This window comes from Streptomyces sp. NBC_00390 (assembly GCF_036057275.1).
Lineage (GTDB): Bacteria > Actinomycetota > Actinomycetes > Streptomycetales > Streptomycetaceae > Streptomyces.
In genome coordinates this window covers 8120122-8175536 of record NZ_CP107945.1, presented here as the reverse complement: position 1 = coordinate 8175536, position 55415 = coordinate 8120122, and the positions used below count along the sequence as shown (strand labels likewise).

At 69.5% G+C, this 55415-nt stretch carries 52 protein-coding genes and 9 pseudogenes (2 of these 61 only partly in view); 37 read left to right on the top strand and 24 right to left on the bottom strand.

Translation table 11 applies throughout. The features are described from left to right. The 3 genes from OHS70_RS36490 to OHS70_RS36480 form a co-directional block, all read left to right on the top strand. Positions 1-621, top strand: partial view of a sulfite exporter TauE/SafE family protein gene (locus OHS70_RS36490; protein ID WP_328404817.1) — the 3' portion only. It extends 240 nt beyond the left edge of the window; only the last 621 of its 861 coding nucleotides appear in the window; the start codon falls outside the window, past its left edge; the stop codon is at positions 619-621. 152 nt (positions 622-773) lie between these two features. After that, positions 774-1142, top strand: a complete 369-nt coding sequence (gene trxA, locus OHS70_RS36485) for a thioredoxin (protein ID WP_328404815.1) — start codon at positions 774-776, stop codon at positions 1140-1142. A 41-nt stretch (positions 1143-1183) separates the two neighbouring features. Next, positions 1184-1450 carry a metal-sensitive transcriptional regulator gene (locus tag OHS70_RS36480; protein ID WP_328404813.1) on the top strand — a complete coding sequence of 89 codons (267 nt, stop codon included), beginning with the start codon at positions 1184-1186 and terminating at the stop codon, positions 1448-1450. Positions 1451-1470: 20 nt separating this feature from the next. Here the strand turns inward: OHS70_RS36480 and OHS70_RS36475 are convergent. Together OHS70_RS36475 and OHS70_RS36470 are read right to left on the bottom strand one after the other, a co-directional pair. Then, positions 1471-1865: pseudogene (locus OHS70_RS36475) on the bottom strand (DUF302 domain-containing protein). 482 nt (positions 1866-2347) lie between these two features. Continuing rightward, positions 2348-4795, bottom strand: a complete 2448-nt coding sequence (locus OHS70_RS36470) for a SpoIIE family protein phosphatase (RefSeq protein WP_328404811.1) — start codon at positions 4793-4795, stop codon at positions 2348-2350. Positions 4796-5055: 260 nt separating this feature from the next. Here OHS70_RS36470 and OHS70_RS36465 point away from each other — a divergent pair, with 260 nt between their 5' ends. From OHS70_RS36465 to OHS70_RS36450, 4 genes and pseudogenes are all read left to right on the top strand, one after another. Beyond that, positions 5056-5379, top strand: a complete 324-nt coding sequence (locus OHS70_RS36465) for a hypothetical protein (protein WP_443062705.1) — start codon at positions 5056-5058, stop codon at positions 5377-5379. Then, a pseudogene (locus OHS70_RS36460) lies at positions 5349-5862 on the top strand (barstar family protein); the annotation flags it as partial. The gene OHS70_RS36465 and the pseudogene OHS70_RS36460, both read left to right, overlap by 31 nt. 403 nt (positions 5863-6265) lie before the next feature. Then, the gene (locus OHS70_RS36455; RefSeq protein ID WP_328404809.1) at positions 6266-7375 is read left to right on the top strand and encodes a threonine synthase; all 1110 of its coding nucleotides are present in this window, start codon (positions 6266-6268) and stop codon (positions 7373-7375) included. Further along, positions 7372-7992, top strand: coding sequence for a helix-turn-helix transcriptional regulator (locus tag OHS70_RS36450; protein WP_328404807.1), 621 nt, complete (start codon positions 7372-7374; stop codon positions 7990-7992). Before OHS70_RS36455 ends, OHS70_RS36450 begins: the two co-directional genes overlap by 4 nt. A 42-nt stretch (positions 7993-8034) precedes the next feature. Here OHS70_RS36450 and OHS70_RS36445 read toward each other — a convergent pair whose 3' ends face one another. Further along, positions 8035-9210 (bottom strand): MFS transporter, encoded by a 1176-nt coding sequence (locus tag OHS70_RS36445; protein ID WP_328404805.1) that lies wholly within the window; start codon positions 9208-9210, stop codon positions 8035-8037. A gap of 55 nt (positions 9211-9265) precedes the next feature. On the opposite strand from OHS70_RS36445, the pseudogene OHS70_RS39215 reads away from it, so the two are divergent. From OHS70_RS39215 to OHS70_RS36430, 4 genes and pseudogenes are all read left to right on the top strand, one after another. Beyond that, positions 9266-9466, top strand: a pseudogene (locus OHS70_RS39215) (GntR family transcriptional regulator); the annotation flags it as partial. A 268-nt stretch (positions 9467-9734) separates the two neighbouring features. Further along, positions 9735-10670, top strand: a pseudogene (locus tag OHS70_RS36440) (aminotransferase-like domain-containing protein); the annotation flags it as partial. Between the two features lie 452 nt (positions 10671-11122). Beyond that, positions 11123-12235 carry a hypothetical protein gene (locus OHS70_RS36435; protein ID WP_328404803.1) on the top strand — a complete coding sequence of 371 codons (1113 nt, stop codon included), beginning with the start codon at positions 11123-11125 and terminating at the stop codon, positions 12233-12235. Positions 12236-12245: 10 nt separating this feature from the next. Next, positions 12246-12707 (top strand): GNAT family N-acetyltransferase, encoded by a 462-nt coding sequence (locus tag OHS70_RS36430; protein WP_328404801.1) that lies wholly within the window; start codon positions 12246-12248, stop codon positions 12705-12707. Between the two features lie 285 nt (positions 12708-12992). On the opposite strand, the gene OHS70_RS36425 is transcribed toward OHS70_RS36430, so the two are convergent. Next, a complete protein-coding gene (locus tag OHS70_RS36425) occupies positions 12993-13361 on the bottom strand; it encodes a hypothetical protein (RefSeq protein ID WP_328404799.1) in 369 nt (122 codons plus the stop codon). A 100-nt stretch (positions 13362-13461) separates the two neighbouring features. On the opposite strand from OHS70_RS36425, the gene sigJ reads away from it, so the two are divergent. The 4 genes from sigJ to OHS70_RS36405 all read left to right on the top strand — a co-directional run bounded on the left by sigJ (position 13462) and on the right by OHS70_RS36405 (position 16698). Further along, a complete protein-coding gene (gene sigJ / locus OHS70_RS36420) occupies positions 13462-14364 on the top strand; it encodes an RNA polymerase sigma factor SigJ (RefSeq protein WP_328404797.1) in 903 nt (300 codons plus the stop codon). Between the two features lie 397 nt (positions 14365-14761). Next, positions 14762-15355, top strand: a complete 594-nt coding sequence (locus tag OHS70_RS36415) for a DinB family protein (RefSeq protein ID WP_328404795.1) — start codon at positions 14762-14764, stop codon at positions 15353-15355. A gap of 17 nt (positions 15356-15372) precedes the next feature. Then, positions 15373-15978: a DUF4232 domain-containing protein gene (locus OHS70_RS36410; RefSeq protein ID WP_328404793.1), complete on the top strand. Its 606-nt coding sequence runs from the start codon at positions 15373-15375 to the stop codon at positions 15976-15978. A gap of 321 nt (positions 15979-16299) precedes the next feature. Then, positions 16300-16698 carry a DUF6221 family protein gene (locus OHS70_RS36405; RefSeq protein WP_328404791.1) on the top strand — a complete coding sequence of 133 codons (399 nt, stop codon included), beginning with the start codon at positions 16300-16302 and terminating at the stop codon, positions 16696-16698. A gap of 302 nt (positions 16699-17000) precedes the next feature. On the opposite strand, the gene OHS70_RS36400 is transcribed toward OHS70_RS36405, so the two are convergent. Further along, positions 17001-17597, bottom strand: coding sequence for a GNAT family N-acetyltransferase (locus OHS70_RS36400; protein WP_328404789.1), 597 nt, complete (start codon positions 17595-17597; stop codon positions 17001-17003). Positions 17598-17989: 392 nt separating this feature from the next. Here OHS70_RS36400 and OHS70_RS36395 point away from each other — a divergent pair. The 4 genes and pseudogenes from OHS70_RS36395 to OHS70_RS36380 form a co-directional block, all read left to right on the top strand. Further along, a pseudogene (locus OHS70_RS36395) lies at positions 17990-18076 on the top strand (TetR/AcrR family transcriptional regulator); the annotation flags it as partial. 504 nt (positions 18077-18580) lie between these two features. Beyond that, entirely contained in the window at positions 18581-18865 is a 285-nt protein-coding gene (locus tag OHS70_RS36390) for a hypothetical protein (RefSeq protein ID WP_328404787.1), read from the top strand. A 224-nt stretch (positions 18866-19089) separates the two neighbouring features. Beyond that, a complete protein-coding gene (locus tag OHS70_RS36385; RefSeq protein ID WP_328404786.1) occupies positions 19090-19467 on the top strand; it encodes a VOC family protein in 378 nt (125 codons plus the stop codon). Positions 19468-19752: 285 nt separating this feature from the next. Next, positions 19753-19920: pseudogene (locus OHS70_RS36380) on the top strand (GyrI-like domain-containing protein); the annotation flags it as partial. A 206-nt stretch (positions 19921-20126) separates the two neighbouring features. Here the strand turns inward: OHS70_RS36380 and OHS70_RS36375 are convergent. The 3 genes from OHS70_RS36375 to OHS70_RS36365 all read right to left on the bottom strand — a co-directional run bounded on the left by OHS70_RS36375 (position 20127) and on the right by OHS70_RS36365 (position 21185). Continuing rightward, on the bottom strand, positions 20127-20264 hold the full coding sequence (locus OHS70_RS36375) for a hypothetical protein (RefSeq protein ID WP_328404784.1): 138 nt from the start codon (positions 20262-20264) through the stop codon (positions 20127-20129). Further along, entirely contained in the window at positions 20243-20632 is a 390-nt protein-coding gene (locus OHS70_RS36370; RefSeq protein WP_328404782.1) for a hypothetical protein, read from the bottom strand. The genes OHS70_RS36375 and OHS70_RS36370 overlap by 22 nt, the downstream gene beginning before the upstream one ends. 268 nt (positions 20633-20900) lie before the next feature. Beyond that, on the bottom strand, positions 20901-21185 hold the full coding sequence (locus tag OHS70_RS36365) for a WhiB family transcriptional regulator (protein WP_328404780.1): 285 nt from the start codon (positions 21183-21185) through the stop codon (positions 20901-20903). Positions 21186-22003: 818 nt separating this feature from the next. Between OHS70_RS36365 and OHS70_RS36360 the strand changes: the two genes are divergently transcribed. Further along, on the top strand, positions 22004-23497 hold the full coding sequence (locus tag OHS70_RS36360; RefSeq protein ID WP_328404778.1) for an IMP dehydrogenase: 1494 nt from the start codon (positions 22004-22006) through the stop codon (positions 23495-23497). A gap of 257 nt (positions 23498-23754) precedes the next feature. Here the strand turns inward: OHS70_RS36360 and OHS70_RS36355 are convergent. Both OHS70_RS36355 and OHS70_RS36350 read right to left on the bottom strand, forming a co-directional pair. Next, positions 23755-24034: pseudogene (locus OHS70_RS36355) on the bottom strand (DUF2087 domain-containing protein). A 41-nt stretch (positions 24035-24075) separates the two neighbouring features. Beyond that, complete coding sequence (locus tag OHS70_RS36350; protein WP_328406153.1) at positions 24076-24672, bottom strand: MBL fold metallo-hydrolase; 597 nt, start codon at positions 24670-24672, stop codon at positions 24076-24078. Between the two features lie 278 nt (positions 24673-24950). Here OHS70_RS36350 and OHS70_RS36345 point away from each other — a divergent pair. Next, positions 24951-25409: pseudogene (locus OHS70_RS36345) on the top strand (AraC family transcriptional regulator); the annotation flags it as partial. Positions 25410-26020: 611 nt separating this feature from the next. Here the strand turns inward: OHS70_RS36345 and OHS70_RS36340 are convergent. The 3 genes from OHS70_RS36340 to OHS70_RS36330 all read right to left on the bottom strand — a co-directional run bounded on the left by OHS70_RS36340 (position 26021) and on the right by OHS70_RS36330 (position 28753). After that, entirely contained in the window at positions 26021-27064 is a 1044-nt protein-coding gene (locus tag OHS70_RS36340) for an SPFH domain-containing protein (RefSeq protein WP_328404776.1), read from the bottom strand. A gap of 3 nt (positions 27065-27067) precedes the next feature. After that, the gene (locus tag OHS70_RS36335; RefSeq protein ID WP_328404774.1) at positions 27068-27499 is read right to left on the bottom strand and encodes an NfeD family protein; all 432 of its coding nucleotides are present in this window, start codon (positions 27497-27499) and stop codon (positions 27068-27070) included. A 750-nt stretch (positions 27500-28249) separates the two neighbouring features. Continuing rightward, positions 28250-28753, bottom strand: coding sequence for a hypothetical protein (locus OHS70_RS36330; protein WP_328404772.1), 504 nt, complete (start codon positions 28751-28753; stop codon positions 28250-28252). Between the two features lie 533 nt (positions 28754-29286). Here OHS70_RS36330 and OHS70_RS36325 point away from each other — a divergent pair. Further along, on the top strand, positions 29287-30390 hold the full coding sequence (locus OHS70_RS36325) for a Ca2+-dependent phosphoinositide-specific phospholipase C (RefSeq protein ID WP_328404770.1): 1104 nt from the start codon (positions 29287-29289) through the stop codon (positions 30388-30390). Positions 30391-30893: 503 nt separating this feature from the next. Further along, entirely contained in the window at positions 30894-31730 is an 837-nt protein-coding gene (locus tag OHS70_RS36320) for a hypothetical protein (protein ID WP_328404768.1), read from the top strand. A 64-nt stretch (positions 31731-31794) separates the two neighbouring features. Here OHS70_RS36320 and OHS70_RS36315 read toward each other — a convergent pair whose 3' ends face one another. Then, positions 31795-32394 (bottom strand): hypothetical protein, encoded by a 600-nt coding sequence (locus OHS70_RS36315; RefSeq protein WP_328404766.1) that lies wholly within the window; start codon positions 32392-32394, stop codon positions 31795-31797. Positions 32395-32699: 305 nt separating this feature from the next. Then, complete coding sequence (locus OHS70_RS36310) at positions 32700-32849, bottom strand: hypothetical protein (RefSeq protein ID WP_328404764.1); 150 nt, start codon at positions 32847-32849, stop codon at positions 32700-32702. A 145-nt stretch (positions 32850-32994) separates the two neighbouring features. Between OHS70_RS36310 and OHS70_RS36305 the strand changes: the two genes are divergently transcribed. The 3 genes from OHS70_RS36305 to OHS70_RS36295 all read left to right on the top strand — a co-directional run bounded on the left by OHS70_RS36305 (position 32995) and on the right by OHS70_RS36295 (position 34692). Beyond that, the gene (locus tag OHS70_RS36305) at positions 32995-33288 is read left to right on the top strand and encodes an STAS domain-containing protein (protein WP_328406151.1); all 294 of its coding nucleotides are present in this window, start codon (positions 32995-32997) and stop codon (positions 33286-33288) included. Continuing rightward, positions 33288-34220 (top strand): sensor histidine kinase, encoded by a 933-nt coding sequence (locus OHS70_RS36300; RefSeq protein WP_328404762.1) that lies wholly within the window; start codon positions 33288-33290, stop codon positions 34218-34220. Before OHS70_RS36305 ends, OHS70_RS36300 begins: the two co-directional genes overlap by 1 nt. A 151-nt stretch (positions 34221-34371) precedes the next feature. Further along, a complete protein-coding gene (locus OHS70_RS36295) occupies positions 34372-34692 on the top strand; it encodes a hypothetical protein (RefSeq protein ID WP_328406149.1) in 321 nt (106 codons plus the stop codon). A gap of 282 nt (positions 34693-34974) precedes the next feature. Here OHS70_RS36295 and OHS70_RS36290 read toward each other — a convergent pair whose 3' ends face one another. Further along, on the bottom strand, positions 34975-36465 hold the full coding sequence (locus tag OHS70_RS36290; RefSeq protein WP_328404760.1) for an FG-GAP-like repeat-containing protein: 1491 nt from the start codon (positions 36463-36465) through the stop codon (positions 34975-34977). Between the two features lie 583 nt (positions 36466-37048). On the opposite strand from OHS70_RS36290, the gene OHS70_RS36285 reads away from it, so the two are divergent. The 7 genes from OHS70_RS36285 (at position 37049) to OHS70_RS36255 (ending at position 43137) form a co-directional block, all read left to right on the top strand. Beyond that, a complete protein-coding gene (locus OHS70_RS36285; protein WP_328404758.1) occupies positions 37049-37426 on the top strand; it encodes a hypothetical protein in 378 nt (125 codons plus the stop codon). Between the two features lie 26 nt (positions 37427-37452). Beyond that, positions 37453-37971, top strand: a complete 519-nt coding sequence (locus OHS70_RS36280) for a hypothetical protein (RefSeq protein WP_328404756.1) — start codon at positions 37453-37455, stop codon at positions 37969-37971. Next, positions 37968-38351 carry a peptidase inhibitor family I36 protein gene (locus tag OHS70_RS36275; protein ID WP_328404754.1) on the top strand — a complete coding sequence of 128 codons (384 nt, stop codon included), beginning with the start codon at positions 37968-37970 and terminating at the stop codon, positions 38349-38351. The genes OHS70_RS36280 and OHS70_RS36275 overlap by 4 nt, the downstream gene beginning before the upstream one ends. A gap of 372 nt (positions 38352-38723) precedes the next feature. Continuing rightward, positions 38724-39683, top strand: coding sequence for a threonine/serine dehydratase (locus OHS70_RS36270; RefSeq protein ID WP_328404752.1), 960 nt, complete (start codon positions 38724-38726; stop codon positions 39681-39683). Between the two features lie 108 nt (positions 39684-39791). After that, positions 39792-40394, top strand: a complete 603-nt coding sequence (locus OHS70_RS36265; RefSeq protein WP_328404750.1) for a GNAT family N-acetyltransferase — start codon at positions 39792-39794, stop codon at positions 40392-40394. A gap of 305 nt (positions 40395-40699) precedes the next feature. After that, the gene (locus tag OHS70_RS36260; protein WP_328404748.1) at positions 40700-42013 is read left to right on the top strand and encodes an ATP-binding protein; all 1314 of its coding nucleotides are present in this window, start codon (positions 40700-40702) and stop codon (positions 42011-42013) included. Beyond that, the gene (locus tag OHS70_RS36255) at positions 42010-43137 is read left to right on the top strand and encodes a tetratricopeptide repeat protein (RefSeq protein ID WP_328404746.1); all 1128 of its coding nucleotides are present in this window, start codon (positions 42010-42012) and stop codon (positions 43135-43137) included. Before OHS70_RS36260 ends, OHS70_RS36255 begins: the two co-directional genes overlap by 4 nt. Positions 43138-43217: 80 nt before the next feature. On the opposite strand, the gene OHS70_RS36250 is transcribed toward OHS70_RS36255, so the two are convergent. From OHS70_RS36250 to OHS70_RS36235, 4 genes are all read right to left on the bottom strand, one after another. Then, entirely contained in the window at positions 43218-44591 is a 1374-nt protein-coding gene (locus OHS70_RS36250) for a pyridoxal phosphate-dependent decarboxylase family protein (protein WP_328404744.1), read from the bottom strand. Between the two features lie 245 nt (positions 44592-44836). After that, the gene (locus OHS70_RS36245; protein WP_328404742.1) at positions 44837-45211 is read right to left on the bottom strand and encodes a peptidoglycan-binding domain-containing protein; all 375 of its coding nucleotides are present in this window, start codon (positions 45209-45211) and stop codon (positions 44837-44839) included. Positions 45212-46405: 1194 nt separating this feature from the next. Continuing rightward, positions 46406-47455 carry a polyprenyl synthetase family protein gene (locus OHS70_RS36240; protein WP_328404740.1) on the bottom strand — a complete coding sequence of 350 codons (1050 nt, stop codon included), beginning with the start codon at positions 47453-47455 and terminating at the stop codon, positions 46406-46408. Next, a complete protein-coding gene (locus OHS70_RS36235; RefSeq protein WP_328404738.1) occupies positions 47452-48516 on the bottom strand; it encodes a tetratricopeptide repeat protein in 1065 nt (354 codons plus the stop codon). The genes OHS70_RS36240 and OHS70_RS36235 overlap by 4 nt, the downstream gene beginning before the upstream one ends. 763 nt (positions 48517-49279) lie before the next feature. On the opposite strand from OHS70_RS36235, the gene OHS70_RS36230 reads away from it, so the two are divergent. Further along, positions 49280-49714, top strand: coding sequence for a subtilase-type protease inhibitor (locus tag OHS70_RS36230; RefSeq protein WP_328404736.1), 435 nt, complete (start codon positions 49280-49282; stop codon positions 49712-49714). 112 nt (positions 49715-49826) lie between these two features. On the opposite strand, the gene OHS70_RS36225 is transcribed toward OHS70_RS36230, so the two are convergent. Continuing rightward, positions 49827-50033: a DUF4236 domain-containing protein gene (locus OHS70_RS36225; RefSeq protein WP_328404734.1), complete on the bottom strand. Its 207-nt coding sequence runs from the start codon at positions 50031-50033 to the stop codon at positions 49827-49829. Positions 50034-50423: 390 nt separating this feature from the next. On the opposite strand from OHS70_RS36225, the gene OHS70_RS36220 reads away from it, so the two are divergent. Next, complete coding sequence (locus OHS70_RS36220; RefSeq protein ID WP_328404732.1) at positions 50424-51365, top strand: aminoglycoside phosphotransferase family protein; 942 nt, start codon at positions 50424-50426, stop codon at positions 51363-51365. 121 nt (positions 51366-51486) lie between these two features. Here OHS70_RS36220 and OHS70_RS36215 read toward each other — a convergent pair. Beyond that, a pseudogene (locus OHS70_RS36215) lies at positions 51487-51900 on the bottom strand (hypothetical protein); the annotation flags it as partial. Between the two features lie 388 nt (positions 51901-52288). Here OHS70_RS36215 and OHS70_RS36210 point away from each other — a divergent pair. Then, positions 52289-52996, top strand: a complete 708-nt coding sequence (locus OHS70_RS36210) for a hypothetical protein (protein WP_328404730.1) — start codon at positions 52289-52291, stop codon at positions 52994-52996. Positions 52997-53109: 113 nt separating this feature from the next. Further along, positions 53110-53601, top strand: a complete 492-nt coding sequence (locus tag OHS70_RS36205) for a hypothetical protein (protein ID WP_328404728.1) — start codon at positions 53110-53112, stop codon at positions 53599-53601. A 316-nt stretch (positions 53602-53917) separates the two neighbouring features. On the opposite strand, the gene OHS70_RS36200 is transcribed toward OHS70_RS36205, so the two are convergent. Further along, positions 53918-55099: an RNA polymerase sigma factor gene (locus tag OHS70_RS36200; RefSeq protein WP_328404726.1), complete on the bottom strand. Its 1182-nt coding sequence runs from the start codon at positions 55097-55099 to the stop codon at positions 53918-53920. Between the two features lie 8 nt (positions 55100-55107). Further along, on the bottom strand, positions 55108-55415 hold the 3' portion of the coding sequence (locus tag OHS70_RS36195; protein WP_328404724.1) for a YciI family protein. 100 nt of this gene lie beyond the right edge of the window; only the last 308 of its 408 coding nucleotides appear in the window; its start codon lies beyond the right edge, outside the window — the gene reads right to left on this strand; it ends in the stop codon at positions 55108-55110.

Here is a 55415-nt window from a genome sequence, read left to right as displayed (position 1 = left end):
ATGGCCGGCGCCTACACCGGCGGACTCGTCGGCGGCCACATTCCCGACGTCGTCCTGCTGATCGCCTTCGCGGTCATGATGATCATCACCGCCGCCGCCATGCTCCGGGGCCGCCGCGATGTCGGCCCCGGCCGGGCCCACCAGCAGCTCCCGGTGGGAAGGGTCCTGCTGGACGGCGCGGCCGTCGGCCTGGCCACCGGCCTGGTCGGCGCGGGCGGCGGCTTCCTCGTCGTCCCCGCCCTGGCCCTGCTGGGCGGCCTGCCCATGCCGGTGGCCATCGGCACCTCCCTGCTGGTCATCGCGATGAAGTCCGCCGCGGGCTTCGCCGGCTACCTGTCGAGCGTCCAGATCGACTGGACTCTGACCCTGGCCGTCACCGGGTTCGCGGTCGTCGGCAGCCTGGCCGGAGCACGACTGGCCGGGCGCGTCCCCGCGCACGTCCTCTCCCGGCTCTTCGCCTGGTTCGTGCTGGCCATGGGCACCTTCGTCCTGGTCCAGCAGGCCCCCGCCCACATTGTCGTCCCGGTCCTCGCGGCCCTCGCCTCGCTGGGCGCCGGAGCGGGCGTCTGCTACGGCTTCGTCGCCCGCTGTCCGCTGCGACGCGCCGTCCACCGGACCTAGCGGTCCCCCCTGCTGCCCCGGCGCACGCCCTTCCGCGCGCCGGGGCAGCGTCATGCCGCGCCGTCCCAGGAATGCCCCGTCCCGTTCCGGTGTTCATTACCCCGGGGGGTATCAAAAGGAACTACTCTGGTGAACCGGAAGGAACCATCCCCATGAGCACCGTCGCACTTACCGCCGCGAACTTCGAGAACACCGTCACCGGCAACGACATCGCCCTCGTCGACTTCTGGGCCGCCTGGTGCGGACCGTGCCGGATGTTCGCCCCCGTCTACGAGAAGGCCTCCGAGGCCCACTCCGACATCGTCTTCGGCAAGGTCGACACCGAGGCCGAGCAGGCCCTGGCCGCCGCCGCGGACATCACCTCGATCCCCACCCTGATGGCCTTCCGTGAAGGCATTCTGGTCTTCTCCCAGCCCGGCGCCCTGCCGCCCCGGGCGCTGGACCAGGTGATCACCGCCGTCCGCGAGCTCGACATGGACGAGATCCGCGCCTCCCTCACCACCCAGAGCCCCGGCCGGTGACCGCAGCCGGTCCCCGGCCGGCCCTTCGAAAGGAACACCCCATGGTCCAGCTCCCCGCCGACCATGTGCGGTCGGCCGCCAACAGGCTCAAGCGCGCCCAGGGCCAGCTCGCCGGCGTCGTGCGCATGCTGGAAGAAGGACGCGACTGCGAGGACGTCGTCACCCAGCTCGCCGCGGTCAACCGCGCGCTGGACCGGGCCGGCTTCGCCATCGTCGCCAGCGGCCTCAAGGAATGCCTGACCCAGGAGGGCGGAGCCGACAGCCTCGACACCCAGAAGATGGAGAAGCTCTTCCTCTCCCTCTCCTGACGCTCCGACGAAGGGGCGGGTCAGGCGGCGGACAGGGCGTTCAGGGCGGCGTCCAGGCGGGTGTGGCTTCCTCGGCGACGGGCCCGAGGGTGTCGAGGCCGGTGAGGGTGACCATGGCGCCCGGGTCGAGGGCCTGGACGAGCGTGTGGTCGCCGTCCCGGCGTACGACGACGTTGCACGGCAGGAGCAGGCCGATGGAGCGGTCGGCCTCCAGGGCCCGGCGGGCGAGGGGCGGGTTGCAGGCGCCCAGGATCAGGTAGTCCTCCATGTCGTGGTCGAGCTTGGCCTTCAGCGTGGCCGTCACGTCGATCTCGGTGAGGACGCCGAATCCCTGGTCGGCCAGGGCCCGGCGGACGGCGGTGACGGCGGCGGCGAAGTCGGTGGTGGCCAGGCGGACGGCGCGGTCGTAGGACACGGTGCACTGCTCCTTTGCTGGGGCTCGCGGGTGGGGTCGAGGATCAGCTCGCGCAGGAGTTGGCCGGTGGTGGCGTTGACGATGCGGACGTGGAGATCGTCGACGCGCCGGATGGCACCGGCTCGGGCGTAGGTTCGTCCGACCTCGATGCGGTGGAGCCTGCCGCCGACGCGCAGGGTGACCAGGCCGGATTGGTCGATGCGGTGGTGGCGGACGCGGGTATGAGTGTCGGTATCACGTCGGACTCCTCGTCCGGGGCCGTTTGCGTGAGGGCACGGGTCGCCCCGGCTCCGACGTTTTCTCCGGAGTGCAGGGCACCACAGGCTCCGCGCCAGATCCTTTGGGCCTCTTCGGGCCCGGCACGGCGTTCGCGCGGGTGGCGCGTGCAGGCGGTGTGTGGCGAGATCAGGTGTCCGGCAGCCCGACTTCTATATGACTGTTCCGGGCGGGGTGGGGCGGAGGACGCGGGAGGCTGGGCACTGTCATGAGCGCTCGTCCTGGAGGCCGATCTCCGCCCAGATCGACTTCCCTCCAGCCCGGTGACGTGTACCCCAACGCTCGGCGAATTGAGCGACGAGCAGCAGGCCGCGCCCGCCTTCGTCGAACATGCGCGCTCGCCGCATGTGCGGGGCGGTGCTACTGCCATCGGAGACCTCGCAGATGAGCACGGCGTCGCGGATCAGGCGTAGCTGAACGGGAGGAGTGCCGTACCGGATCGCGTTGGTGACCAGTTCACTCACCACCAACTCGGCGGTGAAGACCACCTCGTTCAGTCCCCACTCCTCGAGGCGACGGGAGACCTTGTCACGGGCGTCGGCCACGGCGGCCGGGTCGGACGGCAGATCCCAGGTAGCCACCTGGCCCGCGTCGAGGGCCCGGGTGCGGGCGATGAGCACCGCGACATCGTCCGACGGCTGTGCGGGGAGCAGACTCCGGACCAAGTCGTCGCAGGTGGCCTCCAGCGAGCGAGCGGGCCGCCCCAGGCGTCGGCGCAGCAGCGCCATGCCTCTGCCAAGGTCGTGTTCCGGGACCTCGACGAGGCCGTCCGTGTACAGCACGAGGCGGCTGCCTCGGGGCACTTCCCATTCGATCGCCTCGAAAGGCAGCCCGCCGACTCCCAGCGGCGGCCCGGCGGGAAGATCGATGAACTCCGCCTTGCCGTCCGGCGTGACCACGGCGGGCGGGGGGTGGCCCGCGCCGGCCGCGGTGCACCGGCGCGAGACCGGGTCGTAGACCAGATACAGACATGTGGCGATGAGATCGGTGACGATCTCGAGCTCGGGATCCGATGCCGTGTCCTCCTCCGCCCTGAGGTGGGTGACCAGGTCGTCGAGGTGGACGAGGAGTTCCTCGGGGGGCAGGTCGACATCCGCCAGCGTGCGTACCGCGGTCCGCAGCCGCCCCATGGTGGCGGAGGCGCGCAGACCGTGGCCCACCACGTCTCCGACGACCAGGGCGACCCGTGCGCCCGACAGCGGGATCACATCGAACCAGTCGCCGCCCAGTCCTGCCCGGGAACGGGCCGGGATGTAGCGGTAGGCCACCTCCGCGGCCTCCTGGGCGGCGAGCCGCTGCGGCAGCAGGCTTCGCTGCAGGGCCAGGGCAGTGGTCCGCTCGCGTGTGAAGCGCCGGGCGTTGTCCACGGCCACGGCAGCGCGTGCGGCGATCTCCTCGGCGAGGAGCAGATCGTCCTCGTCGAAGGAGTCCCGGCGGCGGTGGCGGACGAGTACGGCCACGCCGAGCGTGATGCCGCGGGCGCGCAGCGGGATGACCATGATCGAGTGCATCCCGAAGTCGCGGACCTTCCTCGCGCGCTCGGGGTCGGCGACCTGCCAGCTCTCGACGGCTTCGTCCAGGGTGCGGTGCAGCGAGGCCCGCCCCGTGGCCAGGCAACGGGCGGGGGGTGAGGACTCCGGGTAGTAGTCCACCTCGCCCGGCTGGATCACCGCCTCGGGGATGCCGGGGAGGACGGACCCTTGCGCGGCGCGGCGCAGCGCGACGGAGCCCGTGGCAGATGGCCTGGGCTCGACGCCGCGGAACAGCGAGTCCAGCAGGTCGACACTGATGAAGTCTGCGAGCCGGCCCACCGCCACATCGGCCATCTCCTGGGCGGTGCGCGTCACGTCGAGGGTGCTACCCACCTGGGTGCTGACGTCGTTCAGCAGGACGAGCCGCTCCCGGGCCCGGTGCTGTTCGGTGACGTCGATCGCGATGAGCTGCACGTGTCGCACCTGTCCTGCCGGGTTCCTCAGGGGGGACGCGGTGACGGCCCAGAACCTTTCGCGGGCTCCGTGCCGTGGCCGGCCGTGCACCTGGAACTCCTCCGGCTCTCCCGTCTCGAACACCCGGCGCATGCCCTCTTCCACCGTGCTGCAGATGTGGGGAGGCAGGATGTCCGTGACACGCCGACCGCGTATCTGCTCCTCGGTGAGGCCCAGTTCGAGGGCCGCGCCGGCGCTCCCTCGCAGGGCTCGCAAGTCGGTGTCGTAGATCATCAAAGGCAGATGGCACTGCGCGAAGGCTTCCTCCGTCGTCGCCTCGCCCTTGTATGAGCGTGGCTCCTGATACGGACGTGACTGCTGTGTCGGTGTGGCCATGATGAGCCACTGTGCGTTGCCTTCGCGGTCGAGTGACGCATACGCCTGCAGCTCGGCTTCCATGTGGTGGCCGTCCCGGTGCCGCAGCAGAGTCGTCCCGCTGCGCCCCTCAATAACTGCGGAATAGACACCCATGGCGTCGGCGTCCGAGCCGAGGAGACGCGCCGCGGGACGCCCTACAACGTCCTCGTACCGGTACCCGAGCAGCCGCTGGGCACTGGCACTCCACCCGGTCACGTTCCCCCGCGCGTCGACGACTGCCGTGGCCGAGGTGACCTGATCCGGAAAGTGATCGTGGCCGTTTCCGAGGGAGCCGGCATTCTCCATGTCCATTCATCGCCCATCCTGCCCCGGGACTCTCGGGTCCTGGGGAGACTCAGCAGAGACCGCAGGGCGGCGCGACGTCGTATCCGTCGCGTCGGCTCCTTTCTCACTTGTATCGCTCCTCGCGCGCACACGCAGGTCGACGGGCGGCACGGAAGGGGACGTCGACCGAGACTGCCGCATACCCGTCGGACGAGGGCACCTGGCTCCGGGGGCCACGCATCGAAACGTGAAGCACCAGCCCAACGCGCCGTCTGAGCATCACAACAGTGCTCATCGGGGCGCACCAGAACGACACTGCCCCGTCGACCACTGCTCCCGCGTCCGCGCACGACGGCGCGGTGACACTGCCGGCGAAGCACGTGCGGTGGGACTATCAGATCGGAGGGGCGTACCACCCGCCGACTGGCGTGCACGTGGTCAGTCGCAGCCACGAGGACGCGCCCGCGCCGGGTGTGTACCTCAACGCCTTCCAGGCGCAGGAGCATGCGGAGGGTGGCTGGGACTCCGACCTGCTGCTGCGCGACGCCGGCGGGAATCGGTACGGAATGCCTGATTCCCGTGGCGTCCGTCCTCCCACGGAACGGATCTGATCGATCTGGAACTCGAAGGAGAGTTCGCACCGGTACCGGGATACGCCCCGCCCGTCTGGGAGCGCTGGCTGGCCGGTCCGCCGGACGCTCCTGGAGCATGGGCGGGCCTCGACACCCGGCAGCGTGAGGTCTGGCTCGATCTCGTCCGTGAGCGGGGCTGCCGGCTCGAGCACCAGGACCGGCCGGCCGGACACGCGTACAAGCTGGACGGCCGACACATCACCGACGAACCGGGCCTTTACCTTGCACTCGGCGAGGCCGTCAACGGGCCGGGCGGCTACTTCGGCGGCTGCCTGGACGCCGTCGTCGACTGCCTGCGCGGCAACTTCGGCTGCACCGCCCCCGCGACGCTGCTCTGGCGGGATGCCGCGACCGCGCGAGCACCTGTCCCGCGCCCTGGCACCGGAGGGCAAATCGTACGACCCGGTCGCCACGGTGCTCGAGGTCCTGGCCGAGGGCGGGATGCGCGTCACCCTCGTGTGAATCGGCATCCCACCGCGCCGCCGCAGCAGTGACTCGATGCTGCTGTCGGCCCGTCTGGCCACGTACCCGTCTGATGAAGGAGCAGCGTCGCCCGTGACCGGGCACCTGCTTTTCCTCTGGCCCACCGCACCATCTCAGTTCCAGCGGCCGTCTCAGGCGCCCGCGCGAGAGGCAATGCCGGCGATGCGGTGGAGGGCGTCTTGGTACGCCTCTGCGTTGCCGGGCTGGGGCTCGCCGGGCTGGGCCCAGAACCCACTCCCGCTGCGATAGCCCGTCTCCCTCAAGTGCCAACTGGAGCGCCCAGTCTCAGGTGGGCCCGCCCACCACGGGTGGGCTTCCACCACCAGTCCGCGTGGACGATCAATCAAATGCTAGACTTTCTGTCTAGATCGGGAAGGTGGTCATGGACGTTTATCTCGACCCGCGCTCAGGACGGACGTATCCTCTCGACGCACGGCGCTGGCAAGGCGATGACGGAGCCCCGCTGACGGTTGCGCCACGGCCGGGCATCGGGCCGGAAGGCATCGAAACCTCCACGCGCTCCTTGTGGCGCTACCGCGCAGCGATTCCCGGAGCCATCAGCCGGCCGGTGACGCTCGGCGAGGGGTGCACCCCGCTGGTCGAAAAGCGCTGGGGCGACCACGATGTGCACTTCAAGCTCGAATGGTTCAATCCCAGCGGCAGCTTCAAGGACCGCGGAAGCAGCGTGATGCTCTCGCTACTCGCCCAGGCCGGGGTCGAGTCGGTGGTCGAGGACAGCTCCGGCAACGGTGGCTCCTCGGTGGCTGCCTATTGCGCGGCCGCGAATATCCGGGCTCGTATCCTCGTGCCGGAAGCAACGTCTCCGGCGAAGGTGCTGCAGGCCCGGGCATACGGTGCCGAGGTGGCGCTTGTACCCGGTGACCGGACCGCAACTTCCGCGCAGGCCATACGTGAGGCCCGAACCACCGCCTACGCCAGCCACAACTGGCATCCCTTCTTCCTGCAGGGCATCAAGACCCTTGCCTACGAGCTATGGGAGGACCTGGGCTTCACGGCGCCGGACGTCGTTGTGACGGTGGCCGGTGCAGGCAGCATCGTGTTGGGGTGTGACCTGGGGTTCAGCGAGCTGCTCGCCGCCGGCCACATCGACCGGCTGCCCCGGCTGCTGGTTGCTCAGCCTGAACGCTGCGCGCCCATTCACGCGGCCTTCCAGGGCGGCGGCGCCATGGAGTTCGGGCCCACGATCGCCGAAGGGACGGCGATCAGGGCGCCTGTCCGTCTGGCCGAGGTCGTGGATGCGATCCGGCGGTCCGGCGGGGACACCGTGGCGATTCCGGAAGATGACATCATCGCGGCGACCCGACGGCTGGCGGGAGTTGGACTCTACGCGGAGCCGACCTCTGCTTCAGCAGCCGCCGCGATCGATGTGTTCACCGCCGGCGGAGCGATCCGACCCGGCGAAAGGGCCGTAGCCATTCTGACCGGCTCGGGTCTCAAGTCAGCCGCCGCGATGGGGAGGCTCTTCGCATGACCGAGGACGAGCTACTGCTGCGCGAGGCCGAGACGATCGTGACCGCCATAGGTCGTATGTTCCCTGGTCTGTGCGAGGTTGTCCTGCACGACCTGCGGAACCCTGAGCACGCGATTCGCGCGATCGAGAACAACTTGTCCGGCCGCTCTGTCGGAGATCCGGCCACCGAACTCGGTGTCGCCCGCATCCAGGACCCCCACTATCCCAACATCATCCAGAACTACGCCGGGACGTTTCCCGACGGCCGCCCGACCAAGAGCACATCCATCGGGATCAGGAACAGCAAGGGCGACTATGTCGGCGCGGTGTGCCTGAATCTCGACGTCTCGCTGTTCGCCACCGTCGCCCGCAGCCTGCACAACCTGGTCCGCACCGACGAGCAGGAGCAGTCCTTCACCGAAAGCCTGCGGGCACGTACCACCGGAGAGCTCCGTGCCATGGTCGAGGACTACGCAGCCAGACGAGGTCACACACCGCGCAGCCTGGACTCCGCAGGGAAGAAGAAGCTCATCCGCCTCCTGCGGGACGAGGGCTTCCTGGACGTGAAGAACGCGGTTCGGACACTCACCGACATCCTGGGCATCTCCCGCGCCACCGTCTACAACTATGTGAAATGACTTCGGTGACGGTTCCCGAGCCTGCTCCGACGCCGAACACCTCTACAGCTTGCTGCGTATCGGGCGGTCGCGCCAGGCCGGGGCGAGAGCGGTGAGCATCAGCGCGGCGGTGAGGGTGAAGGCCAGTGAGTAGCCGACCCCGCCGGCGAGCAGGCCGAACCCGAGTGCGCCGACACCCATGCCCGCGTCGTAGGCGAAGTTCCACAAGGCGCTGACCGTGCCGTAACCGCAGGGCGGAACCCGCGAGTACATAAGAGTCAAGGTGGCGTTCTGGGTGACGCCGAAGCCGATCCCGAAAAGGGCCACGCCGACCACGACGGCGAAAGGGCTGTGTGTCAGTGCGGTGAGCAGCGTTCCTGCGGCCGAGACGGCCAGGCCGGGCAGCACAAGTCCGGCCGGTCCGTGCCGGTCGCCGTATCGGCCCGCGACCCAGCGGGACACGGTTGATGCCGCGGACTGGACGAACAGCGCCATGACAACGAGTCCGGTGGAAGCCGACGGTACGGCAAGGGGAAGGAAGGTGACGATGATTCCGGCAGCGAGCGCGGTGGCCGCGAAGGCGACAACGGGCCGCAGAAGAGCACCCGTTCGGAACCCGGTCAGTACTCCGATCGACCGTTCCGAGGCCGGCTCCCGGTCGGGCAGGCCCGGCACCGAGACGATCGCGGCCAGCGCGGCCACGCCACCGGCGAGGCAGACCGGTGCGTACCCCACGTGCGCGACCAGCCACACGCCCAGTGGCAGCGACACAAGCGACGGCACCCCGGACACGATGCCGACCAGCGCCAACCCTTCACCGCGACGCTCGGACGGGATCAAAGACGCCGTCAACGCGCCCCCCGCGACAACTGTGAGCGCAAAGCCCGTACCACGGACCAGGCAGACCACGACGATCCACACCAGGTTCTCGGAGGCGGTCAACACCAGCGCAGGCGCCCCTAGGAGGACCAACCCCGTGGCCAGCACCAGGCGGTAGCCGAAACGAGCGACGAACCGGGGAGTGACCAGCTCACCCACGACGGTGGCCAGCATCAGCGCGCCCGTGGCCATCCCGGCCGCATTGCCGCCCCCACCGGACGTCTCGGCATGGAGCGGAACGACCGACAACAGCAGATAGAAGCTCGTCGAAGCACCAATGATCGACACGAACCGCAGCAGCAGCGACCGTGTCATGAGCGGCGGCCGCGAACCGGCGGGCTGAGTTTGAGAGTTGGTCATCCTCGTCACGCTCTGAAGCTAGAGGCCGAGCGGATCACCGGTAAGATCCAATTTCATGCCCCTGGAGTGGTCCGGTCTGTCACCTGATCTGTTGTTGGCCATCGACCGGGACAGCGGCGAGCCGCTACGGACGCAGCTGGAGCGCCAGGTGCGGGACGCGATCCGGACCGAGCGGCTGCAGGTCGGCGAACGGCTGCCGTCCTCGCGTGAACTCGCCCGAATGCTCGGGCTGTCGCGAGGGCTGGTGCAGGACTGCTACGCCCAGCTCCAGGCCGAGGGATACCTCGTGGCGCGCGTTGGCGCTGCCACCCAGGTGGCAGCGGGCGCAGGCGTAGCGCCCGCGCCCCCGACACAACCTGCGGCGCCTCCACGCATGGTGGCCGACTTCCGGTGGGGCGTCCCGGACCTGAGCACGTTCCCGCTGGCCGACTGGCTGTGGGCCACGCGAGAGGCGGCACGCACCATGCCGACGGCGGCGCTCGACTACGGCGACCCGCGCGGCAGCGCGGTACTGCGCGAGGTCATGCGGGTACCTGCGTCGGGTACGCGCCGCCGCGGCGGATCCCGAACGGATGGTGATCTGCTCCGGCTACGCGCAAGGCGTGGGTCTGGCCCTGCGGGCCCTGGCCCGGACCGGTGTCCATACGGTGGCGTACGAGGATCCCGGCTCGCCGGCCACCCTTTCCTCGGCCGCGTCCTGGGCCGGTCTCTCGGCGATCCCCGTGCCGGTCGACGGGTACGGCATTGACGTGCAGGCACTCGCCGCGACCGACGCCCGTGCGGTCGTCGTGACGCCCGCGCACCAGTGGCCCACCGGTGTCCTCATGTCACCGGAACGACGGCTCGCACTGATCGAGTGGGCCAGACGTCGGGACGCCGTCGTCATCGAGGACGACTACGACGCCGAATTCCGGTACGACCGGGAGCCGGTGGGTGCACTGCAAGGACTCGCGCCCGACCGCGTGATCTCCATGGGCACCGTCAGCAAGTCCCTCGCGCCTGCTCTGCGCATCGGGTGGATGCTCTGCCCGCCCGCACTGGCCGAGCAGATCATCGCGCACAAGCAGCTCAACGACCGCGGGTCGCCCACGCTCGACCAGCTCGCCCTCGCGAGGATGATCGAATCCGGCCGTTTCGACCGACACCTGAGACGGATGCGGACGATCTACGCGGCGCGGCGCACCGCCCTGGTGGCAGCGCTCGCCGAACACGCCCCCGAGGCCAGGGTGACCGGCCTGGCGGCCGGCTTCCACGCAGTCGTACATCTCGGCGGACCGGCCGACGAGCAGGACGTCATCGCCGCCGCCCGCGACCGGTCCGTCGGCCTCTACGGAATGAGCATGTGCCACTCTTCGCATGCCGCAGAGGCGGTGCAGCTGGTCCTGGGGTTCGGCAACGTCGGCGAACGCGCCGTCACAGCAGGCATCAAGGCGGTCGGCGACCTGCTCGGGGGCCAGTAGACATGTGGGATCACGTGGGGGTCCGACGGACTCGGAGGGGTGATCGAAAACCGTTCCTGCCGATCGGCAGTTCGGCGCATACCGAGCAGCTGCGAGAGCGGTTCGAACTCCGGCGCACGCGGGGCCGGGTACACGCCGCACAGCCGTAGTCCGGCCGGTACGGTGCGCACGGTGTCTCGGGCCGCCCCGCCACAGGCCGGCTCCGCCGCCGGGCATCGCCGGTCGTGCTGAGTAAATCCCCACGCCCGTCGGCGGGTTGGCCGGATGGTCGCCGGTGCCCAGGGATACCTACGGTCATGGCATGAGGCGAACGAGCGGGGTACTGATGGTCTCGGCGGTGTTGATGGCACTGGCGGCGAGCGGCGCGACGGCCGTGGTCGCCGAGGAAGCGGAGGGGCCCGGGCTGCCGCTGTCGCGCCGGTTGCGGCGGACGTACCGCGTGGCACGCTCGTATGTCGGTCGAGCACCTGCGGACGCTGACCGCCCGGGAGGTCGCGGCCGAGCTGACAGGGGACAAGGCGGGGGCCTGGGACACCGGCGCCGTGCGGTTCGGGCTGGACACCTTCCGGATCGTGTATCGCACGGTCGATCCCGGCGGCCGACCCACCACCGCCAGCGGACTGGTGGCCCTGCCCCACAGTGGTGAACGGCGGCTGCGGACCGTGTCGTTCACGCACGGGACCGAACTCTTCAAGGACGTCGCGTCCGTCTCGACCAGCGTGTGGGACCAGGCACCCGCCCTGATCTGCGCCTCCGCCGGGTTCGCCACGGTGCTCCCCGACTACCTCGGGCTGGGCCTGGGCTCCGGCCCGCACCCCTGGATGGACGTGCCCTCGGAGACGACGGCCGCCCTGGACATGCTGCGCGCGTCCCGCGCCTTGGTGGCGGCAAAGGGGCGGGAGCTGCGGCGGGAGGTACTGGTCATCGGATTCTCACAGGGCGCGTCGGCGGCACTGGGACTGGCCCGGTCCCTGCAGGACGGCGCCGACGGATGGTTCCGGCTGCGCGCGGTGGCACCTACCAGCGGCGCATACGCCTTCCGGGACGCGGAGTTGCCCGAACGGACGGAGCCGAAGGCAGGCGTGATCCATGCGGCGCTGCCCCTGGTCGCCTTCAACCGTCTGCACCACCTGTACGACACGCCGGCCCAGGTGTTCCGGGCGCCGTACGACCGCACGATCGAAGGACTGCTGGACGGCACGCACACAGGTCAGGAGGTCGTGGCCGGCACCCCGGGCTCCCTCGACGCACTGCTCACATCCCGTGGCCGGATGCTGCTGGCCCAGCCCACCGGACGGCTGGCGTCTGCACCGACTGGACGCCCCAGGCTCCGATCCGGCTCTACTACGCCGACGGGGACGAGCAGGCCGTCACCGCGAACACCGCCCACTGCCAGGCCGCCCTGCGCGCCCGAGGCGTCCATGCTCCATTGGTCGGCCTCGGCACCCCGGACTACGGCGGCTCGCGCCATCTGGGCTCCAGCAGGCCGGAACCTCGGCCGTGGTGCGCTGGTTCCGTTCTTTGCGCCAACCCGCGTCTCCTGGATCTTGAACTTGGCGCGGTAGCCTGCCGATCATGGCGGACTGGGAGATTCGGCAGGCTTCGGAGACGGACGTCGAGGCAGTGGCCGAGCTGCGGGCTGTGGTGCTGCGGGCGGATCTGGAGCGGCTCGGGCGGTACGACGCGCGGCGGGTGCGGCAGCGGCTGCGGGACGGTTTCGCGCCGGCGCACACATGGGTGATCGAGGTGGGCGGCGCGTTCGTCGGCTGCGTGTCGTTGCGGCCGACCGAGGACGCCCACTGGTTGGAGCACTTCTACCTGGCCCCGCACGTGCAGGGCAGCGGTATCGGTGCGGCCGTGCTGCGTGGGCTGCTGGAGCAGTGCGACCGCGACGGCACCCTGGTCCGGCTGAACGTACTCCGGGGCAGTCCGGCCCGGCGGCTGTACGAGCGACACGGGTTCACACTCGAGACCGAGGATTCGGTGGACGTGTTCATGGTGCGCGAGCCGGCCTTGGCCCGATGCCACGAAGCTTAAGGTGATCAAGGACTTCGCTGGTGAGGGTCTGGTGCGGTGCTCGATGTCGCGTCAGCCACGAGGCTAGGGTTGCCGCATGGCTCAGGGCTCCGTGGTTCGGGTGGGTTCGTCGCGCGGCCGGACCAGGTATCGCTGGGAGTCTTGATCGCGGCGGTGCCGCGGTTCAAGGTGGATGAGGCCGCGGCGGTTTGCGGGGTGGCCGAGCAACGCCGGGGCGGGAAGCTCCCTCCGCACGTGACCGCCTATCTGGCGATGGGCGCACTTGTCCGGCGGCCGTATCGGACTTCAGCGCCGCGCCAGCGCCAGCACGCTCAGTCCGAACATCAGGACGCCCAGGGGGAGATGGACCGACGGTATGTGCGCGATACCGAGCACGACCTGGACGGAGGCGAGGACAAGGAAGCCGGACGCGTGCCAGACGGGCCGGGGCGAGCCGCCGCCCGGCTTCCACGCCAGCACCGCCGCGAGCACGTACAGCATCGACGCCCCGTACATCACACGGGCTCCGACACTGTGCAGCGTCTCTCCGTAGGACGAGGTCAGCAGCAGTCCGGCGGAGACCGCCTGAAGGAAGATGGTCAGGGTCTGCAGGGCGATCGCGATCTGCAGGAACGAGGTGCTGCGCTGTGCGTTCGCCGTCACCTCAGTGGCCATGTCACAGTCCCCTTTTCCGCCCTCGGGCAGTAGATCGATAAGGTCTCACCAGCCCGACGAGCCGGGCCTGCGAAAGGTAAGGCGAGGGGCGGCCGGAAGCATGGGGACCATCGGGACCAGCACAGATGAGATAGCCGGCGAGCGACGCCAACTGATCAATGTCGCTTACCGGTTGCTCGGTTCGGTGACCGAGGCCGAGGACGCCGTGCAGGAGGCCTACGCCCGCTGGTACGCGCTGCCACGAAGTCGGCAGGACGAGATCGTGTCCCCTGGCGCCTGGCTGTCGACGGTGACGGGCCGCATCTGCCTGGACGTGCTCGGCTCGGCGCGGGCCCGTCGTGAACGCTATGTCGGCGCGTGGTTGCCCGAACCGCTGCCCGACCACGCCGAGTGGGACCACGGCCATGGCGCCGACCCCGCCGACCAGATCGTCCTGGACGAATCGGTGACCATGGCCTTCCTCGTCGTCCTGGAATCGATGACACCCGCCGAGCGGGTGGCGTTCGTCCTCCACGATGTGTTCCGTTACCCCTTCGCCGAGATCGCCGGCGTCCTCGGCCGGACCTCTGCGGCCTGCAAGCAACTGGCGGCCTCCGCCCGGCGGCGGGTGCGCGTCGCACGGGCTCCGATGACGGCGGCCGGGCAGGCCGACGCGGTGCGGCATGTCAAAGAGGCGTGGGAGACCAAGAACATCGCGGCCCTCGTCGACCTCCTCGACCCGGCCGCCGTGATGACCGCCGACGGCGGCGGCATGGTCGGTACCGCCCTGCGCCCGATCGAAGGCGGAGCGCGTATCGCCCAGTACATGGTCGCCATCGCCGACAAGGCTCCGGGGCTCGAGCTCCTGGAGCGGTCGGTCAACGGTGTGCCGGGCCTGGTGGCCCGGCGCGCCGGCGTCGTCATGACCGTAGCCTCGTTCGATGTCGCCGACGGCCGCGTCACCGGGATCTGGGCCGTCCGCAATCCGGAGAAGCTGCGCCCGTGGTTGCGGGACGACTCGTAGGGCTTGGTCAGGTGTCTGGTCAGGTTGTGGTTGTGCCGGCTCTCTGCCTGATGAACTCGCTGCGTCGTGCCGGACGATGTCACGGACGACGGCTGAAGTTCGTTGGGAAAGAGCCGGTCACAGCCACTCAGTGAGGGCTGCGACCAGCACGGTCGCCTCATGAATTCGGCTGACTGTGGCGTCGTGGCTCCAGCACGCCTGTCCTCTGCTGGACCGCACGTCGTGCTGCGACCGGAGGAAGCCATTTCCGGGCCATGGGCCAAGTCGCGACGGCGAGATCGTGTGGCCGTAGAGTCCTGGCTTCGCCCCAGCGCTGAACAGCGGACCGGTGACCTGTCGCAGCGAGGCTCAAGCAAATTCACCGAACAGAAGATCGCGCAAGCGGCAGACTGACCGGATGACCTCATTGAATGCCAAGACCGACCTTCACTTTTACCTGCAGTCCGCCCGCGATGCCCTGCTGTGGAAGCTGGAGGGACTCTCGGAGTACGACATCCGCCGCCCGCTGACCCCGACCGGCACCAACCTTCTGGGCCTGGTGAAACATGTGGCCAGCGTGGAACTGGGCTACCTCGGCGACACCTTCGGACGGCCGTCGGGTGAGCCACTGCCCTGGCTCGAAGACGGTGCTGAGCCCAACGCGGACATGTGGGTCACAGCCGACGAGTCACGCGAACACATCGTGGAGCTCTACCGCCGGGCGTGGACGCACGCGGACGCGACGATCGACGCCCTGGCGCTGGACACCATCGGCAGGGTGCCGTGGTGGCCCGACGGCAGGGACGAGGTGACGTTGCATCATGCCGTGGTGCGCGTGATTGCCGATACGCACCGGCACGCCGGGCACGCCGACATCATCCGGGAACTCATGGACGGTGCCGTCGGGATGAACAAGGGCAACGTCAGCATGCCGTCGGGCGACTCGGCGTGGTGGGAGAACTATCGGAGCCGGCTGGAGCGTGCAGCTCGGGAAGCCGACCGAGAGGCGTAACTTCCGACCGGGCCTGAGTGAGACGACGACCGGACACCCATGTGATGGCCGCAGTTGGCAGGTGCGTCAACGGACCTCGCCAACGAGCCTCGGGTGCCGACGACCCCGCCGCACCCGAGGCGCCCGCCACCAGCGAGAACGGCACGGGCACCGGCGGCGGCACCGGAAGCACGAGCGAGGGCAGTGACGGCGACGCCTCCCCCGTCACCTGCACCGGCGAGAACACCAAGGTTGTCGTCAGCAAGGTCAGCCGACCCATCAACCACCTGCTGCTCACCGTCACCAACACCGGCTCCCGCGCATGCGCCGCCTATCACGCCCCGCTCCTGCGCTTCGACGAGGAACAGTCCGCCACCCAGATCATCGACGCCAGCAAGCCGCAGTCGGTCGTCACCCTCGCCCCCGGCCGGTCCGCCTACGCCTCGATCATGCTCAGCGGCGCCGGCGCCCCTGAGAGCAACGGCCGTACCGCGCAACGCCTCACAGTGCACTTCGCCCCGCGCAGCGGCACCGGTTCGGCCGAGGGGCCCACCCAACTGAAGCTCCCCGCAGGGACGTACAAGGACGACAACGCGGCCGTGACGTACTGGCAGAGCGACATGTCGGAGGCGCTCACCTACTGATCGCTCACCGATCGTCCCACGCAGCCACCTGACCCGGAGGCCGCCGTTCCCCTACGGCGGCCTCCGTTGCCGCGCGCACCGTCAAAGACCTTTTCGCACCACCGCACCCTGATGGCACCGTCTGATCCTCGTACGGCCTCCGTGTCAACCGCCGCGACCAGATGTCATCTGTCCTCGAAAGGCGCACAAGTCTCCATATGCACGAGGCCACGTTCACGACGGCTGCCGACGGCGCTGCCCGGCCTGGCTCACCGGGTACCCGGTCCCCCACAATGACCCGGCAGTCACTGCACAGCACGTCACGAGAGGAAGCACCGTCGCATGGCCGGCAACAAAGACATGGTGGCCTTCATCGAGGCGCGGCTCACCGAGGAGGAGCAAGTCGCGCGGGACGCCGGCGGCGCCAGCTGGCGATGCCCGGCCGACGTGCCGGGAGAGGTTCACGACAGGATCTCCGGTATCGCTTTCACGGTCAGAGGAGCCGGTTACGACCGGCACATCGCGCTCCAGGACCCGGCCCGCACACTGGCCCGCATCGAAACCAGCCGTGTCCTGCTCGGCGAGTACGCCGAAGTGGCCGACCGCGACACCGACCGTCCGAACGACGACTACACCTCCGGCCGTGCCGTCGGACTCGGCTTCGCCGTACGCCAACTGGCCGCCGAGTACGCCTGGCACCCCGATTACAAGGCGAAATGGCTCCCCCGATTCATCCGGTAGCACCCACACACGCGTGAGGACCTGAACGGTCATGACGAGGCGGTGGCGAGTCGGTCGTGCCACGGCACAGCGCCTGGGCGCGCGGCCGACACGTCACCGGAGGATGCGCATGGTCAGCCGGCTCGCCAGTCGGCGGGCGGGCGCTGCTGTTGCCGAGGACGAGAGCCACGCCAACCGGGCAACCTGGGCGAGGACGGGCGATGGTCCGGTCGCGGCACTGGGACTTGGCAGCCGGTCGGCACGCCCCGCCGCGGTGCCTCACTCGGCTCGCTCATGGCGCCCAGGGTCACCCGCGCACCCCGCTACGCGACCCGGGAGTCAAGCCGCTCCCTCACTCCCGGCCACTCGTCGGCAAGGATCGAGAAGTAGACGGAGTCCCGCCAGCTTCCGTCCGGCCTGCGACGGTGGCGCCGCAGTACGCCCTCCCGCTGGGCGCCGAGCCGGGTGATGGCGGCCTGCGACCGCAGGTTCATGTGGTCGGTCTTCAACTGCACTCGACCCATGCCGAGTTCCTCGAAGGCATGGGTGAGCAGGAGCAGCTTCGCCTCGGTGTTCACGGCCGTGCGCCAGTACGCGCGGCCGTACCAGGTGTAGCCGATCTCCAGCCGCTCGTCGGACACGTCGATGTCCATGAAGCTGGTCCATCCGACGGCGCGTCCGCTGGCGAGGTGCACGACCGCGAACGGCACGTACTTGCCCGCCGCGGCGTCGTCGAGGAGTTCACGCAGCTTCAGCCCGAGCTCGTCCCGCGTCTGCGGCGCGGGCCCGGCCTGCCACCGCCACACGTCCTCGTCCTGGCCGCCTGCCAGGAAAAGGTCGTCGAGGTGTTCCTCGGCGAGGGGTTCGAGGCGTATGTGCCGGCCGGTGAGGGTGACGGGAAAGGGAGTCTTGGCAACCATGATCGACAATTTATGCGCCTTTCGCGCTAGACACAATTCACTATTGCTCTAGTGCAATACCGGCCGATGCGGTCGCCAGCTTCTCGCCTCCGACGTGAGCCGGCGGTGATCCGAAGAAGACGCATGAGGGTGACGCGCACGGCCCCCCTTCGCCGGGCGGGCGAAGGGGGGCCGTACTGACGGGGCGAGGTAGCCTGGGCACCCGCTTGCCATGGCCCGCAGAGGCCGTCACGCCCTCGGTCCTGCCCAGGGAGACGGACGACTCGGTGTGAGAAGCCGTCGTTTCCGGTCGTCGCGTCGCTTGGGTCGCCAGGGTGGGGTTCGAAGGACTGGTAGTCGCTCCCGGGCTGCCTCGGGGGCCTGGAGCTCCCGCTTGGTCATGCCGGGCCGTGCTGGCGGAGATGGTGCTGCGCATGCTGGGCGTCCCACCCGACGAAGCTCTCGAGGTCGCCCGGCGCCCGCTGCCCAGCCTCGCCTGACCGGGCCCACTTCGGTCGGCCGGCGGCGTGCAGGGCATTCCCCCACGCCCCCCGCGGCGATTGCTGCCAGGTGGGCATTCCGGTCGTGCGCGCTCCGCGGGTCCTTCGAGGCCCTGTTCTCGCTATCGCTACGAGGGACATTCAGCACTGCGCAACGCTTGCGCTGACCTTCAGCCGAATCCGCTCGCCAGCAGCCACCGGATCGACGACGCCTGCCTGCCACGTGGCATCGGCCCCACACCCAGGGTCTGCACAAGCGAGGACGGCCCTCTTGTCGACGGGCTTCAGGCCCCGAAAGAGCGCAGCCGGCAGTGGTCGTCCGGCTCGACACGGAGAGCGGCCGCGTGGTGCCAGGCGCGGGGCGTGTGTGTCCGGGCCGGAAGCAGCCGTTCGGAGCACCAAAGGCGGCCCTTTCGGTGACAGCCGGACGCCTCGCGGGCGAGCGAGCTGCCGCAGGGGTACGGCGTCCCAGAAGACAAACCCGGAACCCGCGAGGAGATGGCCATGTACGCAGCAGTCCGGCGGTACGAAGGGGTGACCGACCCGGCGGAGGCGGGACGCCTCGTCGACGAGGGATTCGTGCCGCTCATGCGCCAGGTCTCCGGCTTCGTGGCCTACTACTGGGTCGATGCCGGGAACGGAGTGATGATTTCGACCAGCGTCTTCCAGGACCAGGCCGGTGCCGAGGAATCGGTCTCGAAGGCGGCCGACTATGTGCGGGACAACCTCGCCTCACTGCTCCCGAACCCTCCCCAGGTCACAGCCGGGAAAGTAGTGGCTTCCGCATAGCGGCGATCCGACGCCGGTCCACAGCACGCGTCACGGGTGCCTTCGCGGCGGAGTCCGGCGCTTCCGGGACCACCACCCGTGGTGACCCGACCCAGGGGCGGGGCACCGTCCCGGCATGTCGGCGACAGACCGGGCAGGCAATCGTGCCGACTTGTCCGAACCAAGTCTTGGATGCGCCGACTCATGCATCGAGGACGTCCGGCGCCGCGATTTATGATGATCGGATGCTGACGTTCACCGATGTCATCCTCGACTGCCCCGACCCCTGGAAACTGGCCGAGTTCTACGCCGAGCTGCTGAGCTGGGAGATCAACACCGACATCAGCACCAAGGACTGGGTCAACCTGCGCAACGACGGCGTCGAGCTGTCGTTTCAGCGGGTGGAGAACTATCAGCGGCCCAGCTGGCCGGGCCAGGAGCATCCGCAGCAGTTCCACCTCGACTTCGAAGTGGACGAGTTCGAGCCCGAGCAGCGCCGGGTGATCAAGCTGGGCGCCACCCTCCAAAAGAGCTTCGTCGGCGAGTCCGGCTACGGCTGGCAGGTCTACATCGACCCGGCTGGGCATCCGTTCTGCCTGTGCCGCAACCCTCCCCGGTCCTGACTGCACACGACGAGAAACCGCCCCGGCTCCGAATGGAGCCGGGGCGGTCGGGCGGTTGGAGATGTCAACCGTTGTGATCTTGCTGCTATCCCTGCAGGAACTGGGTGTTGAGCAGCAGGTTCGGCGAACGCGCTGACCGACATCGCGCGACACCCGCGAGGTGCGGGGAAACCATCGAGGTACCGGACATGGTCGCCTCACCGCCGCCGGGGGCCGGGGACACGACGTCGACACCAGGCGCGTGGATGTCCACGCATTCTCCGTACGGGCCACGACACATGAGCGTTTCCGCAGGCGCTCAAGTACCTGTGGCGGGACGTGTTCACGCAGTGGTTCCCGTCCAATCCGTACCGCAGCCGGCCGGGGCCCGAGATCCTGCGGACCCAGCTGCCGCAGGACGCGACACAGGCGGACGCGGAGCTCTGGATCCCCGTGGAGCGGACTGCGGTCTGAGCGGTAGCGCGCGGCGGCCCTGGGTCGCCGCGCGCGTCGGAGAGGTTCATCAGTCCCCATTCGTCGTAGCCGAGCGCACGCACGTCACTGACTTTCCCGGTCCCAGGCGACGGCAGGGTCAGTCGGCGTTCTCGAACGAGGCACCGATGTTGTTCCCACTGGGGCGAAGAGTACCTGTGAGGAAAATTCGGGATCGGCATCATCGCTCAGCTGCTGGATATCACCCGGGCCAGGGTGGAGACCGAGCGGCGGCGGGAGGAGAAAGCCTCGGTGGCCATCGCCTCGAAGGAATCGTTCTGAGGCAGGCCCTTGTTGTGTGTGGTCAGCCGGTCAGGGGCTGCCACCGGTCTTCCTGTGCGGGGTCGATGCTGCTGAGCCACACCAGCGTCCCACCGATCAGACCGGGCTTGTCCCGCGTAGCCAGGGCCGGGGCTTCGAGCATGTCGGCAGCCTCTTCCAGGTAGGTGACCAGCGTGTCGAGTTCCTCGCCGGGGGCTTCGTTGTAGCGGGACCACCGGCCCAAATAGCCGGTCGCGGCGTCCAGGTAAAGGCCCGAGGTGCTGTCAGCCGGGCCCACGGCGACGACCGGAATCCAGGTTGGCTTCCACACGGTGATCCGCGCGTCTTCGGGGCGATCAGCATTGAGGGTGTCCTGGTGCGCCTGATCGTCCATCTTCAGCCGGTAGGCGGCGGCCACGGCGTCCAGGGTCATCAGAGCCCTGTTGCCCACCCTGCTGCCGAGGCGGTCACCGCGCCGAGATGCCTGGGCAGGGACTGCTGACGGTCCGGTCCCTGCTGACGGGACGTCGGTATCAGGAGTCCCGGACGCCGTGGCCAGGTAGCCCTCAAGGCCGATGACTCCGCGACAGGAACAGAGCGGGCGGGCCACCCCTGACGCAGCCTTCCGGCGGGTGCCGGAAGGGCCGCGGGGACGATCGCGCAACCGGTCGGACGTACCCCGCCGGGAGACCGGGGGGCGGTCAGCCGGCGCGTGGGCGCTCGTGTTCGCGCCGAGCGCCCTCCAGCACGCTGCGCCAGGAGGTGACACCAGGCTTGCGGCGCAACAGCGAGCGGCGTTCCCGCTCCGTCATGCCGCCCCACACCCCGAACGCGACCCGGCTGTCCAGCGCTTCGGCCAGACAGTCGATCCGTACCGGACACGCGACACAGACCGCCTTGGCCTTCTTCTGCTGCGGTGCTTTGGAGAACAATTCCTCCGGATCCGCACTACGACAGGCCGCCCGTTCACTCCACCGCAGCGTCATCGCGTCCTCCCCAGTCAAGGCCCTGTGCGGCAAGCCCCTGCCGCTGTCCAGGTAATACGGACCCACAGCTCAATCGGTTCAGCCCCGGCAAATCCGGCCGACAACACCACGCAGCCAGTGCCGACCACGCTCGGCCAGCCGGCTGTCTTCTCCCAGTGGTGTGTGGCCGCCGGGGCCGGTGGCGGGCCCTTGTCGGCCGGGGCGGCAAAGGGGTGACGGGCCGACTGTCCTGCTTCCGCGGCGAGTTGCCTGAAAATGATCAGCGTCGTCCTGGCTGTGGTTGGCAGTTCAGCGTCGTGGAAGAGACGTTGCTCCGCATGAAGGAGCTGTTGGTGGTCCTCTGCCTGCGGTTCCGCCGGCTCTCTGGCCAAATGTCCCGAACTCGAAGCCATCACCGGACATGTCCGGCCCTTCGCCCCGATGCTCACCGAGCGCCAAATGTTCGGCCGCGCAGGATTCCAACTCCTACGCAAGCGCGTTCTCCTCGTCCGTAAACCGGTGATACCGAGCTCGGCGGGGCCATGCCACTCTCAACGCGCCGCACGTCAACGGGGTGAACACAGAGAGTGCGGTACGATCCCGTATGGCGTAATGGAAGTCAGCGCCTGTGCAGCACCGTGCGGATTCGGGTCTGTTGTGCCTTCGCTGCCGATTCGGCCGCGCGTGCGAGCACTGCCCCGCCGGTTGCGCGCCGCTCTCAGGATGTCCAGAGCGCATTCTTCCGATAGTGCGCTACCGGCCGGCGTCGATCCGAACTGCCCGTACGAGCCTCGCCAATCTGCCGTTGATCGGTGCGCAGGCTCCCTTCTGGAGACGACGTGAAAATCCTCCCCGAGATTTCTCGCACGCTGAGTGAGTACCTCCTCATTCCGGGCCTGACCACAGAAGACTGCACGCCGGACAATGTGGATCTCGGGGCGCCATTGGTGCGTCACCGGATCGGCGAGGAGCCGGGAATCCGGGTCGCCACCCCCATGGTGAGCGCCATCATGCAGGCGGTGTCGTCACCGACGCTGGCGGTAGCGCTGGCGCAGGTCGGCGGGCTGTCGTTCATCCACCAGAATCAGCAGATCGAGGACCAGGTCGCGGACGTGCTGGCGGTGAAGCGGCACAAGGCCGGCTTCCGTACCAGCGACGTCACCGTGGCACCGCAGACGCCTCTTGGTGAGGTCGCCCGGCAGTTGGCCGACACCGAGCAAGGCGTGGCCGTGGTCACGGAGAGCGGGGAAGCGGGCGGCGAGTTCCTGGGGATCATCAGCCTCGACGACTTCCACCTGGAGCGTCACGGAGCGTCCGAGTCCGCCCACAACCGGATGCGGGGCCGGAACGGTCTGGTCACCGCTCCGGCCTCGGTTTCGCTGTCCGAGGCGAACGAGCTGATCTGGCAGCACCACCTGGACGTTCTGCCGGTGCTCGAGGACGGCCGGGTCGTCTCCTTGGTCCTCAAGAGGGACTATCAGGCCCACAAGACGTATCACCGTGCGACCGTAGACAGCGAAAAGCGTCTGCGTGTTGGCGCCGGTATCAATTCCCGTGATTTCAAGGACCGTATTCCCGCTCTGGTGGAGGCCGGTGCAGATGTGCTCTGTCTGGACTCCTCCGACGGCTATTCCGTATACCAGGCGAATACCCTCGAGTTCGCCCGGGAGACGTACGGGGACGACATTTTCGTCGGTGCGGGGAACGTCGTCGACGGCCGGGCCTTTCGTTACCTGGCCGATGCAGGCGCGGCGTTCGTGAAGGTCGGGATCGGCGGCGGGGCCATCTGCACCACCCGGGCACAGAAGGGCATCGGCCGCGGGCAGGCCTCCGCGCTGCTCGATGTGGTGCAGGCGCGCGACGAATACGCCCAGGAGACCGGGGAGTACGTGCCGCTGTGCTGCGACGGGGGGCTGCTCAACGACTCGCACATGGCGATGGCGCTGGCGATGGGGGCGGACATCATCATGCTCGGCCGCTACTTCGCCCGGCTCGACGAGAGCCCCTCGCGGAAGTTGCAGATCGGCGGCCAGTGGTACAAGGAGTACTGGGGTGAAGGCTCGCGGCGCGCACAGAACGCGGCCCGCTACGGTCAGCGCGGCCGGATGATCTTCGAAGAGGGCGTCGACGGCTACGTGCCCTACGCCGGCAGCCTGTATGACAACGTGGAGCGGACCCGGGCGAAGCTCACCTCAACGATGATCAGCTGCGGGTCGACGAACCTGCGGGACTTCCACCGCGATGCGGTGCTCGTTCCGGTGTCCGCAGAGTCATTCAAGCAGACCGGCGCCGAGGTGCAGCTGCGCCAGCCCACCATCGACTCCGGCGAGTGATCTGACCCGCCCAGGCTGCGACCTGGCCGAAGCGACCCCGTGCCCCGGCCCTGTTGAGGATCGGCCGACGCGGGGCGCTTGCCGTAAGGGGGTGGGGCGCAGGGCGGTCTGGGCGTAGGCGCGGGGCGGGGTGGGGCGAGGGTGAGGGCGGAGTGGAGGCGGCGGTGCCGGCGTCCCACCTGCAGTGTGCGGACCACCTTCGCCGTGTGGGCCGATCGCGGGTACGCGTCGGCCCACACGCCCTGCCCGGCCCGCCTCTAGCCGGCCCGCCGGTAGCTGCCGCCGTCCCGGGTCCGGGTCAGCTGCCCCCCGATGACCATGTAGCGCCGCAACGCCGAGCAGTCCTCGTGCACCCTGCACAGCGCCTCGTTGACCTCGGGCTCGGTGTACTCCCGGTCCGGCGCGAACAGGGTCTCGGCGAGGTGCGCGAGGAGTTGCTCGCGGCGGGCGGCCTTGCGGGGGATTCACCGTCAGTCGGCCGTGGGAGAAGAGGGCGGCCACCGAGTGCGAGCCGCCGTGGGCTTGGATCTCAGACATGGCCGGAAGCCTCTCCCGCCCACCGGCGGCCGGGCAAAGCATTATCCGCGGGGCCGACCGCTGCGATTCGCTCTACGCCCAGCCCGTGATCGCGAACCCGGAGCCCGCGCGCCGGACCCCCGCCGTCCCGGAGCCCGCAAAGTGTGCCGGGATGACCAGTTCGCGCTCGTCCGCCGCACGTTCCAGGAGGCGGCGGCGGGTCGCCGCCGCAGCCCGTTCGTCCTCGCAGAACAGCTGTTGCAGGACGGGTCGAGGATCTGCACCGGGCTGTGCAGCACATCCCCGACGAAGACGGCCCGGTCCGTCCCGGACGCCAGCCTCAGCACCGACGAGCCGGGGGGGCCGGGTGCGGGCTCCAGGGTGAGGTGGGCGTCGATGCGGTGCGACTCCTCCCAGAGCACGGCCTGGCCCGCGTGCCGCACGGGTGCGATGCTGTCGGCGAAGACCAGGTGGTCGTCGGGGCGGCCGAGCGAGTGGTCGCTCTGCGGGTCGACGGATGCGTAGTCCGCGGCCGCGATGAGGTACCGCGCGTTGGGGAAGGCCGGCACCCACTCCCCTTCCCGCTCCACCGTGTTCCAGCCGACGTGGTCCGCGTGGACGTGCGTGTTGACCACGACGTCGACGTCCTCCGGCCGCACCCCCGCTGCGGCCAGCAGCCCCAGGAAGTCGGTCTGCCGGTGGGCAAACTGAGGTGTGTGCGGACGCTCGCGCCCGTTCCCGACGCCCGTTCCACCAGCACGGTCATCCCGTCGCTGCGCAGCACCCACGTCTGCAGCGCCGCCACGAAGCTGTCGGTTCCGGGTTCCCAGTGCTCCGGGGCGAGCCACTTCTCGTGGTCGCGCCAGACCTCCGGCCCCGCGCCCGGCACGATCGCGCGGGCGGGGCCGAACGGCCCCTGCCACTCCACGATCCTGGCCGCGAGGTGGGGGCGGCACAACCGGGTTCTGATGTGGTCGTGCCCGGCCTGCTCGATCTGCTGCTGGTCTACATGATCCGCGCCTGGATGGACGAGGGTGCTGCCCTGGCCGGCGGCTGGCCTGCCGCGCTGGCCGGCGCGCTGCGCGCGCTGCACGAGGACCCGGCCGAGCCGTGGAGCAACGAGCTGCTCGCGGCCCGGGTCGGGGTGTCCCGGGCAACCCTCACGCGCCGCTTCACGGCTCTGGTCGGGCGCCCGCCCATGGCGTATCTGGCCTGGTGGCGGCTGACCCGTGCGGCGGGACTGCTGCGCAGCACCGCCGAGCCGCTCGACGCGATCGCCCGCCGGGTCGGCTACGGCTCCCCGTACGCGCTGTCGCACGCCTTCAGCCGCCAGTTCGGTACGACACCTGGCCGGTACCGGGCCCGGAGCGGGGCGGCGACACCCGTTGCGGGGTGACCGCCGCCCCGCCGTACCGCCCCACCGTCAGAACACGAGCGGAGCGGGGTTCTGGGGAACGCGGCCGTGCAGGTCACGGTGATGCCGAAGACCACGACCCTCAGGGACGTCGCCTCCAGGCTGTCGCCCGCGGCGACCGTGCCCGTCAGCGGGCCGGTAGAGACGGCAGCCCCGGCGGGTACTCCGTCAGGTCCACCCTGGCCCTCGCCAAGAACGGCACCGGCACCGCAACGTTCACCGGCAGGTCCAACCCGGCGATCCTGGCGGCGCCAAGACTCTGGACAAGTTCCATCGCTCCAGGTCAGCGGCGCTCCTCACTTCTTTGGTCACACGTCGGACAGCCACGCTCGTGAAAGCGCGATGCCCAAGACGACCCCCCTACTTCGCAGTCGGGTCAGCAAGCCATTCGTAGGGTTGGCTCAGAACTGCGGTCGGCCGTGCCGCCGGTACGGCCCCGTCAAGCCGCCTGCTGAGCGGAGATCACGTCCACGTACCTACTCAATCAGGCCGTCCTGCCCCCTGTCGGCCACTCGTGCCCCGGGGCGCTGGTCGCGGCTTGTCCGCAATGCCGCACGCTCGGTCGATGAGGGGCCGGTCGGGTTGCCGGCCTTTCATCCACCGCCTGCGAGGGGGTCGGCCGGGAGGGCGCCGGAGGCATCGGCCTTGGCTGCGTCGGCGAGGGCCTCGGCGGCGGCTTCTGCGGCCTGCGCCGTGTCGTCGGCGGCCTTCTGGGCCGCCCTGTCGTCCGAGGATCTCTCGCGGGTGGCCGACGACTGGGGCAGCGCCTCGCTGAAGGCGCGGGACACGCCCTGGAGGGCGGAGGTGACCTCGCTGGGGATCACCCAGAATGTGCTGCCCGAGCCTTGCGCAAGTTGCGGCAGCGCCTGGAGGTACTGGTAGGCGAGCAGCTTGGGGTCGGGGTCGTTGCGGTGCACGGCCTGGAACACCTCGTCGATGGCCCGGGACTGGCCCTCGGCCTTGAGGATCTCAGCGGTGCGGTTGCCCTCCGCGCGAAGGACGGCAGACTGCTTGTCACCTTCAGCGGTGAGTATCTGTGCCTGTCGCTGTCCTTCGGCTCCGAGAATTGCGGCCCGCTTGTCCCGCTCGGCCCGCATCTGCTTCTCCATCGCGTCCTTGATCGACTGCGGGGGATCGATGGCCTTGATCTCCACGCGGTTGACTCTCAGCCCCCACTTGCCTGTGGCCTCGTCGAGCACGCCACGGAGCTGGCTGTTGATGGTGTCGCGTGAGGTGAGAGCCTTTTCCAGGTCCATGGATCCGACGACGTTGCGCAGGGTGGTGACGGTGAGCTGCTCGACCGCCTGAAGATAGTTCGCGATCTCATAGGCGGCCGCTCGTGGATCGGTGACCTGGAAGTACAGGACAGTGTCGATCTCGACAACCAGATTGTCCTCGGTGATGACTGGCTGTGGCTTGAAGGAGACGACCTGTTCCCGCAGGTCGATCACCGGATAGACGCGGTCGATGTAGGGGATGACGACGTTGAGTCCGGGTTGCAGTGTGCGGTGGTAGCGGCCAAGTCGTTCGACATTGCGAGCGCGTGCTTGGGGCACGATACGAACCGCCCGCAGCACAGTGAAAACTGCGAAAAGCGCGACGATCAGGCCGGCGACGAGGAGCGCCGAAGCTTCCATGGTTCACTCCCGGGGGTGGACGAGTGCGGTGGCGCCACTGATTTCGATGACATCGACGGCCGTTCCCGGAGGAATCACCAGCGTCTCGTCATACGCGCGGGCCGTCCATTCCTCGCCGCCGATGCGGACTCTGCCGCCCAGGCCAGTCACCTCTGAGACGACGTAGGCGGTCCTGCCGACCAGTGCGTCCACGCCGAATCGCTCCGCCTGGGGCTGGAGCACGTGGCGCAGCACGATGGGGCGCACGAACAGCACGCTGAGCGTGGCAACCAGGGTGAACACCAAGAATTGCAAGGGCAGCGGAAGTCCGACTGCGGCAAATCCCGCCGTGACCAACGCAGCGCCGGCCAGCATTCCCAGCGCAGCGGTGAGAGTGAAGATCTCCGCCACGGCCAACACCGCTGCGGCGATCAACCAGATCAGCCATGGATCCATTGCGTGCCCCTCCTGACGGGTGCGGGCGCAAATGGCTGAGCGATGCCCCTTTGGCTGCCGACGCGCGGCAGCCGCATACCTCTGAGAAAGAACCCGCCATACAAACGGAACTGTGCTGGCGCACCGCGCCCCAGGCGACTGTTTCTCTTACCTAAAACATGTTTACCCAAGCGGAATGCAGAGCGATCATCGTGCAGCCTCCCGAGCCGGCCTCGGCGATGTCCTCACCGGTGATGTCGGTCCGGTGGACCCGGCTACGGCTGTGTCCACCGGGCCGTCTCTTCAGTCTCGCAGAGTGCGCGCATGCACCGCGGCCCGGCAGCACTCCGCCGCGCTCCTGTGCAGGTCAAAGACCAGCCCGGAGGGTTTCAGTGGGCGTCACCCCCACGGACGCCGCTGTGGACGCCGCCGCTCGGCCGGCCACCACCAGAATCATGGGCGCAACAGCTCGGCTCGCTCGGGCTGACACAGGCCAAGGTCAACCCGCTGAGACGCGATCGCCCAGCTTGGGCCGACTTGTACGACGCGGGCTCCGCGCCTTGTTGCGAGGGCTCCCAGAGGCCCTGCTGGAACCACCGCGGACCTGGGGCGGGTGGAGCCGAGGCGGAAGGTCCAGATCGACGAGTGGCAGGACGTCCGCGGACCCGGGCCGTGCGTCGCCCCAGGACCTCGGAGCCGCGAACGCACGCTCCGCACAGCAGCCGGACTCCGCCGACCAGCGGCCGTGGAGCGCAGCCCGTCAGCGCGCCTTCAGCAGGGTCCTTCCTTCACGTTCACCGTGAGAGTGACGGTCTTGGTCTTCGGCATGTCCGTTTCCGGGTGCGGCGGGGACATGCGCATGCAGTAGGTGGTCACGACGTCGTCGGTGCTGATCTCGAAGGTGTCCAGGCCATGGCCGCCGCCCACGCTGCCGGCAGCACCGGTCGCATCCGAGTCGTTGATGGGTTCGACATCGATGACCGTGTGCTCGGGCCCCTGTCCTGCCTCCTGAACGGCTTCTTCGATCAGGTCCTGTAGCCGAGATGGCCCACCAAGGTGTGTGGTTCCGCTTCCAGTTGTTGTGCGGCTACATGAACAGCGTCCCGAAACTCGCCCTCGCTCCACTGCGAGCTGTCGAAGAGGTGGTACATGAACCCGCTCACGAACACGGCGGACATTCACGATCAGCGCCCGCCCTATGGGGTTGTTCGGGTTGTACACAAGCGTCCCCCGCCTGCAGACGAAGATCGGCTCGTCATCGTGGTCTCCACTCACCTGGTGAGGGTAACGAATTGTAGGCATACGGCCGATAGGCCAGCCCCGCCACGACAGCCTCATCCCGGGAGACAGCGTCGGCCAGACGGTGAGCATGCAGTCGATGAACGGAACCAGGCACCCTGAGCACATGCCTTCGCCACGGCTGAGCCGTTCTTGCCGGTTTGATGTCGGGCCGCTGTGTCAGCTGAGCCATTGGTGCCAGTGGGCTGTTGGCGGCTCGCAGCGCCCGCGGCTCCGTGCGTTCGTTTGACCGTCAGCAGTCTGCCTATGGAACAGCTGTGAGTTCCAGCCGATGGGTTACCCCGGGTACGCCGTCGCCGCTACTGTCGCTCAGTCATGTTCCGCGGCACTCCTGCGCGGAGTAGACCGGCCCCCCGCTCCACCCAGTGCTACTCCTTGCAGCAGTCTCGGCCGACCCGCCGCGCCTTCGCGACGCACCGCGAAATTGGTCGCGCATACGGCCGACACGCGGCGTTGGGGGTCGCCCACCGCCTGTAGATGCACCGTCACTTCGGATTCAGGGAGTCTCGATGTCCGTGAAGATCGCCGCCTCAGGCAGATGGCTGCGCAGAGCCTGCGTTCTGGGCAGTGCCCTGCTGCTTGCCGGCGTCTTGCCGGGTGCGTCAGGCGTGTCGGCCAGTGCGGCCACGAGCGTGTCGTCGGCTTTCGACGACACGCGGCTGGACCGCATCACCCTTTCCGGCCTGCACAACGCCTTCGAGGAAGACAAATCCAACAAGCTCACCAAAGCGCTGGACAAAGGCGCCCGCCTTTTGGAGCTCGACGTCTACAGCACCTACAGCGGCACGGGCGGATGGGTCGTCAGCCACTCCAACCCTCTGATCAACGACAACAACTGCACCTACAAGGTCGGCACCTGGATCTTCAAGACCACCCAGAGCAACGGGAGTCTGCGAACCTGCCTGGACAACCTCGGCGACTGGAGCGAGGCCCACCCGGATCACGACCCCGTCTACATCAAGCTCGAGTTGAAATGGGGCTTCCGCAAGAAGGCCGGCAAAGGACCTGCCGACCTCGACTCGCTGATCAAGAACCACCTCGGCGCCGACCGGGTCTTCAAGCCCAGCGACATGATGGGCACGACGTACCCCACCCTCGACGCCGCCGCGAAGGCGGATGCCTGGCCGACCTGGCGGCAACTCCGCGGGAAGTTCATCTTCTACCCGATCACCGGCACCATCGAGAACAAGCTCGCCGGCTACGACCTGGACAACCTCTCCACCGCCGAGGAGTACGCGAGGCACGTACGGGACCTGGCCGGCACGGGCGGACTCGAGCAGGCGATGATGTGGCCGGACATGCACCCCACGTCCGGCACCGGCGATCCCCGCACGAAATACGAACCCTCGCTGCGCCCCTGGTTCGTCATGTTCGATACTCAGGCGGTCAACTGGCTGGGCGGGGGATATGACATGGCCTGGTACTGCTCCAACCACTACCTGACCACGGCCACCGCGGCAGCAACCGTTCCCCCCGCCCTGGACGAGACCGACCCGGACCCGACCGCGGCTGCGGAACGCGTCGCCCATCTCGCCCAACACGGCGCCAGCACCGTCACCCACGACTGGATGAATGCACCCGGCGCATTCACTGTCCAGTCCCGTAAGTGCTGATACGCCCAATCGCCGCCCCCGGGTGACAAGCGCCGCCATACGGACTCGGCGGCCAGGTGAAGGTCTCGCTCACGCTGCTCCCTCTCCCCTGGTGGAGCATCTTGCTCAATGCCTCCGGCGCGGCAGCCAGTTCCTCGGTGCCGGCCAGGCGTTGTGTCACCGCGTCGGCGACGTCCGGCACGGGGCCCGGGGGTGGGACGGTCCTGAGCGCGGCCTGGTGTCTTCGGGCCGCCCGCTCGGTGTTGCACGTGACGTTCGTCGCGATCCCCAACAACCACGCTCGCCTCTGTTCCGGCCGGGCGCCCGGCCGCCGGCTGGGCACCCCCACGGGCCCACACCTGTCCCGGCCGCTGCCGTCGCGCAGAGCCGCGCACGTCATCGGGTTCGGGCTCGCGTTCGTCGCTCACGGGACGACCAGGAGTGAAGGGGTGGGGCACGGCCCTGCACCGGCCGTGCCCTGCGTGCATGTCTAGGCTGGTGGCCACCGCGTAAGGAGATGCACCGTGCCCGGCCGCCCCAGCGTCCTGTTCGTGACCGATCTCGCCTACCAGGCTCAGGGACGGCGCTACGGCGACGAGGACATCTTCTTGACCTCGCGTCTGCGCGACGCCTTCGACCTCGCCCTGTGTCACCCCCTGGACGCCGCGGCGCTGATGGACGCCTTCGACGCGGTCGTCGTCCGCAACAGCGGCCCCGTGCTGCACTACCAGAAGAAGTACGACGCCTTCCGGGAGCAGGCTGCTGCACGTGGCACCCGGGTCTACAACCCGCTGTCCGGGCGCGGCGACATGGTCGGCAAGCAGTACCTGCTGGATCTGACGACTGCCGGGTACCCGGTCATCCCCACCATCGACCGCCCCCATGACCTTCACCTGCTGCCCGAGACCGGGAGTTACGTGGTCAAGCCGAAGGCCGGCGCCGACTCCATCGGCCTGAACTTCGTGCCCCGGGACCAGCTCAGCGGCCTCGCCTACGGCGACATCCTGGTCCAGCCGCGCATCGATTTCCGCTACGAGGTGTCCTTCTACTATGTCGACGACGCCTTCCAGTACGCCCTCCGCGCCCCCACCCCCGACCGGCGCTGGGACCTTGAGCCTTACCGGCCCACCGATGCCGACCTCACCTTCGCCCACCGCTTCATCGACTGGAACACCCTCGACCACGGCATCCAGCGCGTGGACGCCTGCCGCACCCAGGAAGGCGAACTGCTCCTGGTCGAGCTGGAGGATCTCAACCCGTACTTGTCCCTCGACCTGGTCTCCGACCGGACCCGCGACGACTTCGTGACCAGCATGACGGCCTCCCTCCATCGGTTCCTGGACGCTTCGCCCCGCACCTGAAGCGAACACACCGCCGGCACACCCATCCCGCTGCTGGGATGCGAACCGGGAACGGTCACGGCGGTCAGCAGCGCACGCCGACGATGCCCCAGCCGCGGCGCTCTGCCTCCGTGACCACCTCTCCCCAGTCGATGAGGAGGTCGGCAAACGATTCGAAGGTCGTGATCCATCCGCCGGGTTCTGCGGCGTGCCGGGTGAACGGCTCGCGCAGAGATTCCAGTTGGGGTGCCGCCTGCCTCCACCACCCGGCGATCAGCGGCACATGATCGGGCGGACACCACAGCAACAGGTCCGCGTCCCAGGTGCACGGCCGCTCCGGGAGCCCGGACCCGACCCCGGTGGTGTCCTCCAGACGGTGCCAGAACAGCGCGTCGTTGAAGCGGTCCAGCACCTCGCGCACCTTCGGCTCGACGAAGTCGCGCATGTGGTCCCAGCGGTGACCGGCCCAAAAGTGCGGCTTGTACGAGCCGAACGTGTTCCGCAACGCATACCTGCCGTACCAGTCCTCACCCGGCTGCGCGGGCCACGACCAGCCATGCTCGAAGATGTCGTCGCTGTACGCCTCTCCGAAAGCGGCATCGATCAACAGCTCTTCCCGGTCGCCGGCCGCGGCGGTCTCCACCCGCGCCCAGTCCACGATCAGCACTTCTGTCCCCACACCCATCACGCCAGCGTAGGGGAGGGAAACCCCTCACCGGCCGGGTCATGGGGTGCCCTTGAAGCCCAGCTGAGCTGAGCTTGGTTGGTGTTCTGTGTGGCGGCGCTGGTCCGGCGCTCGTGGTCTCGCCACTCGCCGTCGAAGAACTGGAAGGCCGCCGAGCCGCGGGGCGGGAGTCGCCGGCGTCCATCGGTCGGACTTGCCGAGCCGACGCCGTTCGGCCTTGTGGGGCCAGTTGACCTCGACCGCCGAGACAGCCCCCGGGACTCTTCGAAGAGCCCCGGGGCCGCTTTTCTCAGACCGGGCTTGGATCAGGCGAACGGGCCGCCGGTGCCGTAGTAGGTGCCCGGCTCGTCGTGGTGGGCACGGTCGCCGAGATGCTTGTCGCGGTGGAACTCAGGAGCGTCCTTGATCTGCTGCTGGTCGCGCAGACCATGGCGGCGCTCGGCGAGTATCGTCACCGGCAAGGTGATCCGTATCGCCCGCACGGCACACGGGCATACTGGGCCACGAACCGGTCGCAATCCGGGGGTGATGAATGTGGGCAGGTCGCGGGCCGCGGATGCATCGACGGCATCGTCCGTCGGCTCCACGGACGCATTGCAGGTGCACCCCTTGGCCGACCGCACGGGGTGGCGGGCGGCCGGCGAGATCACTCTCGCCACCTGTCCAGCCTGGGAGCAGACGCTGGATCGCCTGGCGCTGCGCGATGCGGAGGTGTGCCACCTGGAGCTCTCCGCAGTCACCTTCATCGACGTCGCCGGCGTCTCCGCTTTGGCGGTGACCGCCCAGGAACTGCCCGCGGGGCGGCGTATCGTGCTCGACCAACCGCCCGCCACCATGCGGCGGCTGCTGGAGATGTTCTGGCCGGATCTTGCCGCGATCGAGGTGGCGGCGTGATGACGGCCCCGACTTCCACCGAGGCGTTTGTGCACCCCGCCCTTTTCTACCGGGGCGACCGGGAGTACCTGAACGGCACGGTGCCCTTCATCCGCGACGGCCTGAGGACCGGAGAGCCGGTGGCGGTCGCCGTACCCGGCCCGAACCTGGCCCTGCTCCAAGAAGCCCTCGACGAGGACGCCACCACCGTGCACTTCGTCGACATGACCACGGCCGGACGCAATCCCGGCCGGATCATCCCCGCCGTACTGCATGCTTTCGCCGACGCCCATCCGGGGACGCGGGTACGGATCATCGGCGAGCCGATCTGGCCCGGCCGCAGCAGCCTGGAGTACCCGGCCTGCGCCCAGCACGAGGCCCTGATCAACCCCGCGTTCCGGGGTAGGAACGCGACCATCCTGTGCCCGTACGACGCCGACCGGCTCGACGAGCAGGTGCTCACCGACGCCTACGCCACCCACCCCGTCGTCGTCTCCCGCGGCCATCAGCAGCCCAGCCCCTCCTACGCACCCGGGCATGTCGTGGAGCGGTACAACCTGCCGCTCTCACCAACGGAAGGAGCTGCCGAGGCGCATGTCTTCGGCGTCGACGAGTTGTCGGCTGTCCGGCATTTCGCGGTCGAGCGGGCCGCGCGGCTCGGCCTGTCCGGGACCCGTCTGGAGGATCTCGCTCTGGCGGTTGCCGAGTTGACCACGAACAGCGTGGTGCACGGCGGCGGCTCGGGCACGATGCGGGTCTGGGCCGAGGGCTCCCAGGTGGTGTGTGAGGTCCGAGACCGCGGGCACATCAGTGACCCGCTCGCCGGCCGTCGGCCGCCCGCCCTGGACCAACGAGGCGGACGAGGCCTGCTCCTCGCACATCTGCTCGCCGATCTCGTACGCGTCCACACCGGCCCCGACGGCACGACCATCCGCTGCTATATCGCCTGCTAGTACTCCAGTCCGACTTCGCGATCTTGTCGGGCGCCTCAGTCGGCGGTAAGCCTGGTGCTGCACGTATATCGCGTTGTGGGTCCAGGGGCGCCACCATAAGGTCACCGGCATGTCCTTACGTCTTCGTATGCGTCAAGCGCTGCAGGAAGCGATGCGTGCCCGTGACAAGGCCGCGGTGAGCGCCTTGCGCGCAACACTTGCTGCGCTGGACAACGCTGAGGCGGTGCCCGTGGGCGAGGCTGAGCTCCGCGGCTTGGCCCTTGAGCAGTCGCCGGTTGGTGTCGGCGTCACCGAAGCAGCTCGGCGTGAGCTGAGCGAGCACAGTCTGGTGGATGTCGTGCGCGCCGAGGCCGCCGAGCGACTGGAGGTTGCGGCGCAGTTGACTGCGCCCGCGCACGCTGACCGAGCCGCGCGGCTCCGCGCGGAGGCCGCCGTGCTGCTTCGCTTCCTCGACGGGCCCGGCACCGCATAGGACACGGCGTCGCATCGCACCCGAAGCGACGCAGGAGCAGGAGCTGGGAACAGATGGCCGCTCGGGTAGTCGCCGGTCGAGCCACGTCGGCCCGGGAGACGACCGACGTAGGCGGGTGCCGTCGGCGTGGCGGATTCGCCAGACAATGCAGGGACCGATCACGCTGCCTTGCTCTTGGCGGCTGCGGTGGTCGGTGTGGACGGGGGAGGACAGGTCTCGGCTGCTCCGGATGTGGCGGTCACGGGCGTCGCCGACACCTGTGACCGCCACGGCGGCCGTGGCTCAGTAGTTGAACGTCGAGCCGAGCAGCGCACCCGTCGCGACCGTGCCGAGCGTGCCCGCGCCGAAGGTGAACGAACCGGTGGGCGTCACCCCGGAGGAGTTGGACTTGAACACCCACACCGAGCCGGCGTCGGCGTTCTCGCCGGGGGCGCCGACAACCAACTCGGCGCGACCGTCGCCGTTGGTGTCGACCAGCTTGCCGGCCGCGCCGAAGCCGTCGTTGTTCTCCGCGGTGCCGGGAACGCCCGCGGTGTTCTGCGAGTAGCTCCCGGCGCCCGTGCCGGTGAGCCCGGCGGCCGTGCCTCGGAGGGTGACGACCGCTCCCGCCTGGTTCCTGCCGTCGAAGTCCTCACCGGGGACGCCGACGGACACGTCCGCGTAGCCGTCACCGTTGACGTCGGCGACCTGGATGAACTCACCGAACGCGTCGTTGTTCTCCGCGACACCCGGGATGCCCGCGCTGTCCTGGTTGAAGACCTTCGCCTGGGTGCCGACCGGGCCGTTGTTGCTGCCGGGGACGTAGGTGATCATGCCGCCGTTGGCGGTCGGTATCCCCAGGTCGCTGTCGTAGCCGTCGACGGCCCGCCCCACGACGATGTCGTCGATGCCGTCGTTGTTCACATCGCCGACGTCGAGTCTCTCGCCGCCCTCGAGCCGGAACCCGTTCGCGCGCTTGACCGAGATGGGTCCGGTCAGTCCCGTCTTCGTGCCCGTCCAGTAGCGGATGTGCCGCCAGTCGTACTCGTCGAGCGAGTTGACCACGGCGACAAGGTCGGTGACCCCGTCGCCGTTGATGTCGCCCACTGCGAGATCCAGGAGCCGCATGTCCTCGATGTCGGTGACCGATGCCGTGCTCCGCGACGAACCGTCGCGGCCGAAAGGCCCGGACAGCACTCGCAGATTCAGGTAGTTCTCGACCCCGACGACGTCGATGGCACCGTCCTCGTCGAAGTCCCCGGCCCTGACCGTCCAGCCGAGCCGGTCGTGGGCCTCGTCGCCGACGGCCAGCGTCGCGGAACCGGAACCCGACAGCCCCTTGTCACCGCCCCAGATAACTGCGAGAGAGCCCGAGTTGGAGATGGTTCCGATGTCCTCACCGGACGCGCCCACGACCAGATCCGCGTAGCCGTCGCCGTCCAGATCACCCGTGGTGACCGAGCTCCCGTACACGTCCCCGGCCTCGACGACACCAGGGATGCCTGCGCTGTCCTGGTGGAACACCTGCTTGGTCGAGGTCTTCAGGCCCGTCGACGAGCCGTACACGACGGCCACGTATCCCGCCTTCGCCTTGCCGCCGACGGTCCCCGAGGGCGCGGGGAAGGCCACATCGGAGTACCCGTCGCCGTTGAAATCGTCCCGGAGTTCCGCGGCGATGGCGATCCGGGCAGGCGCGGTCCCCTGCGCCTGCGCGGCAACAGGGCCGGTCACCGCACTGGTCACCGCGATCGCGCTCGTCAGTCCGAGCCTCCATCGCAGTCCACGTCTGTTCATGCCACTCCAGCTGCTGTGTGCTGCACATGCGTGCACCGGCCCGACGGTGCACGTGAGAGGGTGCGTCGTCGGCGCTGCGACACGGCACACCCTCCTCGTTGCGGCCAGCCGGTGAACGGGATCCCTGACGAATCCGCAGACGACAAGACCCGTGGCAAGGCCAAACGGTTGTACGCCTCCGCCCTCCGCTCGCGCGACCACGACGCCGCCCCTTGGCGCAAGGTCCTACCGCTGCGCGTCGCAGCTCGTGCCGATCGCCACGGGGGAAGGCACCTGGGACGGATGTGCGTGCCGGATCGCCGGCACCAGCGATAGGCGCAGGCGGCCTTGGGCATGCCGCACCGTGTGTGCTCACGTGCGGTGCGAGCCCCGGGATTCTGCCGCTCCTTGCCGCACTTGGCCGATCGGCCAAGTGCGCGAGCCTGCGTGACGGGCCCTTTGCGAGGCCGTGGCGTCGTGGGGACGGCGGCTGCAGTACGACTACCCACCACGACGGGTGACGCACGCGCTCACTGCGCTTACCTGCGACAACGCCGGGGAAGGCAGCGCGTGCACCCTGTAACCGCCTTCCCCAGAGGTTGAATTGAGACGCTCCGCCCTCGCCTACGCCGGCATCCTCGCGACGCTCGCGCTGACCGCACTGCCCCCGCTCGCTCCCCCGGCCTCAGCACTGCCCGGACACGTCTGCTTCTGGCCCGAGCCAGGAGAGACGGGCCCGGGAGGCGGCTGGTGCTACAACCCCGCGGCCGGCGGATTCGCCGTGCCCGCCGACCATGTGCGCCGGCACGCCAGGTCGTTCAGCTCGCAGGTCGACAAGAACGTGTACGCCCTCCACTTCCCCAACCAGGGACCCTGCCTGCAGCGCACGCTCCGGGGCGGCGACTACGCCGAGAACTGGGAGTGGTGGAACAAGCTCGACGCGGTCGACACGACGCCGCACGCCGACTGCGAGCCGGGGTGAGGACCACGGGGCGCACACGCGCCGCCGTGTTCACCGCAGTCCTGTTGCCGGCGATCACTGGCCTGACCGGTTGTGGCACACCGCGCGAACCGGCCCTCTCACTCGGCCCGGACGACACGCTGAAGGCTGCCCAACGCCTGCTCACCGACCGCTGTCTGACCCGCCAGGGGCTCACCCCTCCGCACCCCGGCCACCCGCCTGCCGGCGCCGCCGAGGCCCGCCGCGTCGACCGCGCGCTGTTCGGCACCTCTCCGGCCGAGCTCACGCTGACGCTGCCCAGCGGGCACGTCATCGGCCACCACACCGACGGCTGCCTCGCGGCCGCGGAGCGCCGTCTCTACGGCGACCAGCGTCGCTGGTTCCAGACCGTCACGACCGTCAACAACCTCAAGACGAAGGCCCCGTCGCGCGACCGCGCCGCCTACCGGGAGCTGCGCTCACACGCACTCGCCGAGGCGAGGGCGCTGCTCACCGCTGCACACGCCGAGCTGTCCGCGGGGCACAACGAAATCACCGCAGTACGCAAGGAAAGGCACCCGTCGTGAAGCAACCCGTAGCCCTGCTCGCCGCCGCCCTGCTCGCCACCGGCGCGAGCCTGGCCACCGCCGCACCCGCGTCCGCCGCGAACTGTCCGAGCGGCAACTTCTGTGTCTGGACCGATGCCGACTTCGGCGGACAGCGCATGAATGCCTCGGGCGACGACGAATGGTGGGAAAGCTGGATCGCCGACCAGGACTCCTCCTGGGCGAACCACGGAATCTCCGGCCCCGGTATCAAGGACCACGTCAAGGTCTACGAGGACGCCGTCCAGTTCCCGTCCACCGGCGGCGACATGACGATCTGCCTCCGCCCCGGCGACGAAGTCCGCTACAACGCCACCGCCAACGACCGTGGCGACTCCCATACATGGGCCATGGGCTGTTAGCACTCCAGGAGCACCTGGCTGTTGGAGGGAGAACCGCCTGCGGGTGTCCTGGGCATGCTGTTCGTCGAACCGCATGTCTCCCCCGACGGTCGGCAACGCGTTCCCGTCTCCCATCGGGCCATCATGACGTCTCGGCGCGCGTCCTGGTGCAGAGACGGCGGGAAGGAGACGTGTGGTCTCCTCCCCCCATCCGTTCCGCGTCGAGGGTGAGGGGGAGGGTCCGCGCAGCTTGTGCGGAGGCTGCAAGACAGAACGAGCCCAACCTCTGCCCAGAAAAGGGAGGGCGGAGGACGACGGGCGCGGGGACAATCGGCGCATCAGTGAACCGCATACCACCGCACGGCTCGTGTCTGCTCATGCCTGGAGACTCTCGTGACCATTGCCTTCGACGACGTACGAGCCGCAGCCGACCGCATCGCCGGGCGCACACGGCCTGTCGTGCTGACTCCCATGGATCCAGGGGCGCTCGGCGGGGCCGAGGGGTGGCTGGCACTGGAGTTCATGCAGCACACCGGCTCGTTCAAGGCGCGCGGCGCCATCAACTTTCTCAGCAGGTACATCGACGCGAGCCTCATGCCGGACGCGGGCGTGGCCATTGCTTCCGGGGGCAATGCCGGGCTCGCCTGTGCCTGGGCTGCAGCGCAGCACTCGGTAACGGCCACCGTGTTCGTGCCGGTGACGGCACCCGCGGTGAAGGTCGGCAAACTCGAGCAACTGGGCGCTTCGGTCCGGAAGATCGGCGCGGAGTATGCCGACGCGCTGACCGCCTCACAGAAGTTCACCGCAGAAACCGGAGCCCTGCAGTCACATGCGTACGACCACCCACTGATCGCAGCCGGTGCCGGAACGGTGATGGAAGAGATCGTCCAGGCCCGGCCCGGCCTCGACACCGTTGTGCTCGCGGTCGGGGGCGGCGGGCTGTTCACGGGGGTCGCCGTGTCGGCCCTCGAGCACGGCGTGGGGGTGGTGGCCGTGGAACCGCAAGGCTGCTGCGCCCTGCGATCTGCCCTGGACGCCGGCGAGGTGGTCGATGTGGCGGTCGAGTCCGTCGCGGCGGACTCTCTCGGGGCGCGCCGCACATCCGAGATGGCGCTGGAATGGGCCCGAAAGGACGGCGTACGGTCCGTGGTGGTGGCCGACGACGCGATCACATCGGCCCGTCAGGCGCTGTGGGACCACCGCCGGATCGCGGTGGAGCACGGGGCGGCCACAGCGTTGGCCGCCCTCACGTCCGGCGTGTACCGGCCTGAACCCGGCGAGCGAGTGGCAGTGATCCTGTGCGGTGCGAATACGGACCCCTGCGATCTGACGGCCAGTACACACTCTTGCTGATCGTTGCAGAATGCCGGCACCAGGCGAGGCGGATACGTGGGTCAGGAAGTACGCCGACGGACGCCGGCAGCGTCCGTCCAGCATGGGACGAGTACAAGGGTGCAGGCCGTGCAGTTGGAAGCGGTGCCACTGGTCGGTGCACATGTGCGGCTTGAACCGCTCACCCATGGGCACCACGACGGCCTGTGCGAGGCAATCCAGGACGGCGAGCTGTGGAACCTGCAGGTGACACTTGTCCCCCACCCCCGCGATGTGAGCGCATTCATCGACGATGCGCTCGCCGCTCACGCCGCCGGGAGCCAGCTGGGGTACGCCACCATCGACCTGGCCACCGGGCGCATTGCCGGATCGACCCGGTTCATGGCGGTCAACCTGCCGCATCGCAGGCTGGAGATCGGCTTCACCTTCCTCGGCCGGTCCTGGCAGCGTACGGCCGTCAACACCGAGGCCAAGCTGCTGATGCTCACCCACGCCTTCGAGGCGCTCGGCATGAACCGGGTCGAGTTTCTCACCGACGTCCGTAACGGCACGTCACGGACGGCGATCACCCGCCTCGGTGCAACACATGAGGGGATCCTGCGCCAGCACATGGTCATGCGAGACGGATGGATCCGTGACTCCGCGCTCTACAGCATCACCGGCTCTGACTGGCCGAACACGAGGAGGTCCCTCATCGCTCGCCTCGCGCACCGGCGGCCCGCTACTGACTGATCGGCCGCGGCGTACCGCTGAGGCACAACACCGGCCTCACCCGGCGCTTTCGATGGACGCCCTGGGCCGCGTCCTGCGGGATCTGCCTCCCCAGCGGACGCGTGATGCGCTGCAGGTGCGGGCGCATCCCATGAGCTGGGCGGCGAACACGTCGGAGGGGGGCGGTCGTTGGCTTCCGGACCGGACCGGCGACAGCGGTGGCCCACCCGCACAGCCGTGGGCCGTCGGCCTCCTCAAGACAGGCCATGTGTCGGGGCACATGGGCACCTGAAGGTCCCACGTGTCGCATACGTAGAGTGTGGGCCATGCTGGCGGAATCTCCACTGATACAGAGTTTGCGTACGGCCGTGGCGGCCGCGCCCGACGATGTGCCCCTGCGGCTGCACCTGGCGGAGCTGCTGCTGGATGCGGGGCACACCGACGCCGCAGTGGCGGAAGTTGCCGTGACACTGCAGCGCGCGCCCGGTGATGTTCAGGCGCGCGAGCTGATGGCCCGGGCCATGGGCGCCCCTGCGCCCGGGCCCGATGACGCCACGGCTGCCGCACCTCCCCCGGCCTCCCCCACCGCCCCGCCGCAAGCCCCGGCGCCCGAGCAGCCTCCGGCACCCGCCCCGCAATCCACCGTGGGCTTCGACTGGACGGCAGCCCAGGACCAGGTCGGCGATGTCGTGCCGCCCCGGTTCACCGAGGCGCCGCTCACCGTGGACGGCAAGGCCGATCCGGGGGATGCCGCAGCCTGGGACGTGGAGCTGCCCGGGACCGTCCGCCTCGTCGATGTGGGCGGTATGCAGGAGGTCAAGGAGCGCCTGGAGGCCGCATTCCTGGCACCGTTGCGCAACCCGGAGCTGCGGCGCCTGTACGGCAAGAGTCTGCGCGGCGGTCTTCTGATGTACGGGCCGCCTGGCTGCGGCAAGACCTTCATCGCGCGGGCCGTCGCCGGTGAGCTCGGGGCGAGTTTCCTGTCCGTGTCGGTCAACGACGTGCTCGACATGTGGATCGGCAACTCCGAGCGCAACATGCACGAGGTCTTTCAGACCGCCCGCCGCCAGGCGCCGTGCGTGGTGTTCCTGGATGAGCTGGACGCGCTCGGCGGCAAGCGCAGCCGCACGCAGAGCAGCCCCATGCGCAACACCGTCAATCAACTGCTGACCGAGCTGGACGGCATCGACGCCGGAGCGAACGAAGGCGTGTTCGTACTTGCCGCGACCAACGTGCCCTGGGATGTGGACATCGCTCTGCGTCGCCCCGGCCGACTGGACCGGACCTTGCTGGTGCTGCCGCCCGACGGCCCGGCGCGGGAGGCGATCCTCCGCTATCACCTGCGCGACAGGCCCATCGAGAACGTCGACTTGAGCAAGCTGGTCAAGGCCACCGACGGCCTGTCCGGCGCGGATCTGGCCCATTTGTGCGAGGCCGCGGCCGAGTACGCGCTGCTCGATTCGGCCCGCACCGGAACGGTGCGCTTGATCGGCATGCCGGACCTGCTGGCCGCGGCAAGGCAGATCGTGCCCTCGACCGAGCCGTGGTTCGCGGCCGCCCGCAACGTGGCGATGTACGCGAACGAGGGCGGGATGTACGACGACCTGGTGGCCTATCTCAAGAAGAAGCGGAAGCTGTGACCACACTGCACCCGACCGTCGAACGGGCCCAAGGCCTCATCGAGCTCGAACGCTATGACCAGGCCGAGGCGCTCCTGGGGCAGCACCTCGCCGAAGACCCCGGCGACGTACGCGCCTGGGTGAAGGTCGGCTACTGCCATCTGAACACGCAACGGCCCGAGCAGGCACTGGAGGCTGCCGACCAGGCGCTCGAACTCGCGCCGGAGGACTACGGCGCACTCATCCTCCGCGCTGAGGGACTGATCCGGGTGCCCAGCAGGTCGTGGCGCGAAGCTGAGCCCGTACTGCGCGAAGCGGTTCGCATCGACCCCCACCACTGGTACGGATATGCCATGCTCGCGGACGCCGTGACGCGCATGTCGGTGGTCCGTTTCGCCCAGGCGACCGGCGCCAGGAAGATCGAGTACCACGAGTTCGAACACGTCACCCGCGAGGCGGCCGACTTGGTCTCGGTGGCGCTGCGCCTTGGCCCCGAGGAGGTCTACGCCCACGAAGTGGCCGAGCGGATAGCCGGCTTCTCGGGCAACAGCAAGGCTGTCGACCAGCTCGAGCGCGCCATCCTCCGGATCGACCCCACCCACTCGGAGGCTCTGGCTGCTCAGACCAGGAAGGCTGCCGACGCGCCGGGCGTCAAGGCCGGCCGGGCCGCCGACCTGTACGCCGGCGGGCTCGCCGCCGCTCCGGACTCCGACTCGATGCAGCGTGGCCTCGACCAGGCCACGTACCGCATGCTGCGCGGCGTGCGCTGGCTCGCCCTGCTCTGTCTCGGCCTCGCCGGGGCGATGACGGACCTGTTCGCCGTCGAGGGCGAGGTACAGCGGGAGTTGCCGCTCTCGCTCGGCCAGCGCCTGTGGTATCTCGTGCCGATGACCGCCATCTGGATCGTCGGCGCCCTGCTGCGTTACCGCCGACGGCGCACCGGCGTCCGGCTCAATGTTCAGTCGCTGATGCGCCGCGGTCGGTGGGCCCGTCTCGTGGTCGTCCAGGCGGCCTGGTCCATGCTGTGCGCGTTGCTGATCGCCCAAGTCCCTTGGACCGACCGGCTGTTGCCCCAGGTTCTCTTCTGGGCAGGGCTCACGCCGACGTTCGCCACGATCTGGTTCGACCGGAAGAAGGCCTGCTGATCACCCGTCGGAGGGCAGACAACCCATCGAGGCACCCCTCGCGGTCGGTCACGGAGCGTGTCGTGTCATGTCGTGTCGTGTCACGGTCTGGCGGCCGCCGCGGCACGGCGGATGGCGTCCAGCGTGCGACGCACGTCGTCGTCGGTCGTGGACCAGTTGCTGACCGAGATCCGCATGACACGGCGATCGTGCCAGACCGAGCCGCTGATCCAGGCCGTGCCGTCGTCGAGCAGCCGGGCGAGCACCTGTTCCGTGCGCGCGTCATCGCCGAACGTGGCACAGACCTGGGTGAAGATCACGTCGTTCAGCACTCTCGCCCCGTCGATGTCGGCGATGCCGGCGGCGAATGCCGAGGCGTGCCGGCACAGCCGCTCGACGAGCGCGGCGACTCCCGACCGGCCCAGCGACCTGAGCGCGGCCCAGACGGTGAAGGCCCGGCCGCGCCGGGACAGCTCGGGGACCTTCTCGAAGGAGTCGCCCCGTTCGTCGTGGATGAGGTAGTCGCCGCGCTGCCCCATCGAGGCCCGGACCGTCGAAGGATCCCTCACGACGACGAGGCCGCAGTCGTAGGGGACGTTCAGGGTCTTGTGGGCGTCGGTGGCCCAGGAGTCGGCCTGCCCGCAGCCTTCCGTCAGGTGTGCGTAGGCGGGGGACGCCGCGGCCCACAGACCGAACGCGCCGTCGACATGCACCCACGCGCCGGCCGCGTGGACGGCCTCGACGGTGTCGCCGAACGAGTCGAAGGCACCGGAGTGGATCTCTCCCGCCTGGAGAACCACGATCGTCGGCTGTGCGTCTGCGGTGGTCAGGGCCTGCCGCAGCGCGTCGGGGTCGATGCGCCATTGATCGTCCGCGGCGACCAGTTCGGGCTCGCCGAGTCCGAGATAGCGCAGCGCCAGGTCGATCGCCATGTGGCGGCCCTCGCCGGCGAGGACCCGTACGCGGGGCCCGCCCGTGAGCCCGTCACGGGCAGCGTTCCAGCCGGCCCGTCGCAGGACCGTGTCACGGGCGGCGGCGAGAGCGGTGAAGTTCGCCGTCGTGGCGCCGGTGGTGAAGCCGACGGCGCTCCGCGTGGGCAGCCCCAGCAGGTCCAGCAGCCATGCCCCGGCGATGTCCTCGACCGCGGTGTGCGCGGGTGTGACCCGGCGCATCACGCAGTTCTGGTCCCAGGCGCTCACCAGCCAGTCGGCGGCCAGTGCGGCCGGCAGGCTGCCACCGATCACGAATCCGTAGAAGCGGCCGCCGGGAAACGCGGTGAGACCCGGCTCGCAGGCGGTGGCCAGCAGTTCCACGACGTCCGCGGGCGAGCTGGGGCCGTCCGGCAAGCCGGGGCCGAGCGCGCGCACGACATCCTCGACCGAGGCACACGCCGGAACCGGGCGTTCGGACAGACTCGCCAGCCAGCGCACGGCATGGTCGTGTGCCCGCTGCAGCGCTGCCTCGCGCGCGTCCATGTTTCGGACTATGAACCTGCGGGCCGGGGCCCGCAACACAATCCCTCCGTCAGCTCCGCGTTTCACCGACGCGGTCAAGGTCGTCATACCGCCGGCTGAGGACCACGGTCAGGCTCGCGTCGCGCGCGGCCGCGGGCGACCGGCAGTCCAGGGCGACGACGGCCGTGCGCGGCGGCTCGGACTTCCGCGGCGGCCGGCAGAGGGCGGGCAGGAGCGTCCCGGTGGTCCCGGGGTGGTCGCGCTGATCATTTGGTTCGCAGCATAAGAGCGTGGCGGGTGTGGTCACCGTAGACGCCGGTCTCGTCGCCGAGGATGCCGTACCGCTTCTGGAATCTGGTCACGGCCGCCCGGACCTCCGTGTCGTATCGGCCGCTGATCGCGCCGCCCTCGTAGATGTTCGGGACCTGGAGCAGACGTACCTGCAACTCGTACACGCCATGGCCGCTGTCGCCCTGGCGCAGCACTCCTGTGCCTGGGATCTCGGGGAGCGGGGGAGCCGGGCTGTCAGGGAGCGTGGGAGCCGGGCTGTCGGGCAGCGGCCGGCCCAGTTGCCCCGACGGCGGGGAGGGGACCACCGGTGCGGGATCGTCGTTGAACAGGAGCGAAGAGGCGAGGATCAATCCGCCGGCCGCGACCCCTCCGATGGTTACGGCACGACGCGTGTCCTGCCGGTCGACGAAGGTCCGCCATCCCCGACGTCTGTCCCTCGCGTGCGCGCGGGCGGGCGACGGTGATACTGACGAAGGCGGGGCGTCGAGTTGGCCCGGGGGCGGGGCCGGGCGTTGGGGCGTGGCGGACCCGGTGGTGTCCGGGCGTGGGCCGGCCCCGTAGTGTGCGCCCTCCTGCACGGGGGCCGGGGGCAGGAAGGTCACCGGCGGCGCGGCGTGCGTCGTGCCTGCGCCGTGCGCCACAGGTGGCTTTCCCACCCTCGGGGGCGGGACAGGCTCCAGATGCATGCCGCGCGACCAGAGCTGCTCCGCCGCCCCGTCCTGCGGAGCGTCGGCCCGGCGTAGGCGACCGGTGAGGGGCGGCTCCACGGCAGGCGGCGAGGTGCCGTGCGCAGGTGCGGGATCCAGGCGCGCGGGCCCCCGCCTCACCGGCTGTGCAGGTCGGGGTGGGGGTGGGGGTGGAGCCGAAGGCGGGGACGGGGTCGGGGCAGCGGAGCCGGCGTCCCTGGCTGGTTCGCCGCGTTGACGCCAGGACGGCGGCGGGCACTCGGCCCGGCCCTCCTGACCGTCGAACTTGTAGAGGTCGGCGCGTGCGGCGTCCAAGGCGTCCAGCACGGTCTGGAACGAGTCCCGTATCTCTTGGGCGACATCAGGACCTGAACGGTGAGCTCGCTGAGGTTCGGGGTCGTTGGATCCCACTGGCGGTCTCCTCAAACAACGTCCGTGGAATGTCGTGTCTCGGACAGACCAGCGATGCCTTTCGATGTCGGGTGGTGATCGCAGAAGGGTTGTGACGGGCAGCTGGGCTGCACGGGGCGGTCTTCGCTGTTCTGTTGTGAGGCGATACGCAGCCCGTGCGGTCTTGTCTCATCCCGCCTTCCAGGATGTAGCGCATATCTCGTCGCGTTCCTCGAGGAGTTGACCGCCTGCGGCAACCGGCCGGGCGCCGGCAGCCTCCCGCCGGTGGGCCGGCAACTCCCACCGCGGACGCCGACGCGAGCAAGCAGGGAAGGTCCACCGACAAGGGCTACGACTGCAGAGACCCCGCAGCTGCTGGGACCGCCGCCGCTGGACCTTCGCGGGCAGGTCCCAGGCCGTGGCCACGCCCGCGTCCGGGCGCGGCCTGGGCATGCGTGTGGCGGGCCGTCACATTCTGCGGTCGATGAGGAACGGCACGAGCGTGAGGATCTCCTCGACCGCCATGGGTACCAGCGGAACGCTCGTCAGGCAGTCGCGGGCGCTTTCCAGGTGGTGGTGGGCTTCGGTCAGGGTGGCGGAGCGTCCGCCCGCGTCCTCGATGAGGTCGGCGGCCCGGCGGGCGGCGGTGTCGTCGAGGGGTCGGTCCGAGGTGAGGAGCGCGACAAGACGCCGTGCGGCGGGGCTGTCGGTGGACAGGGCGGCGAGGACGGGGTACGTCTTCTTCAGCCGGCGCAGATCGTTGTGGACCGGTTTGCCCGTGACCTGCGGGTCGCCCCAGATGCCCAGCAGGTCGTCCACGGCCTGGAAGGCCACCCCAAGATGCCGGCCGGCCCGGGCGAGGGCGTTCACGGTCGGGACAGGGGCCCCGGCGAGCACGGCACCCAGGCCGGTGGCGCAGCCGAGCAGGGCGCCGGTCTTGTGATCCGCCATGGACCTGTACTCGTGCGGCAGTACCGCGTCGGGACCCGTCCAGGGCCGGGATTCGAAGAGCAGGTCCTCGGCCTGACCGCGCACCAGGTCGTTCAGCGTCCCGGCCAGATGCCGCACCGCTGGTGCACTGTGTACGTTGCGGGAGCCGGCCAGCGTCTCCACGGCCATGGCGAAGAGCGCATCCCCTGCCAGGACCGCGGGGCCGGTGCCGTACGCCCTCCAGACGGCCGGGCGCTGCCGCCGGGTCTCGTCGCCGTCCATGATGTCGTCGTGCAGGAGCGAGAAGGTGTGGATCAGCTCGACGGCGACCGCGCCGACGACGGCGTTCTCCCCGGGCGCGCCGGCGGCCTCGGCACAGAGCACGGTGAGCGCCTGACGTACTCCCTTGCCCTGCGAGCCGGGGGTGGGCGTGCCGTCGACGTCGCTCCAGCCGAGCGAGTAGGCGGCCATCTCGGCCGGCCACGGATGAAGACGCTGGACGGCTTCCGCGAGGGAGGGCCGTACGAGGTCGCGGCAGCGGGCGAGAATCTGGGGTGCGGTGGTCCGGGCTGTTGCCGGCGGTGTCATCGGTGGCCGCCTTCCTCGGCTGCCGGGGTGGCGAGCGGCGCTGTTCCGAGTTCGGCGTGCGCCTTGTCGACCATGTCCCGGGCGTGACGCAGACCGATCCGGTCGAGAGTCCGGCGCAACTCGTCCAGGTCCGCCGCGGTCTCGGCGCGGTCGCGGCCGAGATGGGCGAGCGCCTTGACCAGCCCGAGCCGGGCCAGTGCCTCGCCCCGCGGCTCGCTCATGGCGCGGAACTCGGTGAGCGCCTCCTCGTAGACCTCGCGAGCTTCGTCGTAACGACGGGCCCGGAAGAGCACGTTGGCGCGCATCTTGTGGTTGTAGGCGAGAGCGCTGGACAACTTCATCTCGCGGCAGGTGAGTTCGGCCTCGGCGAGCAGGGCGAGGGCGCGTTCCGGGTCGTCGTCCCGCAGGGAAACGATGTCGGCCATGCCGCGCAAGGCCCATGCCCGGCCGCGCCGGTCGTCGGCCTTCCCGGCTATCTCCGCCGCTTCCTCGAACATCGCAAGGGCCGTGTCGTAGGAGCCGGTGTTGCGGTGAATCTGCGCGATGCCCTCCAGCGCCCACACGGTGTGACGTGCTTCGCCGCGTTTGCGCGCCTCGGCGAGCAGTTGCTCGTGCAGGACGGCGACGGCCTCGTAGTCGCCCTGGATGCGTCCGGTCTCCGCCAGGCCCGCGAGGGAATATCCGCGGGCCACGATGTCGCCGCCGCGCTTGCCCATCTCGGCGGCGAGCCCCAGCAGCCGGAAGGCGAGCGCCAGCGCGCCCCTCTGGCGGGCGAGCGTGCCGCCGCTCCACAGCGCCCAGGCCATCGCCCCCATGTCACCGGCCGAGCGGGCGGCCCGGTAGCTGGCCTTCCACGCCTGATCCGCTTCCTCGACGTTGCCCAGTCTGCGGTGTGCCTCGGCCACGGCGAGCCCGGAGCGTGCCACCTCCTGCTGTGAGCCGGAGACCTGGGCCGCCCTCAAGTGCTGGATGCCTTTGGCGAGTACGTCCGTCAGAGAGGCGTTCACCGACAGATCGGTGAGGGCGCCTTGGTACTCGGGTGCGAATGCCTTGCTGTGCATGGGTGCCTTCCGTGCGCGGCCAGGACGCCGACCGCCGCGCGACTATACACAGCATGTATACATTCTGCGTATAGTCGCCTGGCGCTCTGGGCCTGACACTTGGGAATCGGGGAGCCGCCCGTCACCTTCGGCGGGTGCGGCGAACGGCCTTGCTGTGGATCAAGACGGCCGCCGCATGCTCGGGGTTGCTCGTCGCGGCAAGATTCCCTCACGTAACCGGAACAGCGGCATCAACCCCACGACCCGACAGGGCACGAGGAACGCCCGCGGCCACGGCGGACGTGAGGCCCGGCGGGCGCACGGCGCAGCAGCGCCTGTCGCCGGCGGCAGACGCCACCCCGGGCCGCCGCCACGGCCCTCTCACGGCCGCCAGCACGGGCCCTTCGCCAGAGCGGGGAGCGCCGCAGGCAGGAGCCGGCGTCTTCCGCCACCGCCAGGATCCAGGGACGCATTCGGGGCCGTCACGTGTGAAGCGGGCGAAAGAGGAGGGTCTTTTCGGCCGAGGTGGGGCGGCCGACGCCAGGGTGGTGCGTCGTCAGGCGGCTGGTGGGAAGACGGAAGGGGCGGTGCGAAGGCAAGGGAACCGTGTGCCAGGAGGGGTGTTCAGCCGGAGTCGCAGACCCCCCGACCTCGAAGGATGGGGATACCGGCCATGCGCCGACGGAGAGACGTGTCCAGGAAAGACATGTCCGATGTGCTTTCAGCTCATATGTGCGCAAGGCTCCTTGGCACCCCCTGATGTCTCGAACAAAGGAGTGATCCCATGCGACGACTCGCGGGAAAGGCCCTGGGAGCCGCAGGGCTGGTGACGGGCATGAGCGTTCTGTTCGCCGGCCCGGCGCATGCCGAGGCGGCCCAGCCGAAGAGCCTGTACGCACCGTCGGCAATGGTACTGACCATCGGCAAGGGAGAGAGCGCGCGTAGCGCGACAGTGCAGCGAGCGGTGACCCTGCGGTGCAACCCGGACCCCGGCGGGGACCACCCCGACGCACCTGCCGCATGCGCGGAGCTGCAGAGCGTGGAGGGGCGACCCTCGCTGCTGTCGAACGACGAACCCTCTCGCTACTGCACGCGGATCTACGATCCCGTCACGGTCACCCTCGACGGGGTGTGGGAGGGACGCCGTATCTCCCATGAGGCGACGTTCCCCAACAGCTGCGTGATGCAAGGAGAGGTGACTCAGCTCTTCAGCTTCTGAGTCGCCCTCGTCTGCCCGGCCCCGGCATTCCGGGGCCGGGCCTCGGTCTTCAGCTCCTCTACGTCCCTGGCAAGCAGCAGCGGATCGTGTCGGAGGGTGGTGCGGGTGCCACCTACTGACCGGTCCGGCGCCGACGGCGCGTGGTGCGGTGGAAGCCGAACGGTCCGGGCAGGTTCACCGACGTGGTGCGCTGTCCGGTGCTGCTGATGGTGTGGCGGGGGCCGTGGCCGCCCCCGAGAGTGATGGACCAGGAACCGCGGCCGATGATGAGGCGGACGCCGGGCAGGATCCGGAAGCTCTTGCGGAAGGTGAAGGGCACGGTTTCGGGCTCCAGACGGTCGAGTGCTGCGGGTCAGGCAATCCGAGGGGCGCCGGACTCACGGTACAAGCCGCGCCGTTCTTCACTGCCGACCCCGGTGCGGGGCGGCGAGCCGCGTCAGTCCGGCGACGTGAACGCATCGCCGTGGACCGGACGCCTCCACCGGGCGATCGCATCGTCTCCTCCCTCTTCCTGCGCCGCCTCACGCACCCGCCCCGGCACCCCGACGCCGCCCGCACCGCAAGGACACCGTTCCCGCCACCCGACACCCGGAAGGCACCCGGACGGACGAGTCCTACCGTTCACGCGCTCGCTGCGCAGGGCGGCACAAGCCCGCCACCGGCATCAGGCCGCCTGGTGGCGGTGTCGGGCCGGCCGTAAAGTGCCCCAATGATCGAGATACCGGAGACGTTCGCGCGGAGCACTGTCGAGCGGGAAGGAGAGTCTGGAGCGGCATGGCTCGCCGGACTGCCCAGGATCGTGGACGAGTTGCTGGGGCGCTGGCAGTGTGTGCCGGACGGCGATGTCATGCACGGGGGTGTCGGGGTCATCGTCCCGGTGCGACGGCCGACCGGGGGGGGGACCGCCGTGCTGAAGGTGTCGTTTCCACATCCCGGCAACGTGTATGAGCCGGACGCATTCGTGGCGTGGCGTGGACGCGGAGCTGTTCTGCTGCACGAGCGCGACGACAAGTGCTTCGCGATGCTGCTCGAGCGGGTCCGGACGTCGACACTGGCGGAGGTCGAGGACGGCGATGAGGTGGTGACGGTCGCAGCGCGGATCAATCGCCGGCTGGCCGTCCCCGCGCCGCCCGGCCTGCCCCGGCTGCGGGAGCAGGCCGACGCCTGGGAGGAGCAGCTACGCAAGGATGCCGAGGAGCTGCCGCACACACTGTCGCGTCATGTGGTGGACGCCGCCGTGGCGACGGTCCGCGAGCTGGGCCGTGTCCAGCCGGACATCCTCATCCACGGCGACCTCCACGCCAGAAACATCCTGCGCGCCGACCGTGAACCATGGCTGGCCGTCGACCCCAAGGGGTACGCGGGAGATCCCGCTTACGACGGCGGCACCCTGCTCAAGTCGCGCGCGCTGACGCTCCTCGAAGCGGACGACCCGCCCAAGGCTGTCCATCGCATTCTTGACATCTTCGCCGAGGCTGCGGAACTCGATCGCGAACGCGTCCGGCGTTGGGCCCAGTTCCATGCCGTCCAGGCCGCGTTCTGGGGCCGCCGCCACGGATTCCGCATTGCCCGCAGCGGACCACAACTGGACTCGCTCACCGAATTCGCGGATCGCCTGGCAGACTTGCTCACAACAGGCTCGTGTTCGTGATCTCCGAAGAGCCCGGCAAGATCTGAGATCCGCGCCACCCTGAGAGGGCTCACCTCACCGAGCAGTGGGAGCCGACCCGATGGTCACCACTCGTGCCCACTCGGGCGGCGAGTCCGGGACGTAGTCTGATCCGCTGACCGGCATCCGCCCAGGCCGGCGGAGTCCGGGCCACGAGGTGCACCGGGTACGGGCCGTCACGCCCCGCAGCGTCGTACCGATCCAGAGCGATGGTCAGCCCCGGGCGCAGCAGGCCGTCAGGAGCGATCCTCGGCATGTGCCAGCGCAACAGGTCAGGAGCCAGATGGCGGAGATCGGCACGTACCTGGGCCGCGAGTTCCTGGCCATAGGTACGCCCCACGAAACGCAGATCGAGATCGACATCGACATCGACGCCTGCGGCGGCACACGCTCCTGCCCAGTCCCCGGCACAACGGCGGCCGGTCGCAGTCTCGATCATGGACGGCGGCACGGCGAACTCTCGCACGCGCAGCCAGAAGGAAAGGCGGGAATCCCCATTCACAGTCGCAGTGAGCATCAGCACTCACCTTGCGCGGACGGGACCCCCATTCTGCCAACAGAGTGAGTCATCATCGCGGGGAGCGTATCGCTCCCTCACCCTGATCTGCCACGTGTTTGTGAGAACCGGTCCCCTGCGGGGGATAGGCAGGCAGTGCACGCCAACTTCGCACTTGTAGCTCGGCTTCGGTTCGGGAATGACACCCGGCGATGACGACTGAGATCGTCGCGCTGCCCGAAAGACCGTTCGCGGATGCGTCGCAGCGATGCCGGGTCGAGCGGTGGGTACTTCTGTTCAACCGCGCCTCAGACAGGTGCGAATCACAATGCAGCCCGTACCCTGCATCACAACACCCCTGCATGTCACAGCAGACGGCGTGCACAGCCGACCCCATCAGGAGCGCACCATGACAGCGACGGCAGACACGAACAGCATCGAGTCGACAACGGCGCTGCTGCAGGCGGAGCTTCCCCAACTCGAAAAGCATCAGCAGACACTCGAAGAACACCTCGCCGCGGTCTCCCAACGACTGGAAGCGGTGCGCAGCGCGCTGTCCGCGCTGAACGCGCTGTCGGCGGCCACTGTTCCCCAGCCGCGTGCAGCTGAGCCGCAGACCGAGGCTGCACCGTCCGTGCCGGACGAACCTGCCACCGACACCAAGCCGGAGCCGACGTCGGCGGTCGAGACCGTATCCGTGCCGGTGGACGAGAGCACTGCCGCCGCTCAGACCACGACGGACCAGACTCCCCCGACGACGAACAAGACGACTGGGGGCTCGAAGAAGAAGGCCGCGCCCAAGAACTCTGCGAACGGCAAGGCGGCGAAGCAACCGTCCAAGAAGCAGACCGCCGCCAAGGCCACTGCGACCAAGGCGGCACGGCGCACGCCCGCCTCCGAGGCCGTGGTGGCAGGCAGCGGCCTCACCGACCAGGTCATCGCCGTCCTGGCCCGCACCCCCGAGACTCCGCTGCGCGCACGCGACGTCGCCGAGGCACTCGGCCGCGATGACACCACCGGCAACATCAACACCATCCGCAGCACCCTCGACCGCCTCATCGCCACCTCCCGCGCCCACCGCGCCGGCCGCGGCCTCTACCAAGCACCCGCCAACTGAACCTCGTCCCAGACAGCGCCGGTGCTGTGACAGCGGGACTGCCACAGCACCATGCCTGTGCGGATGCATCTGCCGCTCACCGCGCAAGCGGGGGCGGGCCCAACGACGCAACCATGGAGATCCTGTCGAAGCACGCGCGGGCGGAAGCGCTCGGACTGCTGGAGCAGCTGCTCGGAACGGGGACGCCTGCACCGCGGACCCACTCCGGTGCGGACGTCTGCTACGCCGCCCGCAACGTCCCGGAGTTCGGCAGTCTGTCGATCGACGTGGAACACCCCGAGGGAGTCCAGCCGGGGACCCCCGTGACCGTACGCGCCACTTACGCGGGCGACCTCGTGCGGTTCGAGGTCCCCCTCGCTCCCGCGGCTGAGGAGGACGTCAACGCCGAGCCCTTCAAGAGCAACGGCGTCCCCACCCACTTCCTCGCCTTCGACCACGTGGTCCCGGCCGACTGGACGGTGTCGGCGACGGCCGGCACCTGGTCGGTGGAGACGACCGTCCGAGTCGGCACGCGCGTCCTCGCACCGGACGGCTCGGTGGAGGGCAAGCGAACGCAGCTCAAGGCGACGGTGGGCAAGCCAGGGCTCGTCCAGGTCGTCGAGTGAGCCAAACGGCCACAGCCTCCTCCTGGCGGCGACCGTCGGCTTGTGGCCGATCGTCAGGCTGTGAGCGCTCGTGGCCACCGGGACCGCACACTTCGCCCCACCACGCGTCACCGTGATGCCCAGCCTCGACGCGCTGGTGGCCATGGTCCTGTCCTGCCGTTCGTTCCGTTTCCCGGCTCTTCGTGGATGAGCCGGGGTGGGCTGCTTCTCGGGCAGCCGAACCGTCGCTGCAGGGTCACCTTCAACGGGCAGGTCCATTGATTGCTCTGGCCACGGGGCCGCTCCGAGTGCTGCGGGAAAATCCGAGCGCGACCCGTCAGCGGCGCCTGCGGGCGTTGAGCCGGGCGGCCTGGCGCGTCAGGTGGTCGCGCTCGGCAAGGTTGGGCGCCTTTTGGGCCGCCTCGGCGTACAGCCTCGCCGCCGTCGCCAGGTCGCCCTCGCGCTCGTGGAGGTACGCCGCCACCGCGGCGTGGCGGGGGATGGGGTATCTCCTGCTCGAAGAGCTTGGGGAAGAGTTGTCCAGCGCCGCGAGCGCCGCCAGGCCGGCGCGCGGTCCGTCGGCCTCGCCGACGGCCACCGCGCGGTTGAGCCGGACGACCGGGCTGTCGGTCAGGCGCGCGAGCTCGTCGTACCACTCGACGATCTGCACCCAGTCGGTCTCCTCGGCGGTGGGCGCGTCAGCGTGGAGTGCCGCGATAGCGGCCTGGGCCTGGAACTCGCCCAGCCGGTCGCGGGCGAGGGCCGCCTGCAGGATCGCGACGCCCTCGGCGATCGACTTGGTGTCCCACCGGCCGCGGTCCTGCTCGGCGAGCGGCACCAGGCTGCCGTCAGGCGCGGTCCGGGCGGCGCGCCGGGCGTGGTGGAGCAGCATGAGGGCGAGCAGCCCCGCCACCTCGGGGTGGTCGATCGCGGCCGAGAGCTGCCGGGTGAGCCGGATCGCCTCGGCGGCGAGGTCGACGTCGCCGGTGTAGCCCTCGTTGAAGACCAAATAGAGGACGCGCAGCACGGTGGCGACATCGCCGGGTTGGTCGAACCGCACGCCGGAGACGGTGCGCTTGGCCCGGCTGATGCGCTGCGCCATGGTCGCCTCGGGCACCAGGTAGGCCTGGGCGATCTGGCGGGTGGTCAGACCGCCGACGGCGCGCAGCGTGAGCGCGACCGCGGACGACGGCGTCAGCGACGGGTGGGCGCACAGGAAGTAGAGCTGGAGCGTGTCGTCCACCGCGGGCGCGGGCGCGGGCCCGGGCGCCGGCTCCTCGTCGACGAGGTCCTCACGCCGGCGGCGGGCGGCGTCCGCCCGGGTCGCGTCGAGGAACCGGCGCCAGGCCACGGTGACCAGCCAGCCCTTCGCGTCCCGCGGGGGGTCGGCCGGCCAGACGCGGACCGCCTCGACCAGTGCGTCCTGCACGGCGTCCTCGGCCGCCGCGAAGTCGGCTCCGCGGCGGACGAGGACGGCGAGCACGCTCGGTGTAAGGCTCCGGAGCAGTGCCTCGTTCATCGATGGGGTCACTCCGTGATGGTGGGCGGCGCGGTCAGGAACGGGCGCAGCTCGAGCCACTCGTGGATCGGCTTGCCGCCCGCCCCAGGGGCGGCCGACAGTTCTCCCGCCAGCTCGACGGCGCGCTCGTAGCTGTCGACGTCGATGATCATCCAGCCGGCGATGAGGTCCTTGGTCTCCGCGAACGGTCCGTCGGTGACCGGCGGGCGCCCCTCACCGTCGTAGCGGACCCACGCTCCCTCGGGGGCGAGCGCCTGACCGTCGACGAACTCGCCTGTCTTCTCCAGCCGGGCCGCGAAGTCGTTCATGTACTGCA

What these genes read in the sequence shown, in the direction of transcription:
- trxA (WP_328404815.1), top strand. Translation starts at nt 774, where the DNA reads ATGAGCACCGTCGCACTTACCGCCGCGAACTTCGAGAACACCGTCACC.
- OHS70_RS36480 (WP_328404813.1), top strand. Translation starts at nt 1,184, where the DNA reads ATGGTCCAGCTCCCCGCCGACCATGTGCGGTCGGCCGCCAACAGGCTC.
- OHS70_RS36470 (WP_328404811.1), bottom strand. Translation starts at nt 4,795, where the DNA reads ATGGACATGGAGAATGCCGGCTCCCTCGGAAACGGCCACGATCACTTT.
- OHS70_RS36455 (WP_328404809.1), top strand. Translation starts at nt 6,266, where the DNA reads ATGGACGTTTATCTCGACCCGCGCTCAGGACGGACGTATCCTCTCGAC.
- OHS70_RS36450 (WP_328404807.1), top strand. Translation starts at nt 7,372, where the DNA reads ATGACCGAGGACGAGCTACTGCTGCGCGAGGCCGAGACGATCGTGACC.
- OHS70_RS36445 (WP_328404805.1), bottom strand. Translation starts at nt 9,210, where the DNA reads ATGACCAACTCTCAAACTCAGCCCGCCGGTTCGCGGCCGCCGCTCATG.
- OHS70_RS36435 (WP_328404803.1), top strand. Translation starts at nt 11,123, where the DNA reads ATGTCGGTCGAGCACCTGCGGACGCTGACCGCCCGGGAGGTCGCGGCC.
- OHS70_RS36430 (WP_328404801.1), top strand. Translation starts at nt 12,246, where the DNA reads ATGGCGGACTGGGAGATTCGGCAGGCTTCGGAGACGGACGTCGAGGCA.
- OHS70_RS36425 (WP_328404799.1), bottom strand. Translation starts at nt 13,361, where the DNA reads ATGGCCACTGAGGTGACGGCGAACGCACAGCGCAGCACCTCGTTCCTG.
- sigJ (WP_328404797.1), top strand. Translation starts at nt 13,462, where the DNA reads ATGGGGACCATCGGGACCAGCACAGATGAGATAGCCGGCGAGCGACGC.
- OHS70_RS36415 (WP_328404795.1), top strand. Translation starts at nt 14,762, where the DNA reads ATGACCTCATTGAATGCCAAGACCGACCTTCACTTTTACCTGCAGTCC.
- OHS70_RS36405 (WP_328404791.1), top strand. Translation starts at nt 16,300, where the DNA reads ATGGCCGGCAACAAAGACATGGTGGCCTTCATCGAGGCGCGGCTCACC.
- OHS70_RS36400 (WP_328404789.1), bottom strand. Translation starts at nt 17,597, where the DNA reads ATGGTTGCCAAGACTCCCTTTCCCGTCACCCTCACCGGCCGGCACATA.
- OHS70_RS36390 (WP_328404787.1), top strand. Translation starts at nt 18,581, where the DNA reads ATGTACGCAGCAGTCCGGCGGTACGAAGGGGTGACCGACCCGGCGGAG.
- OHS70_RS36385 (WP_328404786.1), top strand. Translation starts at nt 19,090, where the DNA reads ATGCTGACGTTCACCGATGTCATCCTCGACTGCCCCGACCCCTGGAAA.
- OHS70_RS36370 (WP_328404782.1), bottom strand. Translation starts at nt 20,632, where the DNA reads ATGACCCTGGACGCCGTGGCCGCCGCCTACCGGCTGAAGATGGACGAT.
- OHS70_RS36365 (WP_328404780.1), bottom strand. Translation starts at nt 21,185, where the DNA reads ATGACGCTGCGGTGGAGTGAACGGGCGGCCTGTCGTAGTGCGGATCCG.
- OHS70_RS36340 (WP_328404776.1), bottom strand. Translation starts at nt 27,064, where the DNA reads ATGGAAGCTTCGGCGCTCCTCGTCGCCGGCCTGATCGTCGCGCTTTTC.
- OHS70_RS36335 (WP_328404774.1), bottom strand. Translation starts at nt 27,499, where the DNA reads ATGGATCCATGGCTGATCTGGTTGATCGCCGCAGCGGTGTTGGCCGTG.
- OHS70_RS36325 (WP_328404770.1), top strand. Translation starts at nt 29,287, where the DNA reads ATGTCCGTGAAGATCGCCGCCTCAGGCAGATGGCTGCGCAGAGCCTGC.
- OHS70_RS36315 (WP_328404766.1), bottom strand. Translation starts at nt 32,394, where the DNA reads ATGGGTGTGGGGACAGAAGTGCTGATCGTGGACTGGGCGCGGGTGGAG.
- OHS70_RS36300 (WP_328404762.1), top strand. Translation starts at nt 33,288, where the DNA reads ATGACGGCCCCGACTTCCACCGAGGCGTTTGTGCACCCCGCCCTTTTC.
- OHS70_RS36295 (WP_328406149.1), top strand. Translation starts at nt 34,372, where the DNA reads ATGCGTGCCCGTGACAAGGCCGCGGTGAGCGCCTTGCGCGCAACACTT.
- OHS70_RS36290 (WP_328404760.1), bottom strand. Translation starts at nt 36,465, where the DNA reads ATGAACAGACGTGGACTGCGATGGAGGCTCGGACTGACGAGCGCGATC.
- OHS70_RS36260 (WP_328404748.1), top strand. Translation starts at nt 40,700, where the DNA reads ATGCTGGCGGAATCTCCACTGATACAGAGTTTGCGTACGGCCGTGGCG.
- OHS70_RS36250 (WP_328404744.1), bottom strand. Translation starts at nt 44,591, where the DNA reads ATGGACGCGCGCGAGGCAGCGCTGCAGCGGGCACACGACCATGCCGTG.
- OHS70_RS36240 (WP_328404740.1), bottom strand. Translation starts at nt 47,455, where the DNA reads ATGACACCGCCGGCAACAGCCCGGACCACCGCACCCCAGATTCTCGCC.
- OHS70_RS36235 (WP_328404738.1), bottom strand. Translation starts at nt 48,516, where the DNA reads ATGCACAGCAAGGCATTCGCACCCGAGTACCAAGGCGCCCTCACCGAT.
- OHS70_RS36230 (WP_328404736.1), top strand. Translation starts at nt 49,280, where the DNA reads ATGCGACGACTCGCGGGAAAGGCCCTGGGAGCCGCAGGGCTGGTGACG.
- OHS70_RS36220 (WP_328404732.1), top strand. Translation starts at nt 50,424, where the DNA reads ATGATCGAGATACCGGAGACGTTCGCGCGGAGCACTGTCGAGCGGGAA.
- OHS70_RS36210 (WP_328404730.1), top strand. Translation starts at nt 52,289, where the DNA reads ATGACAGCGACGGCAGACACGAACAGCATCGAGTCGACAACGGCGCTG.
- OHS70_RS36205 (WP_328404728.1), top strand. Translation starts at nt 53,110, where the DNA reads ATGGAGATCCTGTCGAAGCACGCGCGGGCGGAAGCGCTCGGACTGCTG.
- OHS70_RS36200 (WP_328404726.1), bottom strand. Translation starts at nt 55,099, where the DNA reads ATGAACGAGGCACTGCTCCGGAGCCTTACACCGAGCGTGCTCGCCGTC.